Here is a 57,671-nt window from a genome sequence, read left to right as displayed (position 1 = left end):
CCAATTGATTCCATCGATGTCGCTTGGGGAGCGGTCCACCACTACCGGGATTAAATCCGCGGGCGGACGTAAGGTTTTTAGTAAATGATTCACATTGGTTTGATCATGCGACAAATGTTGGGTACTTTTCTATCGGAAACGAATTCATCCCAAACGGTAGTCAAAATGAAAACAACGCTTATTCAAAAACTAATGAGAATCCTGCTGGGTGGCCTAATGGTACTGGCGGGACTCGGACATTTGACTTTTCAACGGGAGGAATTCCAGGCCCAGGTTCCACGATGGCTACCTGAGGATCCGGCGTTTATGGATTTTGTCGTCATATCCTCTGGCATTGTAGAAATATCGCTAGGACTTGCGATGATCTTTCTAACCGGGTATACCTATTACGTGGGGATTGCGTTGGCGGTCTTTTACGTACTTATCTTCCCTGGAAACCTATCTCAGTACACCAATGGCATCGATGCTTTTGGCTTGGATACAGACCAAAAGCGATTGATACGGCTATTTTTCCAACCTGTACTGGTTGTATGGGCTCTTTGGTCCACCGGCGCTTTCAATAAATGGACCCAGAAAAATAAAAATAGAACCTAAAACATGTGTTATTATTTTGCAGCAACGCATTTTGCCAGCTCACCCATGGAGTGTGTTTTGTTTTGACGGATAAAGTTAACGTGATTAGTAAAAAATGCGTATCCCCGCTTCACGTTTCTAAAATCGGAACCTGGCTGCTTGGTTGGAGATTGCATCAAATGGAACAAAAGCGATGAAATCAGATGTACCCTGAATCGGCATCGAAAGACAACAAAAACCAATTCCTACCCCTATGAAAGCGGTCCAATTTACAACATATGGCAATCCTGAACGAGTGCTTGCTGTAAGGGAGGTGGAAAAACCCATTCCCAAAAATCACGAGGTATTGGTAAAAATACATGCTACCGCCTTAAACGATTACGATTGGAGCCTGGTAAGGGGCAAACCTTACCTTTACCGACTATTATTTGGCCTGTTTAAGCCCAAGGTGCCAATCCCCGGAATGGAATTGGCCGGAATGGTAGATGCAGTCGGGTCGGATGTAACAAAATTTACCGTTGGAGAGGCCGTATTTGGAGATATTTCAGCGTATGGTTTCGGAACCTTTGCTGAATACGTCTGTGTAGATGCAAACGCTTTAATTAAAAAACCTGAGAACCTGAGTTTCGAAGAGGCCACGGCGGTACCTCATGCATTTTGTCTGGCTTTGCAAGCGCTTCGGGACCTGGGAAATATCAAAAAAGGGCAGAAAATCCTTATCAACGGCGGCGGTGGAGGGGTAGGGACCTTGGCCGTTCAGCTGGCCAAACTGGAAGGTTGCGTGGTAACCGGAGTAGATTCAGGAGAGAAGCTGGAGCAAATGAAAGCCATCGGATATGATTTTGTCGTTGATTACAAGAAGACCAATTTCACAAAGAGGGGCGAGACCTACGATTTGATCCTGGATTGCAAAACCAACCAGTATCCCTGGTCTTACTTACGGGCTTTATCCCCGAACGGAAAATACGTTACGATCGGCGGCAAACCGGCCAGCTTGCTAAACCTCCTCTTTTTTGGCAAAATTCTATCCCTATTTTCCACCAAAAAGCTTCAAATAGTAAGTTTAAAACCCAATAAGCATTTAGACTATTTCCTGGAACTCTTTAGCCAAAAGAAGATTCAGATCTTCATTGACGGGCCCTATTTACTCGGGGATACACCCAGACTGATTCAGTATTTTGGTGAGGGAAAGCATCAGGGGAAGGTGGTGATCAGGCTGGGACATGCTGAATAAAAATAGACCATGGAAAAGCTAGTAAGAAAAACAAATCCCAACGTAAAGGAAGTATTTGACCGGTATCCCGACCCCGTTCGGGATAAAATGCTTTTTTTACGGGAATTGATTATCGAAACGGCCGAAGAAACGGAGGGGGTTGACGAACTGGAAGAGACGTTGAAATGGGGGGAACCAAGCTACCGGACCAGAAAGGGCAGCACCATGCGAATGGATTGGAAAGCAAAAGCCCCGGATCAGTATGCCCTGTATTTCCAATGCACGAGTCGCCTGGTGGATACCTTTCGAATGGTCTTTGACCGTACCTTTCACTACGAGGGAAATCGGGCCATTATATTTGCAATAAACCAGGAAATCCCGGTCCCGGAACTAAAAGACTGCATCAAAGCGGCTTTACGATACCACAAGGTCAAAGACCAACTGACCTTGGGGATTTGATAGGGCAAACGTTTTTATTGTTACTTAGCCCCTCTACAAGGCCTATTTAAATTTAAAACCAATGGATAAAGGGTAGCGTGGCAGCAATTCCCTTCCCCATTAGCCTTTTTGTTGGTTCCTGCGCTGAAGTAGCCTCTTGTTTGGCGCTTTTAATCCGTGCAAGAAGATTCGTCTGCTTTTTATAATCGTAGGCTTCAAAAAATCTTACATTGTACGGTACAATGATTAATTTCACCAACATGTTTAAAATACTGCTCTCAATCACAATAACTTTTGGCCTGGTTAACCTGATTTTTGCCCAGGCCGACTCTAACGACCGCCCATTAAAAATTAGTGGGTATTTGGAAACCTATTACGTGTACGATTTTGGCGAGCCCGTGGACCACAACCGCCCCGATTTCCTATATTCATTTAACCGCCACAATGAGGTAAGTTTAAACTTCGGGTACATTCAGGCCGCCTATGACAACGATCAGGTAAGGGGTACCTTGGCGTTGATGACAGGAACCTATGCCAATGCCAATCTCGCGGCCGAACCCGGAGTTTTGAAGAACATATTTGAAGCCAATGCGGGGGTAAAAATCTCCAACACCAAAAACCTGTGGGTGGATGCCGGCATCTTTGGCTCTCATATTGGCTTTGAAAGCGCCATAGGGGCCAATTGCTGGAACATGACACGGGGTATTTTGGCGGAAAACTCGCCTTACTTTCTCTCCGGGGCAAAAGTTTCATATACCAGTGATAATGAAGCCTGGTTTCTTAGTGGCTTACTCCTTAATGGCTGGCAGCGCATACAACGGGTTCCTGGCAACCAAACCCCTGCTTTTGGCCATCAACTTACCTGGACGCCAAATGATAAGGTAACGCTCAACAGCAGTTCCTTTATTGGCAGCGACACGCCGGACAGTACCCGACAGATGCGGTATTTTCACAATTTCTATGGTCAATTTCAAATCAGTGAAAAATTTGGTTTGATCGCTGGTTTTGATATGGGCGCCCAGCAAGTGGAAAAAGGTAGCAATGATTACCATCATTGGTATTCGCCTGTGCTCATAGGGCGATTTACACCTACCGAGAAATTGGCTGTTTCCGCCAGGGCCGAGTACTATTCGGATAAAGATGAAGTGATCATTTCCACCGGCAGTGGCTTTCAAACGTTTGGGTATTCTGTAAATGTGGATGTGCAGGTAATGGAAAATGTGCTCTGGCGGGTAGAAGGTAGGGCCTTTAGTAGTCGGAGAGATGAAATTTTCCTGGACAGTCAACAGGCTCCCACGCAAAGCAATTTCTTTATTGGAACCTCTTTGAGCATCGGGTTTAATTGATTAGAGTTGATGATTGATAAACGATAATGGGCAATGGCGACTACCTGAGGCTTTTCAGGTATAAATTAAGCGTATTGGCTATAATTACTAAAAGACACCAAGTAGTTGACTGGTTTTGAAACAAACATTGCCAATCAATGGATTTCTGTCGACATTGGGAGCGGTCAGGTGCTGAAAAATCGCACGCTTCCGGCAGTAGGATTGAGCTAATGAGCCCGCGCATTGGTCGAACAACGGATAGCGCCAGAAACGGTTCAATATCTCCTCTTGTACCTATGGAGGTAAGCAGTATTTTCATGCTATACGAATAGTTTGCCACCAATCCCCGGTCTTGTTTTTTTGTATTCCTGGTAAACCAGAAGTAAAACAAGGATAATTTCACCAATAAAATAAGCGAACCCCAACCAGGTTAGTTTTTCACGATAAACGAACGTCAAGGTAGCAGTTGCCACACAATACGCAAGATTCGCAAAAAGGATGATTCCGAGATAGCGGGTAAAACCGCTTTTTGCCAGCAAGTAGCTGCCCAGTGAAAAAGCCGCAAAGCCCAATGCAACGACCGAAAGTACGTAGACGGTCGCCTTTGGCATCCCAAATAGCGATTCATACCGAGCCACTACCTGACTTAGCAGGGTAGCCGTCATCAAGGCCCCCACGCCATCCAGCAATAACAAGTTTTTCGCAGAAATTGTCATGACTTCTCTTCCCGTAGTTGAACACACAAAAGTAAGGACTCGGCTTGTCTTTTCTTTTGACGCACGTCAAAAAACCAGGTCGCATTCCGTAGCGCATGGCAAAATGAGCCGTGATGTCCTTTCCGTAGTTAAAATAGTACGACCGTAAAATTCCGGACTTCACAATAAATAGGCTATTTCAGGTGGCATTTGACGCGTAAATGATCGCTCCTCGACGGTAACTAACCGAAGTGAGTATCCCATCAAAGGCCTCCATTACTTGTATCAATAGCTCGTTTTTCCCGCAGGTGGGTTTGGTTACCTCCACCAGCCGAAATACTTCCGGCCCCCAGTAGTTGCTGCATACAATGGCTTTCATTACTTAGAAATTAAATCCAACATGCAATCCGGGTTCGCCAAATAAAAACTTGGACCATTGATCGTCCTGCTGCCGGAACCCATCCGGCATTTTCGTATGGTAGGGGCGATGGGTAATCGCAAGGGACGGTTCGATGGCCTTTTTCGGCCCGGAGGAAGAGCGGTTGAACAATGGCGAAATTGCCCGTGTATACTCCAGCAAATCCTCGATTGTTTTGCAGCAAACCCCTGTGTATTCGCCAGAGCTAAGCTACCGTAGCAACGGTACAGTTTACACCTTGGCCTTGCCCGTCCCCCGTAGAAATGGCATTCGGTTCGAAGAAATCGACGGTTTCGTTCAGGCGATTGCGGATATGTATGTTTACCTGTAGGCCGCAGAAATCCCTTTCCGGAACAGCAAGGTCCGGTGAACCTTTCCGAAACCGAGCATGTGTTGGAACCGCATGCGCAGCAAATCCAGGGCCTGGCAGCGCACTTGGGACTGGGCCTGTCCGACAGCTATTTGGCCTTCAAACAACTGCTGAAGATCGGTGACCGCGTCGCCGACCGCATGTCCCAATCCAACCACCCCAACACAGCGGGCCATCGCCTCATTGGCCGGGAAATCCTGAAGTACTTTTAAATCCGTGTTGAACGATTACCCAGGCCTCCCACTGCAAGAAACGGAAACAGGAATGGTCTTTTTTCATGGCTTTCCGGGAGACACACCGGCAGGCCGTCTATCTTCCGATCACAAAACGGAACGATTTGGGCCTCTCCTCCCCGAAACCTTGCGATTTCAGGCTTTTCTGGCTATTTTCGACTCGGAATAATGATAAGACGACCCATGAATAAGCCTGGTTTACTTATTGGATTGGCCAGCATCCTACTTGCAGGAGTCATTTACTATGCCTTAACCCAGGAAAAGGAGATTGATTTCAGCACCCAGGTAAAGCCCATACTCAACCAGCACTGCATTTCCTGCCACGGAGGAGTTAAGAAAAACGGAGGCTTCAGCCTGCTATTTGAAGAGGAAGCCATTGCGCCTACCGAGTCCGGCCATCCGGCCATCATCCCGGGAGATGCGCACGGCAGTGAATTTATCTCCCGCCTGAGCGAAAGCGATCCGGAAATACGCATGCCTTACCAGAAAGCACCTCTCAGTGAGGAAGAAATCGAAATTCTCACCCAGTGGGTGGAAGAGGGCGCAAACTGGGGGCAACATTGGGCATACAAATCGCCCACAAAACCGGTGGCTCCCCAGGAGGGCCTTCAGGCAGGTTTTCTCCCGGAAGAGGCTCCGCTTTTCATTCAAAATGACATTGACCGGTTTATTGCCGAAGGGCTGACCCGGCAAGAACTTAGCCCTTCCCCAGAAGCAAGTAAAAATATCCTTATTCGTAGGCTGAGCCTGGACCTTACGGGACTGCCGCCTGATGAAGCCCTGGTAAGCCAGTGGAAATCCGGTCGGATGAGCTATGAGGAATTGGTAGATGCGCTATTGGATAGTCCCGCTTTTGGTGAAAAATGGGCTTCCTGGTGGCTGGACTTGGCACGCTACGCCGATACCAAAGGCTACGAGCGAGATGTCAGTCGGGAGATCTGGGCCTATCGGGACTGGGTGATCAAGGCGCTGAATGCGGACATGCCCTTCGACCAATTTACCGTGGAGCAGCTTGCCGGTGACTTATTGCCCGAACCGGATTTAGATCAACTCACCGCCACGGCTTTTCACCGCAACACCATGGTTAACGATGAAGGGGGTACTCAGGATGAGGAATTTCGGGTAGCAGCCGTCGTTGACCGGGTCAATACTACCTTTGAAGTCTGGCAGAGTACAACCATGTCCTGCGTGCAGTGCCACAGCCACCCTTACGATCCTTTTAAGCAGGAAGACTATTACCAGATCATGGCTTTCTTCAATAACAGCCGGGATGAGGATACCCATGGGGAGGAACCCAAATTAAAATTCTATTCCGGGGAAGACAGCGTCCGCATGGAGGAAATAAAATCCTGGGCTGCCCGGCACGGTAACCCAGGGCTCAAAGAAAAAATGGAGGCCATTCTGCTTTATCAGGAACCCAAATACCATGGCCACATTGCCGAGGACTTTGAAAATGGCGAATTGATCGACACCAAATGGCTGGGCCTTTGGGACAATGGATCCTGCTACCTCAGGGACGTCTATACCGAGGGTTCGCCCTACGTTTATATTAACTACTGGACGGGAAACGAAGGAAACCGGCTAACGATTCGTAATGGCGGTCCAGAGGGGGAAATTTTGTCTCAATTCACGCTGGGAAAAACAGAAGGCAGGGAAATCCGCCGCTTTCCCATCAAAGAGCTACATGAAAAGGTAGACCTCTACCTCCACATGGAGAACAAATCCCTGAAACCGCAGCAAACCAGTTCCACCATCAATTGGTTTGGCTTTTTTCCGGAGCTACCAGGGGAAAACCAAGCCGGGCATGAAGAAATGGACCGCGATTTTTTAGCCTTGCTAAACAAAAACACCCCTTCCGTTCCGATCCTCGTAGAAAACCCGGATTACATGAAGCGGGAAACCCATGTGTTTGAAAGAGGCAATTGGATGCTCAAAGGGGAAACCGTAAAACCGGATGTCCCCGCCGTTCTCAACACCTGGGATCCGGAATGGCCTGAAAATCGGCTTGGCCTTGCCTACTGGCTGACCAGCAAAGAAAATCCGCTGACGGCCCGAACCCTTGCCAATCGGATTTGGGCACAGTTATTTGGCCGGGGACTGGTCAGCACCCTGGAAGATATGGGTACCCAATCAGCCCTTCCCAGTCATCAGCAATTACTGGACTGGTTGGCCATACGACTGATGGAAGACCATGACTGGAAGCTAAAACCGCTTATAAAAGACATGGTTTTGTCAGGCACCTACCGGCAGTCCTCTGTTTCATCTACACTCCTACATGAAAAAGACCCTGAAAACAAATGGTACGCCAGAGGCCCAAGATTCCGACTCAGTGCCGAGCAAATCCGGGATCAGGCACTTGCTGCCTCGGGACTGCTAAGTGGAAAAATGTATGGCAAACCGGTGATGCCCCCCCAGCCGGACAATGTATGGCAAACCGTCTACAACGGAGAATCCTGGGAAACCAGCGAGGGCGAAGACCGGTACCGACGGGCCGTATACACCTTTCTAAAGCGCACCAGCCCCTATCCTTCTTTTATTAGCTTCGATGCGGGTAGCCGGGAGGTTTGCACCATTAGCCGTACCGTAACCAATACTCCCTTGCAGGCGTTAGTTACATTGAATGATCCGGTATACCAGGAGGCTGCGTTTCACCTGGCCCTTCGCATGTACCGGTCCGATGCTGCGGATCCCATTTCCTGGGCTTACGAAAGGCTTTTGTTGCAGCCCATCAGCCCCGAAAAGCACGAACACCTTCAATCATTGTACGCATTCGCCCTGGAAGATTTCTCCACCGATACCGAAGCGATGGAGGAGTGGCTGCAATTTGCGGAAGAGGATCAGAAAAACCCGGAACTGGCCGCCCTGGCACTCATCGCCAATGCGCTGATGAATTTGGATGAATTTCTAACCAAATCCTGACATGGACAAGATCAAAAAATTACTGGCTGAAAAACTGGAACGAGAGCTACAATCCCAAACCCGCAGGCATTTTATACAAAGCTGTGCCAGCGGTCTGGGGGGGCTGGCACTGGGCTCGCTGGTCGGATGTCAAGCCCCCAAACCCAAGGGCATGCAACTCTCCGAGCGGGATCTTAATCCCCTTTCAGCAGCGGCCCCTCCCTTTGCGCCCAAAGTCCAATCGGTAATTTACCTGCACATGGCAGGAGCCCCATCCCAACTGGAAATGTTTGACTACAAACCCGAGCTTGTCAAACTACATAATCAGGAATGTCCGGAATCCGTGCTGCAGGGAAGAAAGTTTGCTTTTATCAGGGGCCGGCCAAACCTGCTCGGACCACAGGCTGAATTTGAGCAATCCGGGGAATCTGGCAACTGGGTATCTGACTACCTACCACATTTCAAGCAGGTGGTGGACGAGGTAGCCTTTTTGAAAGCAGTCCATACCGACCAGTTTAACCATGGACCGGCCCAGCTTTTCATGCAGACCGGCAGTCCGCGGTTGGGAAGGCCCAGCATTGGTTCCTGGGTCACCTATGGCCTGGGATCGGAAAACCAAAACTTACCAGGCTTCGTGGTGCTTACCTCTGGAGGAAAAACCCCGGATGCCGGAAAGAGTGTTTGGGGCAGTGGCTTTTTACCCTCCGTTTACCAGGGGGTGCAATGCCGTTCCAAAGGGGATCCGGTATTGTACATCGAAGATCCGAAGGGCATGTCCCGATCCATGAAACGAAAATTACTGGACGCGATCAACGCCATTAACCAGGAGGATTTCCAACACTATGCAGACCCGGAAATTTTAGCCCGTATCAACCAATACGAGATGGCTTTTCGCATGCAGATTGAGGTACCGGAAGTCATGAACATCAACGAGGAGCCGGAGTACATACACCAGCTTTATGGTACGCAACCTGGAGAAGAATCCTTTGCCAACAATTGCCTGCTGGCCCGAAAAATGGTAGAAAAAGGCGTGCGTTTTGTTCAATTATACGACTGGGGCTGGGATGCGCATGGCACCGGTGAGAGCACTGCCATTGACCTGGGCATGAAAGATAAATGCACGGAAATTGACAGACCCATCACCGCGCTGCTTACAGACCTCAAGCAAAGAGGCCTGCTGGATCAAACCCTGGTGGTATGGGGAGGAGAGTTCGGCCGCACCCCTATGCAGGAAAACCGGGAGGGAAAAACCCAAAGTTACAAGGGCCGGGATCATCACGTAGATGCCTTCACCATGTGGATGGCCGGGGGAGGTATTAAAAAAGGAGCCTCGCATGGACTGACAGACGAAATTGGCTTTTCCGGGGTGGAAAACAAGGTGTCTGTACATGACGTACACGCCACTATCCTCCACTTGCTGGGATTTGACCACGAACAATTTACCTTTGACTTTCAGGGCAGGCCATTCCGCCTAACGGATGTGGAAGGACATGTGATTCGGGAAATCTTATCCTGAATAAATCCAAAAACGCCCGTTTTATCAAAACAACTTCAGAAAACATCCAATGGACCGAAGAAAATTTATTCAACAAAGCAGTTTAATTTCACTGGGATTAGCCAGCACCCCCTATCTAAGCCATGCCGCCCCAAATTTACAGGAACGAAAATTCCGTGTGAGTTTGAATCCCTACGCCATCGGAGTATCCATTGATCAGGAGGAGATGATTGATAAGGCTGTTACTTATAATTTTGAAGCCATCTTACCCGTACCCGCTCAGTTGATGGAAATGTCTCCTGGAAAATTCGACGAGTTTCTGGCTAAAAAGGAAGCCCATAACCTAACCTGGGATGCCGCAGGACTACCGGTTGATTTTCGAAAAGACAAGGCTACATTTGAGGAAGGTATTAAAGGCTTACCGAAGGTAGCCGCCATCTTGCGAAAAGCCGGTGTAAGTCGTGTGGGCACCTGGATCATGCCCAGCCACGATGAACTGCCCTATCTGGACAACTTTAAGCAACACAGCGAGCGCCTTGGAAAGGCTGCCCAGGTATTGGGAGAAGAAGGGTTGACACTCGGATTCGAATACGTGGGTACAAAAAATTTAAAAATCATCAACCGCTACCCCTTTGTCGGAACCCTGAAAGAAGTTCAGGACCTCATCGCTGAGATCGGGCAGCCGAATGTAGGGGTACAGTTAGATAGTTTTCATTGGTACACTTCCAGCGAAACCGTGGCTGATTTGGAGAACCTGACCAACGAGCAAATCGTGACCTGCGACCTTAACGATGCCACTGCCGGCAGAAGCATTGCCGAACAGATCGATGGTGAACGTCAACTACCAGGCGATAGCGGCCTGATAGATTTGAAGGGATTTATGCAGGCCTTGGTGACTATTGGATACGATGGGCCTGTCAGGGCGGAACCTTTCAATGCGAAATTGAATGCCATGGAAAATGAGCAGGCTCTGGCCGCTACCTCCAAAGCCATGTGGAGAACGGTGAACCTGATTTAGAACAGGGAAAACTTCAGTTTATCGGTTAGCAGCTCCAAGGCCTTGATCGCTTTTACGGAGTTTCCTTTCTCATTTAATTCGGGAGACCAGACGGCGATGCTGAATTTGCCGGGCATGACTGCCGCTATTCCGCCCCCCACGCCACTTTTGCCGGGTAATCCCACGCGAAAAGCAAATTCACCGGATTCGTCGTAAAATCCGCAGGTAAGCATGAGTGCATTGACCCGCCGGGATTGGCTTTCATTTAAAATTTCCCGTTTGGCAAAAATAGAATACCCGTCGTTTGCCAGGTAGGAAAAAGCCTTTGCCAGTTCCTCGCAGCACATTTCTATGGAACATTGGGATACATAGGTCCGGATCACTTCCTGGATGTCGTTCTCAAAATTCTTATAGGCCTTTAGAAAATAAGCCATGGCGGTGTTTCTCTCCGCATGCAGTAGTTCCGATTGCATCACCTCCTCATTTATACGCACGCAATGCTGTCCCGCCAACTCATCTATAAATTCCCGTATACTCTGAATTGGATGTTCAAATTTACTCGTAAGAGCATCGGTGATCACCAAAGCCCCTGCGTTCAAAAAGGGATTTCGGGGGATGCCTTGTTCATATTCCAATTGCGCAATGGAATTAAACGGATTACCACTCGGCTCCACATTCACCCGTGACCAGAGTTTACTACGAAACCTATGAAAAACCATGGTTAGGGTAAATACCTTGGAAATGCTTTGAATGGAAAAGGGCTCTTGATAATCCCCTACCCCATAGACCTTCCCGTCCAGATCTACCAAAGCAATACCAAACCGGTCTCCGGATACCTTTGCCAGCTCGGGAATGTAATTGGCAACGTTCCCCTTTAGGCCCAGTTGATTTACTTCCTGATATACTTCTGAAATTAATTCCTGATAATCCATGATGGCTTCGTTAGATCACGGGTAGGTCCCGTTTATCAAAAGTAACCCTATTTTATTGAAGGGCCCCATTTGAAACGGATCAAAAAAAACAGCTGGCCAATTTATCAGCCAACTGTCTTTCTGCTGAGACATCCTCCGGAAGGGTTAGCGAAAACCAAGGGGTACTGGGTTCGCTTATTCTACCCCTACCTCGTCCACATTTTTAAAGTAAACCTGCCTATCCGCATCCAGGTCTACCAATACGGCACTGTCATTTTTGATGTAGCCACTCAATATTTGCTTGGACAATTCATTCAATACCAGTCGCTGCATGGTACGTTTTAAAGGCCTGGCGCCATACTGCGGATCAAAACCAACCTCCCCCAGGTAATCCAACACGTCCTGTGTGGCATCCAGCTCGATGCCCGATTCGGCAAGTCGGCTCTGGACTTCCCTCCATTGTATGTCCACAATTTTCCGCAAAATTTCCTTATTAAGCGGTTCGAACATGATGGTCTCATCGATACGGTTAAGGAATTCCGGCCGCACTGATTTTTTCAACAAGCCAAAGACCTCTTCTTTCGTTTCTTCCATCACCTGCTCTTTGTTCCATTCCTCCATGCCATCAAAGCGCTCCTGAATCAGCGTCGAGCCAATATTGGTAGTCATGATGATGATGGTGTTTTTAAAATTGGCTATCCTTCCTTTATTGTCGGTTAGCCTGCCATCGTCCAAAACCTGCAGCAGGATATTAAACACATCGGGATGGGCTTTTTCGATCTCGTCCAGCAATACCACGGAGTAGGGCTTTCTTCTCACCGCCTCGGTCAATTGCCCTCCTTCGTCATAGCCTACATAACCTGGAGGTGCTCCTACCAGGCGACTGACAGAATGCCGCTCCTGGTATTCCGACATGTCAATTCTCACCATGGCATTTTCGTCGCTAAACAGGTATTCCGCCAGGGCTTTTGCCAATTCGGTTTTTCCCACGCCGGTGGTTCCCAGAAAAATGAAGGATCCGATGGGGCGCTTGGGATCCTGTAATCCCGCACGACTTCTCCGGACGGCATCAGAAAGGGCTACAATCGCCTCCCGCTGCCCGGCAACACGCTTACCCAGTTCCTCTTCCAAATGCAGTAACTTTTCGCGCTCGCTCTGGATCATTTTAGAAAGGGGGATGCCCGTCCACTTGCTCACCACGGCTGCAATGTCTTCATGGTCCACTTCTTCCTTTAACAAAGGCGAGCCTTCCTGCATTTCTTTGAGTTGCTCTTGGAAAGACGCTAGCTTTTTCTCGGTCTCACCGATTTTTCCATACCGTATTTCAGCTACTTTACCAAAGTCTCCCGCTCGCTCCGCTTGCTCTGCTTCCAATTTGAATTTATCGATGCTTTCCTTCTCGCGTTGAATGCCTTGGATAACCGCCTTTTCGCTTTCCCACTTGGCTTTGATTTCCTGCCTTTTTTCGGAAAGTTCCGCCAGTTCCTTACTCAGTACGGCCTCCTTATCCTTGTTTTTTTCCCTTCGGATGGCTTCGCGCTCAATTTCCAATTGCATGATTCGACGATTGAGTTCGTCCAACTCCTGAGGCAAGGAATCGATCTCCATTCGCAATTTAGCAGCCGCTTCATCCATCAGGTCGATGGCCTTGTCGGGCAAATAACGATCTGAAATATAGCGCTGGGACAGTTCCACCGCCGCTATGACGGCATCGTCCTTGACGCGGACCCCGTGATGCAGTTCGTACTTGTCTTTGATTCCCCGCAAAATGGAGATGGCATCCATCACATCGGGTTCATCGACGATAACCTGCTGAAACCTTCGCTCCAGGGCTTTGTCCTTTTCGATGTACTTCTGATATTCCTTCAGCGTGGTGGCTCCAATGGCATGAAGCTCTCCCCTGGCCAAAGCAGGCTTTAACAGGTTGGCTGCATCCATGGCCCCTTCTCCGCCGCCACCGGCACCGATCAGTGTATGAATTTCATCTATAAACAGAATGATTTCTCCATCCGAATCGGTTACTTCTTTGATCACTGCTTTTAGTCGCTCTTCGAACTCCCCTTTGTATTTGGCACCTGCCACGAGTAATCCCATATCCAGGGAAATCAGCAATTTACTTTTTAAATTTTCCGGCACATCCCCACTTACAATTCGTTGGGCAAGACCTTCTACTATTGCCGTTTTACCCACTCCCGGTTCCCCCAGAAGAATGGGGTTGTTTTTGGTTCTTCGGGCAAGTATTTGCAATACCCGTCTGATTTCCTCATCCCGGCCAATAACCGGATCTATCTTGCCTTTCTTGGCGAGTTCGTTTAGGTTTTTGGAGTATCTTTCCAAAGACCTGTACTTGGATTCTGCGTTTTGATCTGTCACTTTATTTCCTTTTCTAAGTTCTTTGATGGCTTCGATTAGCTTTTTTTCATTCAATCCCTGATCCTTCAGCAACTGGGCGGTAGCATCCGAACCGGCCAAAACCCCCAGTACAAGGTGCTCTACAGCCACATACTCATCACCGAAAGTTTTCAGGTACCCCTTCGCCTTTTCCAGCACCTGATTGGTGGCATTGGAAAGATAAGGTTGTTGCCCACTTACTTTTGGGAGTTGACGGATGATCTCCTCCAGCTTTTGAATAATCAGACCGCTATTAACTCCCAACTTTTTAAATAAAAAGTCGGTTACATTACTATCCTCCTGAATGATTCCCTTAAGCAGGTGCGCAGGCTCTATAAACTGCTGCTGCTCGGCGGTGCATAGCTCAAGTGCCTTTTGAATGGCTTCCTGAGACTTGATGGTAAATTGCTTAAAATCCATAATGGTCCGGGTTATTTGTTTCGCTGTTATTTTCTTCTCTTCATAACACGGATCAAATATGTAACCAAACCCGATCTGCTGTAAAACCCTGAAAAAATGTCCGATTTCGAACAGGAAAAGTGACGTTTACAGACTTTTTGACAGTATATTGGGTCGGAGTTGCTGGGAAATCAGCAAAAGCGAAATACAGTATTCTTCCATTTTTCTATCTTTGTCCCATGAAAAAAGGCATGCTAGATTCCATGAAAAAAGGTTTACTTATTTGGTTCCTGTTTTGCTGCTTTTCCTGTGGTAAAAAGGAAGTAGAAAAACCAAATATTGTCGTCATACTGGTAGACGACCTGGGCTGGGCCGATGTAGGTGCCAATTTCCCGGAAACGTTTTACGAAACCCCAAATCTCGACCGGATGGCAGCCAATGGCCTACGTTTTTCTCAGGCGTATTCGGCGCATCCGGTTTGCAGCCCTACGCGAGCCGCATTGATGACCGGAATACATCCAAACAGACTTAACATCACCGACTGGATCCCGGGCTTCAGCCGGAATAAAGAGGATTGGCCGCTTTCCACGCCGAGTATTAGCCATCAGTTAGAATTGGAAGAGACCACCCTTGCCGAAAAATTTAAAGAGTCGGGGTATCATACGTTTTTCGCCGGCAAATGGCATTTAGGGGAAGAGGATACGTATTGGCCCGAACACCAGGGTTTTGACCAGAATATAGGCGGATGGAGCGTGGGAGCACCACAACTGAGGAAGGGAGAGGCCAATGGCTATTACGCTCCTTATGGAAATCCACGGCTAGAAGATGGTCCTGAAGGGGAGTACTTGACGGAAAGGCTTACCGATGAAAGCATCCAATTCCTGCGGCAAAAAGGAACGGATCCCTTTTTTCTTTACCTTTCCTTTTACACCGTCCACACGCCCATTCAGCCAGCCCCTAAAAAGTACGACTATTTTCTTCGCAAAAAAGAAAAATTGACCGCCCCCTCAGGGTTACAAGCCTACCGGCAGGAAGGCGCAGGGCAAACCAAACTCATCCAGGACAACGCAGCCTATGCGTCCATGGTCGCCTCCATGGATGAAAATGTCGGCAGAGTCCTGCAGGCGCTCGAAGAAGAGGGACTGGATAAAAATACTTGGGTAGTTTTGACCAGCGACAACGGCGGGCTTTCCACCTTGTTTAACGAAGGAGCCCCCACGGCAAATGGACCCTTACGCGCTGGCAAAGGCTGGTGCTACGAAGGAGGCATCCGGGTGCCCCTGATCGTTCAGGGTCCCGGGCTTTCGGATAAAGGGAGAGTATCCGAAACTCCTGTGGTCAGCATGGATCTATTTCCTACCCTGCTTAGCCTGGCCCAAATCCCGCATCAAGCCAACGATGGCAAAGACTTGTCAGGACTGATCCGCAACGACGATACCATTGAGCGTGAATCATTGGTTTGGCATTATCCGCATTACCATGGAAGTGCCTGGAAACCTGGCTCCGCCCTACGGGAAGGCCAGTGGAAATTAATTCACTTTTATGAAACCGGAATCAGCGAACTCTACAACCTGGAAAAAGACCCGGGTGAAATGGAAAATCTGGCCAAGGTGTATCCCGATAAAACAGAAGTACTGCAGCAAAGCCTGATGCGAAAATTAAGGGAATCAAATGCCAGGTTTCCCGAACCCAGGCCATGACAGAGGTCCATTTTCAGGTGGAAGGGGTTGGAATCTGAACCAATCTGTAAGTGTTTTATGTTTTTGAAAGTCCTGAAAGAAAAGAAACCATGCAACAAGTCAACAAACAAGATATTCGTAAATTAAGCCTTCAGGAGTTAGAGCAGTATTTTGAGTCGGTGGGAGAAAAACGGTTCCGGGCCAGGCAGGTCTACGAATGGCTATGGAGCAAATCTCTCAAAAACTTTGATGACATGACTAACTTATCAAAGGCCACCAGGGAGCATTTAAAAGAAAACTTTGACATCAACCACATACTAGTCGACCAATTCCAACGGAGCAATGACGGGACGATCAAAAACGCAGTCAAATTATTTGATGATCAAATCGTGGAATCGGTCCTGATACCAACCTCAAAAAGAATCACTGCCTGTGTGTCCTCGCAGGTAGGGTGCAGCCTGGATTGTAATTTTTGTGCGACCGCCAGGCTAAAACGAATGCGTAACCTGAATCCGGATGAAATATACGATCAGGTGGTCGCCATTCAGGAAGAAGCGCGTCTCTATTTTGACCGGCCTTTGACCAATATTGTCTTTATGGGGATGGGAGAGCCCTTGCTCAACTACCAGAATGTGCTGGCAGCAATCGAGCGAATCTGTTCGCCTACGGGCCTGGGGATTTCGCCAAGACGCATTACCTTGTCTACGGTGGGGATTGCGAAAATGATCCGAAAACTAGCCGACGACGGTGTGCGATTTAATCTGGCCCTTTCCCTGCACTCGGCTATTAATGAAACCCGAACCCGGCTGATGCCTATCAACCAGACCAATACCGTAGAAGAGCTAGCAGACGCATTGAAATACTGGTATTCCATCACCAAACGAAAGGTTACCTATGAATACGTCATTTGGGACGGCATCAATGATGACGAACGCCACGCCAGGGCCCTTGCCAAATTTTGCAAGCACATCCCCTCAAAAGTGAATATCATTCAATACAATCCAATCGACGAAGGGGAATATCGGCAAGCGTCTCCAGAAAAAGTTTCTCTTTACCTGCGGATTCTGGAAGATTCCGGGATCGTGGCCAAGGTACGAAAATCCCGGGGACAAGATATTGATGCGGCCTGCGGGCAATTGGCCAACAAAATTGATTGGTAATTAGCTACTTACTTTTCTGGCAGATGTTATGGATATGAATTCCTTTTTTTTAACTTTGAAATACGTATTAAAGTACAGAAATGACTCTTCAAACCATTATAGAGAAATCCCTCCTCGTATTAAATGACCGTGGATACCATGACACGGATATAGACCGGATTTTGGAAAGTCTCCAGGTCAGGCCCTCAGATTTCTACCGGGACATACGGGACTTTGATGATTTGATCGTACGCATTTTTTATCGTTTGTGTAACGAATCGGATGCGGCATCGGCTGAAATTGACCTTTCTAGCCCTTCCCTTGAGATCTTATATTCCAGCATTATCAGCTCTTACCGGATACAGGTGAAATACCATTTTTTATTCGCAGACCTGGGAAGCATCATTCAGCGGCATGAAAGGGTAAAAGACCGTTATTTTGAATTGATTTCACTCCGAAAAGCGCAACTGATTCAACTCTTTCAAAAATTGAACGAAGAGCATATTTTTGAAAAAGAAAATTTTACCGGAAGTTATGAAAACCTGGCCAATCAAATGACCATGCTTTCCGATTATTGGCCCAGCCATAATCAAATAATTTTCGGTCAGGAAACCTTCCACTACCAGTATTATAGCAAGCTGGTCTTTTCCATGGTATTGCCCTTTCTGACCGACAGTGGATTGGAACTGTACAAAAAAATCTTAGGTTACGATAAAAATCCTAAATAGACTTCTTTGATACTGAAGTCCAATGGCTTCTTCCAGGAACTGGCTCCAAATTTGGTTCATAATAGACTTTAACGGAAAAATAATATGCGGTTGCTCCACCGCTATTTCCTCTACTAAAAGGGGGCAAAATGTTTTATAAAAAAAACAATTGACTTGGCTAATTAAAAACGCATCGAAGAAGGATTTTAATTTCTTAGAAAATTACACCACCCTCGTCTCAGAATACAGGTCATAAGCCGCTACCAGAAGCTGGTGGTCGGGTGCCTGGCCAAGGCGGGGAAATTGTTGGAGTTCATCCCTGTCATTGGTATAAACTGGAAGGTAAGCAGTGTCCAGTTCATCCCAAATGATCAACAAATAAGAATGAGGTATTATTGTTGACCTTCCATTTTCAAGCCATTCGCCGAAAAGCGATTCATCCAAAGGTTGGGGATAATTAGGACCTTCAAACATTTATCCGAAATTTAGTCATGAATTTCAAAGATAGTCGGAGCGTGGCAGTATCCGAATGGTAATTGAGCTAACGTTTAGACATCCTTATTGCTAAAATCAAATAACTTACGTTTTTCCTCTTTACTCAGGTTATCGTATCCCTTTTCCGCTATTTTATCGAGGATACGATCGATTTCTTCCTGTGTACTTTTCCCTCCTCCTGTATTTGAAACGGTGGTGCTGCTACTGCTTTTCTTTTTGGCGGATTCCGGCCCCCTTCGGTAGGTTACTTTAACCTTAGGTTTCTGGGAAAAGAGGTTTTCAAAAAACAACCCTACGCTTTGAACAGGCTTCCCCAAATCGATCCCTTTCTGGAGTTGTAAAATATAGAAGTAACCCAGTGCTGCGCCACCCAAATGGGCCAGTTCGCCGCCTGCATTGGAGCCTGCGGAATTAGCAAAAGCTATTAACACATAGAAAATCGCGATGTATTTAATTTTTACCGGTCCGATCAGGATGAGTTGGAACTGGGTATCGGGCCTAAGCGTAGCAGCAGCCACGACGATGGCATATACTCCTGCACTGGCACCCAGCATCAGCGAACCGTCGACCTTATCACTAAAATACGGGGCAATATTGTAGAGTACCACGTATAACAGACCACCTGCGATACCTCCGAGTATGTAAAGATTGACCAATTTTCGATTTCCCAGGTATTCCTGTACCAACAATCCAAACCAGTATAGAAAGAGCAGGTTAAAAATAATATGGAAGAAGCCCTCATGCAAAAACATGTAGCTGAGCAAGGTCCAGGGTTGGGTCAGCAGCCGGGGTAAGGAAGCTGGCATCATGAAGTAAGAAACAATCGAGCGGTACAGGTCCTCAGCCCCTCCGATGGTAAGAAATACCCTCATGACCATCAAGACCAGAAAAGCGAGCAAGTTTATGGCTATAATTTTATACAGACCATTGTCTTTATGGTCAAAGGCATGCCTTATATGATACCAAAATCCTCCGTACATGATGTATTAATAGAAATTTCTCCTGTCCTTCTTCCAATAGGTGACCAGTACCGCACCAATGACCAAGCCCGATAGGTGCGCAAAATGCGCCACGTTATCCATCGGATTCGATACAAATATATTATAAACCGTGTATAGTCCATAGAACAAAACAAGGTATTTTGCTTTGACGGGCATGGGTGGGAACAGCAGGAACAGCTGGGTATTGGGAAAAAGCATGCCGAAGGCAATAAGAATTCCGAACAAGGCTCCCGAAGCTCCCACCATGGGAATATTCACCTGCCTGTCCCGGATATCCAGCATGGTTCGCTTGGCCGCGGAAACCAGTTCAGTATTTTCCGGATCTCGGCTGTATTTGTCAATAAAGTCATAAATGGCCGGATTGAACAGATGCCGGTTATCTGAAACAAAGCGATTGAATGTTTCTGGATCCGGATCGTTGGTAAAGGCTTCTATCCGGTCGTTCAGGTTTCCCATTTTATATGCGTTGTATCCGGAATACAATACCCCGGAACCAATGCCACACACCATCCAAAGGATCAGTATCTTTTTCGGCCCCAGAAACTGCTCCAGCAGCGGGCCAAAAATAAAGAGCCCGAACATATTGCCAAGCAGGTGCCAGAAGTCGGCATGCATAAACATGTAGGTCACAAACTGAAAAGGCATAAAAAACCTACTTTCCACATAATAGAGCGCAAAAAGGTTTTTTAACTGAGGGATAAAAAAAGAAGCAATTACATGCATCCCCACGGTGATTAACAGTAAATTTTTCACAATGGGGGTAAGGGATCTGAACATAGGATTCCGTTTTACTTTATCAATAGAAAAATTGCTCTATCTTGTTTACATCTAATTTAACAAAGGTCTTTATGCCCTCCGGACTGTAGTTTGGATTTTGGCAGGCAAACAGTTGTCCGGCCAGGTTTTCCATTTCCTGGGTTTTTAACATATCCCCCTTTTTAATAGCCGTTTTCTTCGCCAACGACCTTGCCAGATTTTCCTTTCTGCTAAGGGAAAGTTCATTTTTAAAATGTTTGAATTGCTCGAGCAATTCTTCAAACAACACTTTTTCACTGGATATCGAAATATCCGCCGGAACCCCGTTGATCAATAGCGAGTGCTGTCCAAAAACCGTCAACTGAAACCCTAAATCATTCAGCTCTTCCTTTAAGTCCATTACTAGCGCAAAATCGGCTGGACTCAAGTTAATGGTTTGTGGGAAAAGACATTGCTGGGAAGCTCCACCGGACTGCTCCAACTGCCGGAAGTAGCGCTCGTACAAGATGCGCTGATGAGCTGCCTGTTGGTCAAAGATAAGTAATCCGGAGGAAGTCTGCGCTATAATGTACGCTTGTTCTACCTGAAAGGTCTTCCCAGATCCCATGGATACCTCCGGGGAGGCCGATTGGGAACCTTCCTTTTCATTGGCTTTACTGGAAAAGGTCACCAATTGCCCCTCCTCAGGATCGCCCCTATCCGGATCAAATTGCAGGGCCCGGTCTTCCGGATTCTGCCGGAATAGCTGCTCCCAACCTTTGGTGCTTTTATTTTGCAGGGCAGGCCCTCGGTAAGTTCGGTAGTCGTTTTCGGCTCCTATTTCCTGCCGCTTTGCGCCATCAGTACTCCAGTTGTTAGCTAGATTCACATCCATGCTAAAATCGATCATGGGAACTACATGGTGTGCTCCCAGGGCTTGCTTGACTGCAGACCGGACCACTCCGTAAATGGTCCGTTCATCGTCAAACTTAATTTCGGTCTTCGTCGGATGAACGTTAATGTCAATGTGTTTGGGATCAATTGTCAGAAACAACACGTAAAACGGGTGTTGATCGGAGCTGATCAGGGCCTCAAATGCGTTTTGCACCGCATGGGCCAGGTAATTGCTTTTAATAAAGCGATTGTTGACAAAAAAGTATTGTTCTCCCCGGGTCTTTTTGGCCTGTTCCGGTTTCCCGATATACCCTTTGATGGAAATATGAGGTGATTCTTCCTGGCAGGCAATGAGTTGATTCCGGTATTGCTTTCCAAATACCCCAAGAATTCGCTTGCTGAGCTTTCCTTCGCTTAAGTTAAAGAGTTCCAGGTCATTTTGAAAGAACGAAAAGGCTACTTCCGGATAGGCCAGTGCCACGCGCTGAAATTCCTCCACCAAATGCCGGGTTTCAACTGCATGAGATTTTAAGAAATTTCTTCTGGCGGGCACGTTAAAAAACAAATTCTTGACGGAAATGGAAGAACCGTCCCGAAACACGACCGGCTCCTGTTTTTTCACCATCGAACCTTCAATGACGATGCAGGTTCCCAATTCATCCTCTGCCCGTTTGGTCTTCATCTCTACTTGTGCCACCGCAGCGATAGATGCCATGGCCTCTCCCCGGAACCCATGGGTCCGGATGGCAAACAGATCGTCTGATTTCCGGATTTTTGAAGTGGCATGCCGTTCAAAACACATGCGCGCGTCGGTGATAGACATCCCAATTCCGTCATCGACTACTTGAATCAGTGATTTGCCTCCATCCTTGACCACCACGGAAATGTTCCTTGCCTTCGCATCAATGGCATTTTCCAACAACTCTTTCAAGGCTGAAGCCGGTCGTTGCACCACCTCTCCTGCGGCAATTTGGTTGGCAATCGCATCGGGCAACAGCTGAATCAGGTCATTCATTTATTTTTTTTGGGTTTTAATTTGAACAAGCCAATGAGTAAGGCCACTGAGGCTCCCAGGTATAACACGTAATAGAAAAAATCAGGCCCCAAGTACAGGTATCCCACAAAGCCACCCACCAGCAACACAAAAATAATCATGCGCATCATACCGGTACTTTGCATCACCGACGATGGCTGTTTTTTGATTGGGCTCCCGCTGGTGAATGCGCCCCTGATACTGGATCCGTGGGAATAGCCACTATCTGCCTTTAATTTCTCTTCGGATTCAAGGACTCCCCTGGCTTCCAGTTCCCTTTTGATATTTTGCGTTCGTTGATCAATCTCTTCTCTTACGGGATCGTAATGCCTGGGATTTATTTGGAATCTTCTGGGTTGGTTGGTCCGGAATATAGATGGAAATTTCATTGTTATAACGATTGAATGCCCGGGATCTGCCAGGTTAACTTTTATCGGCTTTTCCTCTTCTCAAGTAGGTCAAAGCAAAAGTGGCTGAAACCGAACTTACTTAACTATTGTTTATTGAATAAAATAAATTCTGCTCATCACTTTTAAGTAGGTAGCTGATCGGAATTTATGTAATTTTGGTTAACTCTTTAGCCTATTGTCTGCAAAGTTATTCTTATTATTATAATCGATAAAATTTTAACGCCCCCATGTGTCAAAAAGTTTATGCATTGCCTTTTTGTTTCCTTTTGCTGCTAGCTTCCTTTACGGGTAATGGGTTGCAGGCCGCTTCCGATCCTTTCCCCGGAGAAAACAGCCCGAAACAGCAGCATTGGGTTGACAGTACTTTTAATTCCCTGAGTTTTGAAGAACGCCTGGGGCAACTATTTATGGTGGCGGCCTACTCTAATAAAGGATCCGCACATCGGGAAGAAATTTCACGCCTGATTCGCGAGGAAAATTTGGGAGGCTTGATATTTTTTCAGGGAGGTCCTGTCAGACAGGCGCATCTGACCAACCATTATCAGCAACTGGCTAAAACACCCCTCTTTATTGCCATGGATGCGGAATGGGGCATGGGGATGCGTCTGGACAGCGTATTGCAATTCCCCAAGCAAATGACCCTGGGCGCAGCCAGCGATGATGGACTGGTCTACCAAATGGGCAAGGAAATAGCCAGGCAGTTTAAGGAAATAGGCATGCATATTAATTTTGCCCCGGTAGTGGATGTCAACTCGAATCCGGAGAACCCGGTTATTGGTTACCGGTCGTTTGGAGAACAAAAGAACCTGGTCAGTAGAAAATCCCTGGCCTATATGAAAGGGATGCAAGATAATGGCGTCATGGCCAATGCGAAACATTTTCCAGGACACGGGGACACGAATGCAGACTCTCACTATACCACTCCTGTAATTTACAACAGCAAGGAACGGATAATGGACATTGACTTATATCCCTATCGGGAACTAATCGATGAGGGACTTATGAGCATCATGGTGGCCCATCTGCATATCCCCAGCCTGGGAAGTGAGGCGGACCTGCCTACCACGCTCTCACCAAAGGTAGTCACCGGGTTACTAAAGGAAGAAATGGGATTTCAGGGACTGATTTTCACCGATGCTCTGAATATGAAAGGGGTCAGCAATCTATACAAGCCGGGGCAGGTAGACTTAATGGCCCTCCTGGCTGGAAATGATATCCTGCTTTATGCAGAAGATGTGCCCAAATCCAAAGCCCTAATCCTGAATGCAGTGGAATCCGGTATAATCACCCGGGAGGAAATAGATCTCCGAATACGCAAAATACTCCATGCAAAATACTGGGCCGGATTGCACCAAAAACAAGAAGTATCCACCCAAAAACTGGTAGAGAGAATCAGTAATTTTGGTACGCAAGCACTGATAGAACAGCTTTATGCTGCTTCCATTACGGTGGTCAACAACCAGGAGCAAGCCATCCCTGTACGGCACCTGGATATGGAAAATATGGCCTCGCTTACATTGGGTGGCAGGGGAGAAACCTTTAAAAACTACCTGGACAAATATACGGAATTTACCCATTTCACTTTACGACCAAACAGTAATCGGGACAACTACGCCGCCATGGAGCGCAACCTGAAGGATTTTGGCACCATCGTGGTCGGGGTGATGGGCATGAGCAATAATCCTCGGCGGAATTTTGGATTAAATACCGAGGAAATTGAGTTCATTAACCGTTTGCAGAATGACCATAAAGTCATCACAGTGGTTTTCGGCAATGCCTACGCGGCTGAAAATTTCAAGGGACAGGAGAATCTCATTTTAGCCTACGAGGAGAACGATTTCACCGAAAGCCTGGCACCTCAGGTAATTTTTGGAGGAAGGGCAGGGACCGGAAAGCTCCCCATTAGTATCTCGCAAACCTGGAGTCAGGGGCATGGCATCGCTACGCCACATCTGGACCGGCTGGCATACAGCACCCCGGAAGCCCAACAGATGGACAGCCGGGTTTTGATGAAAATTGACGACCTGATGGAAAAGGCCATTTCATCGAAAGCCACCCCGGGAGGCACTGTGCTGGTCGCTAAAAATGGTGCGGTGGTCTTTGAAAAATTCTATGGGCACCTGGATTACGAAAAAAACGTACCCGTCACGGACAAAACCATGTACGACCTGGCTTCCCTTACCAAGGTGTTGGCTACCACACAGGCCATTATGTTCTTAGAAAACCGGGGATTCATTTCGTTGGACGAACCTTTACAAACGTATCTACCGGAGCTTAAGGGAACCAATAAGGCCCCACTACGCATCCGGGATATTTTAACCCATGAAGCCGGATTGGTGCCCTACATTCCTCATTTCACCAATACCCTGGAAGGAACGGAATGGAAGGAAGAATACTACAGCAGTGAACATAAATCCCCGTATACCATTCCGGTAGCCAAGGGCGTTTTTGCCCACCATGCCCTTCCGGACAGTGTATGGAAATGGACGCTAGCCTCAAACCTCCGGTATGTCCGTCCCCGGAATGGAAAATACAGTTACCGGTATTCAGACGTGGGGATGTACCTGCTACACCGCTTGATCGAAACACGGGTAAACCAACCCATGAATGAGTTTTTGGAACAACATTTCTACCATCCATTGGGCATGTATCGCTTTGGGTATTTACCCCTACAGAAATACAAACCAAAGGAAATCGCTCCTACCGAAGACGATCGCATCTTCAGAAAAACCCTGGTACAGGGATACGTTCATGACCCGGGAGCCGCATTGTATGGCGGAGTGGCCGGTCATGCGGGACTCTTCGGCACGGCAAATGATCTGGCCAAAATAATGCAAATGATGCTTCAGGACGGAAAATATGGTCCGGTAGAACTGCTCAATTCCGAAACGATAGAAAAATTCACCAGTAAGCAATCCTTCCGCAGCCGGCGTGCATTGGGTTGGGACAAACCGGACCCGGAAAAAGACAAAGGACCCACGGGCAACCTGGCTTCCTTAAGCACCTTTGGCCATACGGGTTTTACCGGAACGGCCGCCTGGGCCGATCCGGAAAATCAGTTGATTTATGTGTTTTTATCCAACCGGGTACACCCTGATGCGGGAAATAATCGACTACTACGTGAAAACATTCGTTCAGACATTCAGGATATTATCTATAATTCCATAAAAAGTGAGTTCCTTTTGGCGGGAAAATGAACAAAACAATATAGGTCTGGTGTTGAACTTGGATAAAATAGCCTTCACAAAAATCTTTTAGGATGAAAATCGGGATCGTCTGTTACCCCACCTTCGGTGGAAGCGGAGTAGTCGCAACTGAGTTAGGCAAAGCGCTAGCCGCTAAGGGTCACCAGATTCATTTTATCACCTACAGCCAGCCCACCAGACTTGATTTTTTCAGCGAAAATCTCTTTTACCACGAGGTGGATATTAAGAGTTACCCGCTTTTTGAACACGCCCCATACGAACTGGCACTGGCTAGTAAAATGGTAAATGTGGTTAAATACGAGCAATTGGACTTGCTTCACGTTCACTATGCCATTCCTCATGCATCAGCGGCCTATATGGCCAAGCAGATATTAAAACGACAGGGAATCATCATTCCGGTAGTGACCACGCTACACGGCACAGACATTACCCTGGTGGGAAAAGATCCCAGCTATGAGCCCGTCGTTACCTTTAGCATCAATGAATCGGATGGCGTAACGGCCGTTTCGGAAGACCTAAAAAAGGACACCTTATTGCACTTCGACGTGGATAACCACATTGAGGTTATCCCGAACTTTATCGATCTAAATCGCTTCAAAAAACAAAAGAAAGAACATTTTAAGCGCGCCATATGCCCAAATGATGAAAAACTCATGGTTCATACGTCCAATTTCCGCAAGGTAAAGCGGGTGGATGATGTGATTCGGGTTTTTTTTGAAGTTCGAAAAGTCATCCCCTGCAAACTATTACTGGTAGGAGACGGTCCGGAAAGGGATAAAATGGAAAGGCTTTGCCGACAACTGGGGACCTGCGAGGACATCCGGTTTCTAGGCAAACTGGAGGCGGTAGAGGAAGTGCTGTCCGTAGCGGATCTATTTATCATGCCTTCCGAAAAAGAAAGCTTCGGATTGGCCGCCTTGGAAGCCATGGCCTGTGAAGTCCCTTTGTTGACTAGCAATGTAGGCGGAATACCCGAATTAAACATCAATGCTGAAACGGGATTTTTATGCGAAGTAGGAAATATCGAAGAGATGACCGAAAAGGCACTGATTATCCTGGATGAAAAAAACCTGCCTGTTTTTAAAAAAAATGCCCTCGCCAGAGCCAAGAAATTCGACGTGACGGCCGTTTTACCCTTATACGAGGCCTTTTACACGAAAACCATCGAAAATACCCTGCTTGCCGAAAATCAATGAGTGAAATCAGGTATGTTTTTTGCTATTTTTGAAACCAGTTACGGCCCTCAATACGTTAAATTGACAAATAATACCAAATGATGGTTTTAATGCCTACATTAGGTATTAAAAGAACGCACATTGACCAAACGTTACATAAAGAATGAAAAAAATTGGAAGATTGGACCGGCCAGATAATAGCGGTTCCGCCAAAATGTTTACCAATCCCGCATTGGAAAAACTAAGCAGGACCCATATCAGCATACCTATCGCCATTTTTCTAGGTGTAGGCCTTTTTTCGTTATATTTTGGAATTTTTACAGCCAGTATTTCCTTCTGGAAAGGAGCGGGTTTATTATTAAGCGGATTTGTGTTTTTTACATTCGTGGAATACCTATTGCACCGGTATGTCTATCATATGGTTCCCGATACCCGCTGGAAGGATAAATTACAATATTCCGTCCACGGAGTGCACCACGATTACCCCAAAGACAAGGACCGATTGGCCATGCCTCCGGTTATATCGGGGCTTTATACGGTAATACTCTATTTCCTTTTTGAGTTTATCATGGGTGACATGGTCTTCTATTTTCTCCCCGGATTCCTGGTCGGTTATGCCTTGTACCTGGGGGTGCATTTCACCGTCCATGCTTACCAACCGCCAAAGAATTTCCTCAAAATTTTATGGGTCAATCATGCGATTCACCATTACAAAGACCCGGATGTAGCCTTTGGAGTCAGTACGCCGCTTTGGGATTATGTATTTGGTACCGCTCCGAAAAAACACTGATATAAGCAGCCTTTTCGGCGATCCTGAGAGGGCCAGGTATATTCATTTATTTTGAAGGTGCTTTGATCGGCAAAAAAAAGGTTGACGCACTGATTTCAATTTCGGAAAGAAATTGTTTTTCTCCGAAAACCAAAAATAATGACAATAAGTATAATTGGACTAGGCTGGCTGGGCCTCCCGCTGGCCGAATTCCTTCAACAGAAGGGGTTTTCAGTAAAGGGTAGTACCCGCAGCCAGGAAAAAAAAGCGCATCTGGTTCGGCAGGGAATTCAGGCGGATCAACTGCTGCTCAGTCCCGGTCTTGCCGCTACTTTCCCCTCTCAGCTTTTTGAGACAGACCTTTTATTTATCAATATCCCGCCATCCCGCCGCACCAAGTCAGATGATTTTCACCCCCAGCAAATCAAGTACCTGAGGCAAGTAATCAGAGAGCTGGGCATTGGAAAGGTGGTCTATGTGAGTGCTACTTCCGTTTACCCCAGCCAGAATCAAATCGCCCGGGAAACCGATGAACTCACTGCGGAGACTACCGGGAATCCGGCTTTATGGCATGCAGAGCAGCTTTTGTGGGAAGAAAAAACCTATGACCTTTCGGTTCTTCGTTTTGGAGGGCTATTGGGCGATGACCGGATCCCGGGAAGGTATTTTTCAGGAAAAGAACAGGTCCCCGGGCATCCTCCGGTCAATTACATTCACCGGAAAGATGCAGTCCAGGCTATTTATTGGCTAATCGATCAACACCTTTGGAACGAAACATTTAACATCGTGAGCCCCGAACACCCGGCTAAAAAAGTCCTTTTCGAAAAAAATGCCGCTGAACTAGGCTTTCCACCTCCTGCCAGTTATGAAAGTCCTCCCGCGCAAAAATGGAAAGAAATATCCAGCGAAAAATGGCAGCAAACCGGTTTTCAGTTTGAATATCCAAACCCTTTGGATTTTTCCTATTTCGGATAAGGATGCCCGGCGTTCATTTTCCGACCCACAAGCCCCTTCCGGTTTATTACTCGGAAATCAGCCTATTTATCAAAATCTCATCTTTTTTTGACTCAACCCCTGTCCTGATATCAGGGAATTCAGAATCAACTTTTACGAAAGAGATAAGAAAAAAAGGATATACTACCATATTTATAAATACAAACTATTATATGGATGTTAAAAAACAAAAATGCTGATAATCAGTTCTATTTGTATAACCGCATATGCGGTTTTTATTAAATAACATAAAGACTTAATTTTGATTTCTGAACATTTCAAACTATGGATAAATATTCTTATATCTCCAATGCCCATGTAGCCTACATCGATGAGCTGTATGAGGATTACCGGACGGACCCAGAATCCATTGATAGCAGCTGGAAGGCTTTCTTCGATGGGTTTGAATTTGCAATAAACAAATATGGGGAAGATGAAAATGGAGGTGCCGAAGCGGGGAGCAGTACTGCCGTCAATGGCAACCTGGCTACCAAAGGCACCATCATGGACATGGAGCGATTGCCAAAGGAAATAAAAGTCAGAGCGCTGATCCATGCCTACCGCTCCCGGGCACATTTGCGCTCCAAAACCAATCCGGTAAGGGAAAGGCGAGACCGGAAGGCTCTTTTGGACCTGGATGATTTTGGATTAGATAAAAATGATCTGGACACCGTATTCCAGGCCGGGAACGAGATTGGTATAGGTGATGCCAAGTTATCCAAAATCATTGAGTCCCTAAAAATCATCTATGAAGGATCCATGGGATTTGAATACCTCTACATACGCGATCCCGAAATGCTCGATTGGTTTCGGATCAAGGTAGAAAAGGAAGCTCTGGAATTCAATCCGCCGCTGGAGGATAAAAAAAGAATTTTATCCAAGCTGAACGAGGCCGTTGTCTTTGAAAATTTTCTCCATACCAAGTATTTGGGGCAAAAGCGATTTTCATTGGAAGGTGGAGAGAGTACCATCCCTTTTTTAGATGCCCTTATCAATAAAGCGGCTGACCTGGGAGTGGATGAGGTGATGATCGGAATGGCCCACCGGGGTCGTCTGAATGTATTGGCCAACATCATGGGAAAAACCTATGAGCAAATCTTCTCTGAATTTGAAGGAACGGCAAAACCGGACCTGACCATGGGGGATGGGGATGTGAAGTACCATATGGGCTTTTCTTCGGAGGTACCTGCCAAAAACGAAAAGCTGATGATCCTGAAACTGGCACCCAACCCTTCCCACCTGGAAGCGGTCAACCCGGTGGTAGAAGGCTTTGTACGTGCTAAAATAGACGATCATTACCAGGGTGACGAAGACAAAATGATCCCGATCCTGATACATGGCGATTCCGCCGTAGCCGGACAGGGAATCGTGTATGAAGTTACCCAAATGGCGAATCTAAAAGGCTACTACACCGGGGGTACTATCCATTTCGTCATCAATAACCAGGTAGGGTTTACGACGGACTTTGACGATGCCAGAAGTTCGATCTATTGTACGGATGTAGCCAAGATCATTGATGCCCCGGTTATCCATGTGAATGGAGATGATCCGGAGGCGGTGGTCTATGCTGCCAAACTTGCCGTCGAATTCCGCCAGAAATTCAACCAGGACATTTTTATAGACATGGTCTGCTACCGAAGGCACGGTCACAACGAATCGGATGAACCCAAATTTACGCAGCCGGAATTATACAATCTGATTTCCAAGCACCCCAACCCAAGAGAGATTTATAATAAAACCTTGCTGGAAAGGGGGCAGGTAGATGCGAAGCTGGCCAAACAAATGGATAAAGAGTTTCGGCAACTGCTTCAGGATCGATTAAATATGGTCAAAGAAAAACCCCTACCTTATACCTCCTCTCCTTTCGAGAAAGCATGGGAAGCTTTGCGCAGGGCCAAACCGGAAGATTTTGAGAAATCCCCGGAAACGGCCATTCCCCTGGAGGATATAGAAAAAGTCGCCGAAGCACTTACCTATCTGCCAAAAGGCTTTAAACCCATCAAGCAGATTGAAGCCCAGCTCAAGCAACGAAAGGAGATGTTTTTCCAAACCAAAACCCTGAATTGGGCGGCTGCGGAATTACTGGCCTATGGATCCCTGCTTTTGGATGGCAAAACCGTTCGGATTACCGGTCAGGATTGCCAGCGGGGCACCTTTTCCCATCGGCATGCGGTGGTTCATGACGCCAACACCAACAAGCCGCATAATTCCCTGAAGGAACTTAAAGAGAGTAAAGGGAAATTTTACATCTACAATTCCCTCTTGTCAGAATACGCTGTTCTGGGCTTTGAATATGGGTATGCCATGGCAAACCCGAATGCATTGACGGTCTGGGAAGCCCAGTTTGGCGACTTTGCCAACGGTGCCCAAACCATGATCGACCAATTCATCACTTCAGGCGAATCCAAGTGGCAAAAAATGAATGGTCTGGTCATGCTTTTACCCCATGGGTATGAAGGGCAGGGTCCGGAACATTCCAATGCCCGACCGGAACGTTTTCTTCAGTTGGCAGCGGAGTACAACGTAATCGTTGCCAATATCACGGAACCTTCCAACTTCTTCCATTTGTTGCGACGACAACTGGCCTGGAATTTCAGAAAGCCCTGCATCGTCATGTCGCCCAAATCCCTGCTTCGACACCCTAAAGTAATGTCCCCAATTGCAGAATTCACCAAGGGTGGGTTTCGGGAAGTACTGTTAGACGATCAGGTGGATGTAAAAAAAGTAAAACGCATCGTCCTTTGTTCGGGAAAGATCTATTACGACCTGATCGAGATGAGGGAAAAGGAAAAGGTCGAAGATGTGGCTATCATCCGCCTGGAGCAAATTCACCCCCTTCCTAAAAACCAGCTATTGGATGCCATTAAAAAATACGGGAAGAAAACCGAAACCGTTTGGGTTCAGGAGGAGCCGGAAAACATGGGCTACTGGGCCTTTATTGTCAGGAATCTATTTAAAGATCTGAACATGGATGTCATTGCCCGAAAGCCAAGTGCTTCGCCTGCTACCGGCTATCATAAAGTCCATCTGGAAGAACAAAAGCAAATTTTGGAAAAAGCTTTAAAAATTAATTCTTAATTTCCCTTTTCATTTTCAGTTTATAACATAAATCGAGATAAATGCTAACCGGAACTTTATGCATGATCCGGTAAAAATCAAATAACCGATGAGTATAACAATCAAAGTGCCTGCCGTGGGCGAATCCATCACCGAGGTTACTGTAGGACAGTGGTTTAAGAATGATGGCGAATTTGTAGAAATGGATGAGGTTCTATGTGAACTCGAATCTGATAAAGCTACTTTTGAGTTGACCGCTGAAGCGGCGGGAATACTGCACACAAAAGCTGAGGAAGGGGACACCCTCGAAATAGGAGCTGCCATTTGTGAAATCGATCCGGAAGGATCGGAGTCGGCTGCCAGCGAGAAACCAACTGAGGAGGAAACCAAACCTTCCGGGAAAAATGAAGGCAGCTCGAAAAAATCCGGGGAAGTAAAAGAAATGCATGTCCCTACTGTGGGTGAATCCATCACCGAGGTGACCCTGGCCACCTGGCTCAAAGAGGATGGCGATCATGTATCCCTGGACGATATCATTGCCGAAGTAGATTCGGATAAAGCGACCTTTGAACTCCCAGCCGAAGCGACCGGAATATTGAGGCAAGTAGCAAAGGAGGGAGATACCCTGGAAATAGGCGGGCTGATATGTAAAATTGAAGTAACCGACGGGGTTCCGGAGGAACAGGAGGAAAAAACACAGGAAAAAAGCAGTCAGCAGTCAATCCAGGCTGATGGTAAGAAGGAAGAAACGTATGCCGCTGGCCATGCTTCACCGGCGGCATCTAAAATCCTGGCTGAAAAAGACATTGACCCCAAATCCGTAAATGGCACGGGCAAAGACGGCCGTATCACCAAGGAGGATGCCCTCAAAGCCGAGCAACCGAAAGCCAAGCCAGCCTCTGATAAAGCCGCCACACCTGAAAAAAGCAAAGCGGAAGCGCAACCCAACGAAGGGAAGAAAGCCGGAGCGCGTGATAGTCGGAGAGAGAAAATGAGCTCGCTGAGAAAAACCATCTCCCGGCGCCTCGTTTCTGTAAAAAATGAAACGGCCATGTTGACCACCTTTAACGAGGTAAACATGAAGCCCATCATGGATCTACGGAAGCAATACAAAGACAAATTTAAAGAGCGGTATGAGGTAAACCTGGGTTTTATGTCATTCTTTACCAAAGCGGTATGCATCGCTTTGGAGGAATGGCCTGCGGTCAATGCTCAAATAGACGGCAATGAAATTATTTACCATCATTTCTGTGACATTTCCATTGCCGTTTCGTCACCCAAAGGTTTGGTAGTCCCGGTGATCCGGAATGCGGAACAGCTTTCATTTGCAGAAATCGAAAAAGAAGTGGTGCGGCTGGCAATTAAGGCAAGAGAAGGCAAACTGACCATCGATGAAATGACCGGGGGAACCTTTACGTTAACCAACGGCGGTATCTTTGGGTCCATGATGTCCACGCCAATCATCAACGCCCCGCAAGCCGCCATTTTAGGCATGCACAATATTGTAGAAAGACCAATGGCCGTGAATGGTGAAGTTAAGATCCTTCCCATGATGTACCTGGCCCTTTCTTACGATCACCGAATTATTGATGGGCGGGAATCGGTAAGTTTTCTGGTGCGTGTGAAAGAACTGCTGGAGGATCCTTCCCGATTATTACTAGGCATTTAACTTTTTCTCACGTAACCCTGCCTGAAGGTATTAAAAAGGCAGGAATATAAACCACGATCAAGTATGTATGATTTAATCGTAATCGGTTCCGGGCCAGGTGGCTATGTCGCCGCAATAAGGGCGGCACAACTGGGCCTGAAAACTGCCATTATCGAAAAATATTCCACCCTTGGCGGCACCTGCCTCAATGTTGGCTGCATTCCATCCAAAGCCTTGCTAGACTCCTCGGAGCATTACCACAATGCGGCCCATACCTTCAAAAACCATGGTATTGACCTGAAGGACCTGAAGGTGAATTTCAAACAAATGATCGAACGGAAGCGGGATGTCGTCAAGCAAAATGTAGATGGCATTCAGTACCTGATGAAAAAAAATAAAATTGACGTTTTTCAGGGATTGGGATCATTCAAAGATAAAAACACCGTAAGCATCGCCAAAGAGGATGGGAAAAAGGAAGAAATCGAGGGCAAAAACATCCTCATTGCCACCGGTTCCAAACCTGCCAACCTGCCATTCATCTCACTGGACAAAGACAGGATTATTACCTCCACGGAAGCGCTTGAGCTAAAAGAAGTACCGAAGCATCTGATTATCATTGGAGGAGGCGTTATTGGCTTGGAACTGGGTTCAGTCTATGCGAGGCTAGGGGCAAAAGTTTCCGTCGTTGAATACCTGGACAGCATCATCCCCACCATGGATAAAACCATGGGAAAAGAGCTGCAAAAATCGCTGAAAAAGTTAGGTATGGAATTCTACCTCAAGCACAAAGTCACTGGAGTGGAAAAAAAGGGGAAGGAGGTAACCGTTACAGCCGAAAATTCGAAAAAGGAAACAGTGAATCTAAAAGGGGATTATGTTTTGGTATCCATCGGAAGGAAACCCTATACCGAAGGATTGAATACAGAAGCCGCCGGCGTTAAACTCAATGATAAGGGTCAGGTAGAAGTAGACGAACACTTGAAAACATCCGCAGACAACATCTATGCCATCGGAGATGTGGTAAAAGGGGCCATGCTTGCCCACAAAGCGGAAGAAGAGGGGGTATTTGTAGCCGAGCAGCTGGCCGGTCAAAAGCCTCATATCAATTACCTGTTGATCCCCGGCGTGGTTTACACCTGGCCGGAAGTAGCTTCAGTGGGCTACACAGAAGAGCAGCTCAAGGAAAAAGGTATTCAGTACAAAACCGGAAAATTCCCCTTTATGGCTTCTGGCAGAGCCAGGGCAAGTGGAGATATCGACGGGCTCGTGAAGGTGATGGCGGATGCTGAAACGGATGAGATTTTAGGAGTACACATGATCGGACCCCGTACTGCGGACATGATAGCAGAAGCGGTAGTGGCCATGGAATACCGGGCCTCAGCCGAGGATATTGCCCGAATGTCCCATGCTCACCCTACCTATACGGAAGCGTTTCGCGAGGCCTGCCTTGCCGCTACCGATAACCGGGCACTACACGTGTAACATCCGGGTCATTAATCTAAAAGCCCCTGAGCTCATCAGGGGCTTTTTTTTATCATTAGAAAAGCACCTAATAATCCACCGGAGCTAAGGGCAAAACATCAGATAAAATCCATCAGCGTTTCCAGTTTCATTCCCCGGCTACCCTTGATCAGAATCTGGTAGTCCTCCAGGGAAGAATCCTGTAGCCAATTTCGCAAGGAAAAAGAGTCTGGGAAGTACAGGGCATACGGTACCTTCGGTAAGGCATGTTGTATGAGTTCGCCGGTCAGGCAGACCTTATCCAGGCGCATCCTTTGCAACAATTCTCCTAGTTTTTCATGTTCTTCCCTGGTATGGGGACCCAACTCTAACATGTCCCCGAGAATCACCATTTTGTACCGGCGCTTATTCAGTTTTTCAAAAGCGTTGAGGGCTTCTTCCATGCTGGAGGGGTTCGCATTGTACGCATCCATAAAAATCCAATTACTCCTTTTTTCCATTATCTGGGAGCGCATGTTGGCTGGGACGTAGCTGGCGGCTGCCCTGGCAGCATCCCCGGCCGGAACGCCAAAAAAAGCACCTACACAAATGGCTGCGGCTATATTATCAAAATTATAGCTTCCTATCAACGCAGAAGTATAACGTTCCGAACCACCTTCCACACTAAACCTCACATACGGATCTGCATCCAGCATGGATACCGAACAGAAATCACCCGTACCCGGAAACAATACCGGATCTTTAAACCTGCGTATCATTTGCGAGAAGACCTGTTGTTTGGTATTGATAAACACCTTCCCTTCTGACTCCAGTAGAAACTGGAAAAGTTCGGTTTTTGTCTTCAATACTCCTTCCGGCCCCCCCATCCCTTCCAGGTGCGCTTTGCCGATATTGGTAATCAACCCATGGGTAGGCAAAGCGATATGACATAGCTCTGCGATATCCCCCTGCTTGTTGGCTCCCATTTCGATGATGGCAATTTCGGTCTCCTCCGTTATCCCCAAGAGGGTCAATGGAACGCCAATGTGATTATTAAGATTACCTGCTGTCGCATGAACCTGGAATTTCCGTGACAATACCGACTGCATTAATTCTTTGGTGGTGGTTTTTCCGTTGGACCCGGTGAGACCAATGACGGGTAGATCGAATTTTTTTCTATGGAAAGTGGAAAGGTCTTGAAGTGCTTTCAGCGCATCTTCGACCAGAAAATACTTCTCTCCTGCCCCCACTTCAGGATCGTCTACTACTACCAGGGAAGCCCCTAATTCCAGGGCTTTTGCCGCATAACGGTTTCCATCAAAATTTGGTCCCTTAAGGGCAAAAAACAGTTCCCCCGATTGTAGTTTTCGCGTATCCGTACAAACACCCGTAGCGAACTGAAAGTGGTTATACAATTGTGTGATCTTTTCCATTGCTGGTACGTTGCTTCCAAATGCTAAAAATCAGGGGTATATAGCTCCCCGTTCAGGCAAAAGTAACATATCCGTTTTCATTTTTTATCGTTAAAGAACAAAAATAACTATAATAATGGCTCGCAAACCATTAATTTCACCTCAAAGCTTACAAGCAGATATCCAACTCCTGATGACTCGAACGTACTTGGTTCTATTCCTGACAATTGGCCTTTTTATGAAGGGCCATTCCCAGGACATATTTCAGATTGAATCAGACATCCGCGTAGTTTCCAACTCCGAACAGGAATTTACCATGCCTTTTGCGGGAGGTATCAACGCTTCCCAGTTCCAGCAATTTGATCTGGATGGAGACGGGGTGGAAGAATTGATCATTTGGGATATCAATGCGGGTAGAATACATGCCTACAAGGAAACTGCTACCGGGTACCAGTACTTTCCAGGCGCAGAATACTTTTTTCCGGAGGATGTCAATGCCTTTCTGCTGCTGGCAGACTTTGATCAGGACGGAAAAAAGGATTTGTTTACCGGCTCTCCTTTCGGAATCAAAGCATACCGGAACATTTCTGTTGCGGAGGATCCGTTTCCTGACTGGGTAGTAGCTCAAGAATTCCTGAGACTAGAAAATGGATCCAATCTGACTGCAAATATACTGGATGTACCTTTGATCGATGACCTGGACGGGGACGGAGACCTGGATGTACTCACCTTTAATTTTGCTACCGGGGATTACCTCGAATATTACCGGAATACCAGCGTGGAGCGTGGCGGAGCGCCAGACATTGACGGTTTTGCCGCTGCTGTAAATCGATGGGGGAATTTTGAATTTTGCGGTTGTGATGCGATTAGTTTTGGACAGACCTGCGGCGGACAGCCCATTACTGTGAATTCGTCGCCCAGCTCCCTCCGGACCATGCATTCCGGTGGTCATACACTGCTCTACCAGGATTTTGACGGAGATGGGACTAAGGATTTACTTATCGGTCAGGACTTGTGCAAAACACTGTATTTTCTTCCCAATCAGGGAACGGACAACGAGCCCTTTTTCGAAACGTTTTCCAAATCACTTCCGGATTTTGGTGCTTTACCCGAATTCCCGATTTTTCATGGTGCCTTTTCTTTGGGAGAAAAGTTAGTCGTATCCAGCCACTCCTCCGAACCTGCCCTCAATAGCGGAGCTGATTTTTCTAATAGTGTGTATTTGCTTCGACCCGACCAGTCGGACCCCGTTGAAACCCCGGCTTTTTTGCAGGAGCAAATGTTGGATTTCGGAGAAAATTCCCGCCCTTACTTTGCCGGAAACCAATTACAGGGAAATTTATATGTTGGAGCGAATGTGCTAACGGATAAAGGCGTTCAGGGCCGGATTTTTGAATTTGAGCTAACGGATAAAACGCTACGGTTAATTAACGATGACTTTATGGAATTGTCAAAAACGACCGTTCTGGAACCCGGTTATCAGCAATTCACCAATGCTTCCAATCAAACTTTTCATATACTCAGCACCGAAGTATACACCAATCAGATTCCAGAGAAAAAGCTATGGTTTTCTCCCCTATCCGCTCCTGAGGAAAAAATAGCAATTTCATTGCCTGAATTTACCATGCGGGGATCAGATCAGGTATACCTGTTTCATGATTCGAGCGATAATTATCTCCTATTGGCCCGGCAGACGGGAGAATTGGTATTGTTTTCGATTTCAGATAATACTGTTCCAGAGGTAAGGTTGCTGGAACGGGAGTTTCTTGGTTTTGTCGATAACCCGGTAAGCAGAAACCTTTCGGTGGCTGTGACTTCCGGTCCCCAGCCACATTTGATGGCCATTGACCAGCGGGGAATAATGTATGCCGTAAAAGATATTTTAGGAATGCCGGAAATCAATCCGGTTTTCATTCAGGTAGCGGAAAAGACATTTGAGAATACCCGATACGGTAGAAATACCTGGGTAAGTTTTGTCCCGGGACTTCTGGGGGAAAAACCCGACTTGATAGTTGGAAGCCGGGGCGGAGGACTAGAGTATTTGAGCAGGATTCAGAATCCTGATGGTGAGGTACCGGACCGCATGGAGGTGCTGGTATTTCCTAATCCCAGTGAAGGGAAAAATATTCAATTAATTGTCAATCAAGGGAAAGTGAAACTTTCTATCTTTGATAGCAACGGCAAGCTGGTAAAATCGGGGCTTTCCCTTACTGAAAACGAAAGAAACGAAATTGACCTCTGGGGCTACCCTCCGGGGTTGTATTTGTTGGAATTTCAGGCTCCCGATCATCCAAGGATTTACAGAAAGCTCTGGTTGCGCCCCTAGGTATTATTTTAAGTTAAAGGCATCTGCATCTTTCCAGGCGGGAAATTTCTTCCGGTATTCGATAAGTGCGTCGCCCTCAAGGGTAACCCGAACAATTCCCTCCTTCTCTCCCCCGTTGGCGAGGCAATTCCCCTTAAAATCATATGCTGCAGAATGGCCGCAGTAACTTACTCCATTTCCATCCTGTCCGACCCGGTTAACGCCCACGCAATAAGCCAGGTTTTCCACCGCTCTGGCTTGAAGCAAAATATCCCACGCCTGAACCCGGGGGGCAGGCCATGAAGCTACATAGAAAATCAGATCGTAATCCATTACCCCCTCTTCGGAGGCCTGGTTTCGGGACCAAACCGGAAACCGTAGGTCGTAACAGACCTGTGGTCGTATCTTCCAGCCTTTCAGGGTAAAAAACTCGTTTTTGGTACCCATCGAGTAGAAGTCGTCTTCGTCAGCCATTCGAAAAAGATGCCTTTTATCGTAATAGGATACTTTCCCACTGGGTTCTACCCAAAGCAGGCGATTATAAAAGTCTTTCCCGGCTTTGATGATGACACTACCCGTAATTACGGCATTCATTTGCCCTGCCATTTGCTGCATCCACCGGGTACTGTGCAAGTTCATCGGTTCGGCCTGACTCCCGGTATTCATGGTAAAGCCAGTTGTAAACATTTCGGGAAGTACCAATAGGTCGGCCTTACCTTCCATACGCCATATTTTCTCCTCAAACATGGCCAGGTTAGCTGCAGAATCTTCCCAATGAAGTGCTGTTTGAAATAAAGCTAAGGTGATATTTTCCATAAACGGGTCGCTACTAAAAATACGAAAAACAGCTTATCAGCCGGGATAGACCATGCGGTAGTCGGTAGGTACTTTTCCTTTGCTGATGTCCAATAATTTTCCTTTAACCATCCGCTTTTTCAACCCTTTGAGGTAATCGACAAAAAGAATGCCTTCCAGATGGTCGTATTCGTGCTGGATTACCCGAGCGGTCATACCGGAAAATTCCTCCTCTTTCAGGTTCCAGTTTTCATCAAAATACTCAATGGTCAATTTTTCAGGACGGGTAATCTCTGCGCGTATTTCGGGTATGCTAAGGCAACCTTCTTCAAAAACATATTTATCACCATATTCATCCAGGATTATGGGGTTAATAAACGCTTTTCTAACTCCCTTTTCCGTATCATCCTCATCCAACATCAAACTGCTATCGATCACGAACAGCCGAATTCCCTTATTTATCTGGGGAGCCGCCAGCCCTACGCCGCTAGCCAGTCCCATGGTCTCAAACATGTCTTTGACCAAACCTTTTACATCTTCACCTTCCTGTATTTCTTCGGCTTCTCGTTTCAAAATAGGGTTTCCATATGCGACTATGGGGTATATCATCTCTTTTCAAGGTAAGTTTGTAATATAATGGCCGCACTGATTTTATCCAGATTACCAGCCTTTTCTCTTCTGTCCTTCTTGCTGCTTCCCATTTCTATCATGGTTTGCATGGCTAATTTGGAAGTAAAGCGCTCATCGACCGTGACCACTTCGACAGCCGGATAGCTTCGTTTCAGTTTTTTCTCCAACGCCAACACCGGCTGCGTCATTTGCGTGTCTTTTCCGTCCAAAGATTTTGGGAAACCAATCACTATTGCTGTAACTTCTTCCTTTTCCAAATATAATTTTAGATAGGTAAACAAATTATGTGTTGGGATAGTTTCCAGGGGATTGGCCACCATGCCCAGCGGGTCTGTCACGGCCAGACCCGTTCGCTTGGTCCCCAGGTCTATGGCCAGAATCCGGCCCATTAATTGTTTTTTATTTGGAGGGTGAGTTTACGCTTAACTTCCTTTTCCAACTCAATCGCTTTGGGAAAAAGCAGGTCATTCTCAATTTTCGCATGGATTATCAGCTCTTCTTCCAACTGCTGCAACTCATGGAAAAGAACTTTCATAGACACTGTTGCACTTTTCGGTATATGGTAATCGTTGGTAAGTTTTCGTATCCCCTCCATCTCATCGTCATGAGCTTCATGGTCAGCCGCCATGATCGCAATGGGGGGCAGGGTGAATACCTGGATGGCATCTGTAAGGGGTAACATGGATGCATCGATATCTCGCAGAAGACTAATTCTCCGAAACAGGGTATCTTCTTCTTCATGGATATGATGAATAAAATCATCCACAAAGAGGGGGAACATTAACCTCATGTCTGTCATCAGGTTTTTATGTTCCGAACCTAATTCAATCCCCTCCACCATACTTGACAAAAAGGGAAGTGCTTGTCGCACGAAGTACCGGTGTTTTTTCTTAAGGTAGCCTACCACCAATTCTATGGGGTGCAGGTACAATTCCTCTTTGGTAGGCTCCTTTCTGGAGGCCCAGTCTTCCAGTGCAGCTATTACCTGCGAAGGGTTCACTTTATGCGCCTGACATGCCTCTACCAAAGAATGGGTTTCATGCTGAAAAAAACGGATGCCAAAATAATGCAATACCCCCGCCAGAACGTGGTTTTCACTGACCAGATCCGCGATGGACTTTTTATCGTTGTATTCAAAGGCATGCATGGCTACAAAATTAAAATAAATTAACGTAAAAAAAGGGATGTTGCGGCATCGATTTGAATTTAATTGCGTTAATTTAAACGAAACGCATTCAATGCATGTTTAATTGTATATTTGGTTAAAATGAATTATATTAAACGATGCATTTTCTTGCATGGTAAAAATAAAACCGAGACAACGTGAGTATAGAGAAAAACACCAAAGCACAGATCAGACTCCCCCTTTTTCTTGCCCTGGGTATTTCAGCAGGAATATGGATTGGAGCGACCTTTGCAGAACCAAAAACAGACAGGAATGATTTAAAATCGGCAATTTATAAAGTGCAGGAGATCATTACCTATATCAACAGGGATTATGTGGACAGTGTGGACACCAATGAGTTGGTAGAATTTGGCATTGAAAAAATGTTGGGAAAACTGGATCCGCATTCCAGCTACATTCCTGCCGAAGATGCCGCGCTGGCTAAATCTCAATTAGAAGGAGAGTTTGACGGGATTGGAATTGAATTCGGTATTTTAAGAGACACTATTTACGTTGTTTCGCCGCTAACAGGAGGGCCATCCGAGAAAGTTGGCCTGCTTCCTGGCGACCAAATCGTAAAGGTAGATGGCGAAACGGTTGCCGGAACCGGAGTTACCAACCGGGACGTATTCGACCTGTTGAGGGGACCTAAAGGAAGTGAGGTAGTGATTGATATCAAAAGGAAAAACGAATCCGATCTGCTGGAATACAAAATTGTCAGAGATAAGATCCCTCAGCACAGTGTCAACGCCTCTTACATGATTGACAATCAAACCGGTTATATCAAAATAACCCGATTTGCCGCCAATACCCACGAGGAATTCCGATCGGCTTTACAGGAGCTCAAAGGAGATGGAATGGAACGTTTGATTCTGGATCTTCAGGGTAACCCCGGAGGTTACATGGGGGCCGCCATCAACATTGCTGATGAAATTTTAGATGATAATGCTGTCATCGTCTCGCAGGAAGGTAAACTCAAGCGCTACAGCCAAAAAGCAAGGGCCATCAGGCCGGGTGCCTTCGAAGATGGTTCTGTAGTGGTACTGGTAAACGAAGGAAGCGCATCCGCATCGGAGATCGTCGCTGGGGCCTTGCAGGACAATGACCGGGGATTAATTGTGGGTCGAAGGACCTTTGGAAAAGGACTGGTACAAATGCCCATAGACCTGTCGGATGGTGCTGAGCTAAGACTCACCATCGCACGATACTATACACCCTCTGGCAGATCCATTCAAAAGCCCTATGGTGAAGATGAAGAAGAATACGCCATGGACTACTATAATCGCTTAGAGCACGGTGAATTTTTCAATGCGGATAGCATAGAATTTAACGACAGCTTGAAATACCAGACGGTAAAAGGAAGAACCGTGTATGGCGGAGGAGGGATTATGCCAGATTACTTTGTTCCGCTAGACACCACTATGACCAGTTCTTACGTAAGCAGATTGTTTAACTCTGAATCCTGGAGAGAGTTCATTCTGGATTACCTGGATACGAACAAGCAAAAGTTTGAAAATATGTCGTTTGAGGAATTCCATAACGAATTCAACGTTTCAGACGGTATGCTAAACACCTTGGTTAAGACCGGTGAAAAATACGATGTTACCTACAACGAGAAAGATTTTAATAAATCCAAAGTCTATTTGAAAATACTTCTCAAAGCGCACATGGCTAGGAACATTTACGATGACAATGCCTTTTATAAAGTCATTAATGACATCAATGAAGTCTACCAGCAAGCAATAAAATTGTTAGACAAAGCGGAAAACCTAGCGTTTTTCGATGAATAACTCAGTATAACATTCAAAAAAAGCCAGAATTTAACATTCTGGCTTTTTTTTATTTCTTAGATTTGGTATCTCTCATCATTTCAGACAATACCCAAAAGCTATGAATCAGAAAAGCATAATTCCTTCAGTAATCATTTTATTAATTTTCATTTCTATGAATGCGTACAGCCAAACCAAAATCAATCATTTTGCCGTATATGCCAAAGATCTCCAAGAAAGCAGCAAATTTTATGAAGAGGTTGTAGGTTTGACAACAATTGAAGAACCTTTTAAAGACGGGCTTCATGCCTGGTATGACATAGGATTTGGGCTCTCCATGCACCTTATTGAACGGGAAAAGCCCTGGAAAGAGCCTGTAATAGACAAAACAAACCACCTTTGCTTTAGTGTGCAAGACCTGGATAGTTTTATCGAAAAATTGGGGCGGCACAACATTCCCTTTGAAGACGCGGTGGACAACAAGGGTAAGATTAATATCCGCCCGGATGGGGTCCGTCAAATTTACATCCAGGACCCGAACGGCTATTGGATTGAAATCAACGACGAATACTAATTCCATTTCAAAAAAAAAGGCTGAACCATCGATTTTGGTTCAGCCTTTTTTGTTAGCGGTTGAGAACAGCTATTCGTAAATAGCCGCTGGCCAGGAATCGTTGGCAATGTTCACGTCAGGAAGTAATTTGTCCGGATCAATCTCTACTTTCGTTAGCTTTTTATCCGATCGGTGCTGGTAATTCCATCGATCTCCCCGCTGCCAAATTTCGACAGGAAGCATGACCGTCTCTTTGGACCCATCCTCATACGTTAAGCCTAGTTTTACAGGCATGGGCACTTCTCCTTTGTTTGAAAGGATAATCACTTGATCGTTTCCGTAAGAGACCACGTTTTCGATGGCCAAATCAATATTACCGGTACCATAAAACCAGGATTTCCAAAACCAGGATAAATTTTCACCTGCCACGTTTTCCATAATGTTGAAGAAATCACTGGGTTGTGGGTGTTTATAAGCCCAGGCTTCAATATATGCCTTAAATGCATTATCAAAGCGTTCCTCTCCTAGCACATACTCCCGAAGCATGAGCAATCCCATGGCTGGCTTCATATAGGCAATCATACCCAAATTAGAAGTATTGGCCACATCGGGATAGGTGTCTATGCCTTCTCTATCGGGATTGGTGAGCCAATTGACATACCGGCGGGTCTGTTCCAAATCGGATCCATATTCCCCATCATTAAAAGCTTCTGAACTGTAATGATTGATAAAGGTATTGAACCCTTCATCCATCCAGGCATATCTCCTTTCGTTCGTCCCCACTATCATAGGGAACCAGTTGTGCCCAAACTCATGATCCGTAACTCCCCAAAGAGACCTCTCGGTACTTTTATAACTGCAAAAGTTCAAGCCCGGATACTCCATCCCATTGATATCGGCAGCCACATTTACGGCTACCGGGTAGGGATATTCGTACCATTTCTGAGAATAATACTCAATGGAAGCTTTGCTATATTCGGTGGACCTTCCCCAGGCCTCCTGTCCATCACTTTCTTTAGGATAAGCACTTTGTGCCATGGCTTTTTTACCACTGGGCAAGCGAATCATGGATGCGTCCCATATAAAGGCTTTGGAGGATGCAAAAGCCACATCCCTGGCATTCTCAATCTTGAAGTGCCAGGTACTCGTTCCCTCTTGCTTGGGGCGGGTAATTTCCGGTTGGGTTACCTCCTCGGGCCGAACCAAATAAACCGTGGTATCGCTATTACCTGCTGCTTCCATTCGCTCCTGCAATTCGTTGCTAAGCACCTCTTTTGGATTTTGCAGTGCTCCGGAACCTACCACTATGTGATCGTAGGGGACCGTCACTTTGTATTCAAAGTCCCCGTATCCAAGGTAAAACTCTCCTGCACCCAGGTACGGTTCAATATTCCATCCTACCACATCGTCAAACACAGCCACTCGCGGGTACCACTGTGCCAGGGCATAAATGGTGCCGTCTTCCACTGCCAGTCGACCCATCCGGTCCATCCCCTTTTCGGGTATTTTAAACTCGAAGTTCATCGAAACGCTGGCTTTCCCGCCGTTTGCTGCAATAGGTTCATCAAAAAAGACCTGCATGCGCGTATCTGAAATCAGGTATCGTGAGGAGGCATTACTTCCCCTTTTGTCCAATTGAGCAGATACATTACTGATAGCATATCCCCCATCCATATCCCCTGAATAGCGATTTCCTTGAATGGGTGTGGTAAGCGAACCTCTGGAATCTGCTTTAAAGCGATTCTGCTCCAAATGCAACCAGATGAACGGCAACGAATGCGGGCTATTATTGGTATAGGAAATGACTACTCTCCCTGCCAGAACGTGTTCCGTTTCATCCAGGGTAACTTCAAGTAAGTAATCCGCTCCGTTTTGCCAATACTCAGGTCCCGGCACACCTGATGCCGAGCGGTAGGCAGAACCTCGTTTATACATAAAGTCATTGAAATCTTCCTGGTTATTTTCGGTCTCCTGAGCCGCCAAAAAATGGGCGGAAAACAGGAGCATTACAACCATCCATTTACCAAATTGCGTATGCCTCATCATTTTTTCTTTTTGCCAATTTAATAGATTTATGTAAAAAAAGAGAAATATCAGACGCAAGAAATAACCATCCGAATTAAAGTGGTTTCCCATCAATTTACTTACCTAAAGCACTATATTCGATCCATTATTCTATTTATTTCCTGTATCCTAACTGGATATTTTACCCGGATTAGAACTTCCTCGTTTTCTGATTTGTATTTTTGCCTTTTAGGAAGGTACTTTGACCCACCTAACCATACGTTATCGATGAAATATTTTCTATTAATGCTCTTCTTCGCTGGAGTTTCCATGCCTTTACTGGGGCAAGAAGACAGTGTCACCCATACACTGGATGAAGTTATTATAAAAGAGAACCGAATGGAAATCCCTTTTTCCAAAAGCTCACGAAACATTCATATAATTCACAGAAAAGCGATTGAAACCACGCCTGCAAGGAGCCTTCAGGAAATCCTATCTTTCACACCGGGAGTAGATGTCCGACAACGAGGGGTCAGTGGCGTACAGGCAGACATCGGAATTCGCGGAGGTTCTTTTGAACAAACCCTAATGATGGTCAATGGAATCAAACTTTCCGACCCTCAAACTGGCCACCACATGGTCAATATTCCGGTTCCCCTGGCGGGGATTCAGCGTGTGGATGTCCTCAAAGGACCCGCCTCCCGAATTTATGGACAAAATGCCTATTCAGGAGCTATCAATATTATCACCGAGCTGCCTGAGACCTTACAGCTACATGCCAATATTTATGGGGGAGATTTCGGAATGCGCGGAGGAACGGTCCAACTGGGTATACCACTGGGGAAATACAAACAAAGCCTGGCTATTTCTCATGATGGAAGTGAGGGGCATTGGTACAATTCCGATTACCGGATCACCAACCTTTTTTACGAAGGAGGATTTTCAATTACTCCCCATCAGGAATTAAAAACCATGATCGCTTATGCCACCAGGAATTTTGGAGCGAATGGTTTTTATTCCAGTTCCTTCCCAGACCAATGGGAAAGTATTCAAACCACCCTGGCTTCGATAAGCCATACCCTGGAAAAAGACAAAACCTACCTTCAAACACGTGCCTATTGGCGAAAAAACCAGGATGAGTTTAGATTGCGCAGGTACGAACCTGATTTTTTTCAAAACCAACACGATACAGATGTGGTCGCCCTTGAAGTCAATGCCCGCAGAGAAATTGGAACAGGCACGCTGGGCCTGGGAGCGGAAATCCGGGAAGAACGTATTGATAGTAATAATTTAGGCAAAAGGGACCGAACACTGTTGGGGGCATTTCTTGAACATCGTCTTGAATTTGCTCAAAAGGGAGACATACGAGCCGGAATCTATTCCAACTATTATTCTGAGTACGGCTGGAAACATTTTCCTGGTGCAGAGGTAGGGTACCAGCTACATCCCTGGGTACGGGCTTATGCCAATTTCGGTAGCAGCTTCCGGATACCTACTTACACCGATCTATATTACCAGGGCCCTACCAATATCGGTAATGATAAGCTGGAACCTGAAAAAGCTCTGAATTACGAAGGGGGATTTAAACTATTAAGAAAGGGGCTCCGGGCGGAACTAGTTTATTTTAATCGGCACACCAACAACCTTATCGAATGGGCAAGACCGGACGCTGACACAGCCTGGCAACCCCAAAATTTCAATGAAGTCGTCTTTCAAGGAGTGGAAGCGGGCCTCCACTATTCTTTTGGTACTCAGGACAGGGCGATTAAATTGGATGAAATTTCAATCAGTTACAACTACATAGATGCCAACCTGGTAGAACGTGAGGGTCAGGAAACGCAGTACTCTTTAAATGCACTAAAACATCAGCTAATAGGCAGTCTTCAAGCATCCTTTAGAGAAAGCCTGGAGTTAACAGTAAAAAGCCGGTACATAGAGCGAATGAAACTAGCTCCCTATTTTCTTTTAGACCTGAGGGTTGATTACAATCGCCTGAAAAACGTGGGCTTCTTCGCGGAAATATCCAATTTAAGTAATACCGACTATATAGAAGCAGGTACGGTTCAAATGCCCGGCAGATGGGCCAGAGGAGGCCTTTCCGTTAATCTGAGTAAAAAATAAAAAGACGTGAAAAAAATGCATCAAAGTTTTGCATCAGAAAAATTTAAACCTACATTTGCATTCCCATCTGGTTTAGACGAAACCAGATGATAACTTTCAAATCAGTTTTGCAGTTGATATACAGAAATTTTAGCTCAGTTGGTTCAGAGCATTCCGATTACCATCGGAAGGGTCGGGAGTTCAAATCCCGGGAAAACCAATTGACTTATTGATATTTTGGGAGTTTAGCTCAGTTGGTTCAGAGCATTCCGATTACCATCGGAAGGGTCGGGAGTTCAAATCCCGGGAAAACCAATTGACTTATTGATATTTTGGGAGTTTAGCTCAGTTGGTTCAGAGCATTCCGATTACCATCGGAAGGGTCGGGAGTTCAAATCCCGGGAAAACCAATTGACTTATTGATATTTTGGGAGTTTAGCTCAGTTGGTTCAGAGCATCTGCCTTACAAGCAGAGGGTCGGGGGTTCGAATCCCTCAACTCCCACTTGATTATCAGCCACTTACAATAAAAAATTGTAAGTGGCTTTTTCATTTGCACACCATTTGCATAATAATAGTGCCTTAGCCCTTCTTTAAGGCACTATTTGGACCAAATAAATTCATGTGATTTGGGTATTGCATTTGACTTTTCAGTTTTTCGAGTTCTGTTTTATTTTATAACTTTAAACCCATGCCTATTTTCTCAAATAACTGATTTTACTTTTTTTGGCTGGCTTCTTATATGGCTTGTTTGCCCTGGCAGCTAGAACCTCATTGAGCATTTTTATTTCCACCATTACCCTGACTTTTCTTTTTAGCTTTTAACAATAATAGTATAGATATCAGGGGTTGGATTTAAAGTTGAGTGTCAATCTTTTAATGATCTTACTTATTTAACCTCAATAATCCTTTCATAATAAAATTTCCCTGTTTTTGTGTCAATAACGACATTGGTTTCGCCGGATACGGGTTGGTACCTTCCATTTTCACCATACCAGAAAAATAAAATTGAAAAAATGATTAAAAAAACTAATGCAATTTTCCGCTGATTTTTTAAATGCTTTTTCCATTCCTTCATTTCTAATGATTGGGCTGAAAAATCACCACCCTCGGAATCTATTTTTTTCCCATCCATATTTTTGAATTTGTAGAACCCAGGTTTTAACATCTTAGGAATACTTGGTTGTTTGAAATTAAAATATGATTTTTTTTGTGTCTGATTCTTCAACATTAAAGCAATATTTTCATCCATCAATTTAATTATCACTTTTTTGCCTTTAACAAAAATTGGAACCTCGTCTTTAGCTACTGAATTTTCAATTATGGAAGGTTTATTTTCTTTAGGCATGCTTTTTGTTGCAAATCCCAAATTTATTGCTTCTTTTGTGGGCCTTTGTGTTGTTTCTTCGAAAATATAATTCCCTAAACTGTCCTTCAAACCTTTAGAAATATACCAACAGTTCTTAATTAAATGTTTTTTACTGTCAGGATTACATTTTACATGATTTAGGAGGGATTGATTGTTTTGATTAATAATACCCCATCTTAAACTTCGTAAACATGTTGTTTTTATGCTTAACATTAAATCAAAGAGCTTATTTAGATTAGGATACTGAAAATCAATGTAAATTGAAAAAGTTCCTGGGTTTAGAAAGTGATTTTCAAAAATTGGAAGGTAGAATTTTTTTTGAGAAAGTAGTTCAAAAGTTTCTTTGCCAATTAGTCCTGATTCAAATCTATTAAAATTAAGATAACTAGTAAGTTGGGTAATATTTGACCATAATTCTTGTATCTGTAATTCTGGAACGTTATTGTTTATAAAGGAGATAACTTCTTGAACCTTTGTATTGTGTTCGAAATCTATTTGCTCTGGAATTGGTATCTCATTATTTTTGAAATCCTGAAAATATTCTACACAAAATTTGTAATATAAATAGGATGTCAACTCTGTACCCTTAAAATTATGTTTCTTTTCAATAACAATTATGTTTTTGAGTAGAGGTTCATAATACTTCGTCAAAAATATTTTTTGAATAGAAAGGATTTTTTCTTTTTCAACTTCTTTGTTGATAGAAAAGGTATTACTTAAATGAATAACACTTGAATTTCTCATTAATGGAGTAATATCGTAATGTATGAAGTCATGGGAAAAAAAGGAAAAACCGGAACCACCAATTTAAAAAATTCTTTACAACCGGCATCAATTTTTTGAATAATAATTATTTAGAGTAGTAAAAAAACCTTTGGTTCCTTGCTGATTAGTATCCTGGTCGGTTTTACCATTTAATTCGCAATAAATCTGAATTATCGAACTTCCACTAAGACATTTTTTCTCTTTTAAATTGAATTATTCCAGGTTGCAAACTACTTTTTATCAGATTGCTAAATCTCAAAATCAATTTTTTCCTTTTCTCTTAATCGCTGCAAAACCATTTTCATCAATTCCTTTTTTGTGATCCGGAATGGACTCAGGGTATAGGCAGCTGAACCTATGCATTTGTCAAATTCACTTTTGGCCCATTCTATTTTGGAGTTCACTTGGTGGAATTCTAGCTCTTCTGGGGTATAGCCTTGGTATTCCAGTTTCCAATAATCGATAGCTTTGGGATTGGCGGCAAGTGAGATGCTTCTCAGAATCTTATCATTCTCAAAAAAAGTCGTAGGAACATTGACCGTAACTCTTCCCACCATGGCCTCTCCCTCCGTGATGACGACTTTGAGGATTTTTTCTTTACTCATTTTGATGATCTCATACCAGTGAACTACCGGAACCACCAATTTGCAAGAACCTGTGGTCCGGGCTTCCAGGTCCTTAACGAATCCCCGACCAATTAACTGGATCCTGCCGTCAAGCACCGTGATTTCAATGCGGGTTGTTACTTTCCACGATTTAGCCGCATTAATGACCCGTTTGATTTCGTTAAAAGTCCGGAAGAATAGCTTGTTGTTGACCTCAATAATGACCATAAGATGAAGTATTGCTTAAATCATGTAGTTTTGTTCTATAATATAGGACTTTTTATTTCTTAAATCTTCAACAGATTTTAAAATAAATCCTCATTTCTGTAAGAACTTTGTGCTTTATGGCCTGATGGTTCAAGTATTCTCTTTTCAATTTTCCAAATAATATTTCCTTTTCATCCAATTCAGAAATTATTTTGCCATTTTTCCATTGACACTCATTTTTTTGGTTGTGAAATGTTTTTGGTTTTATTAAATCTCACAAAAGTCATTTTTCTTCCCTATTAATTATGTTTAGTGATTTGTAAATATGGTTAGTAAAGGGTTATTTGTATAGGTGCACATGTCATTGGACATGATCATGTACACTTCTTTATATAGCTGTACATGACGTGTACATACGGTGTACTTTTACTTTATATAGGTTTACTTATGATGACCGCCCACAATCAAATCCGTTAAGTCGGTCCTTTGCCTTTTTGATGGCCTCATTTTCTCGAATCTTTCGAGCTTTTTCCTTAGTGGCTTTTCTCTTTTTCTCCACTTGAAAAATTAAGTCTTCAAGCGGCATAGAAAATGAAACGTAAAATCCTCTAGTGGCTTTTCCATAATATGATAGGCCCCATCCATCGATTAGGTCATTCCTTAGTCGTTCCAGTTTGCGCCTGGTATTCATTTCGGAAACCTCTGGCGCAATATCAGATAAAATATCGGCCTCAATAGCTTTTATCTCCCCTGCCATTCTACTAAGCCAAAACTGGTTCGTTGTTTTCGAATATGCTTTATTGCCTATTATACTTTTCAAGGCTAAATAGCCAAGTAGACATACAACCTGCCGTTCACTCACGTGTTCGTATTTATACCTTTGGAGTACCGACACCTTCATTCCGGTCATGGCAGGACGTTTGCCAAATGACATTTGATCTACATAGTCAGAAATCCTTCGGCCTTTTAAATAGGCTTCTTCGCCCCCTAAATCACCATCAACTCCTAAGTAAGTAACGGCACTATCCATTCGTTCTCCATAATCCCCCAATTCCATTTTAGACGCTTGTTTATATGCGGCAAAATAGGCGGCACTCTGCAAAACGTGAAGGTATTTCTTATCAGATCTTGAACCTTGTACTCCTTTTAGAAAACCTTTTAGTAATTGAATGGGGAAATTGATATAACGGTCCTCTCTATATCTTCGCTTAGTCATTTCAGCCTCCGTTCCTTCTTTATCACAAAGCTCTCGTACGATCGAGTTCGGATATAAATTCCCCCATTAGCCTCTCCATGACCCTGGTAAGCGTCCTTAATCTCACTATATTCATCCTTACCTACTTTGACTTTAAATTTGATAGATATGGATGCTATTTTTACCATTACAATAGTTCCGATACCTGGAATATACTTTGGCGGTCCTATGGTGTTTCTTCTACCTTCTGCACCTTCAAAATTAAATGCAGTTTCAAGAATCCTCCCGGAATAACAGGTGCCTTCTGGCTGGTACCCTATATAGCTGATTGCGTCAATCCTACGTTCTGTTAAGCCATTGTCAGTCATGTATTCACATGATTTAGCCATTAGGAAAGCACGGTCCGGCACCTTGGGATATTTACTCCTAGTATTGCTCGCTCTTAATTTTGCAAGTTCTTTTAGGTTGACGGACAATTTCGTAACTTTACCCTGTCGAGTAGCTTTGACACTTAAGGAGGAAGTATTTGGATCCCTATTCATGACTTCCTCCTTTCCTTTTGGAAATGATTTTTTTTGCCGCTTCCTCAACATCAAAGGACCGTTTATTGCCCTCTTTTATCCATTGAGTCAGATCGTTTTTAGAAAAATACAAACGCCCTGCCCGTTTATGGTGGGGTATCAACCCTTTTGACACATAGGCATAAAGCGTTTGTTTTTTTACGTGAAGAAATTCGGCTGTTTCCTGGATCGTCATTAGCTGGTCTCCGGAAGCGGTCGCGGCATTCTCCAAAATAAGTGACTTGATTTGCTTTACCTCTTCAAACAAAGAGGCCACCGCTTTAGGCAGTGACTCGAAATTGATTTGATTTGATTTCATAAGTGAAACGTTTAAAGTGATTCACAAATAAATAATATCTTGCAAGATGGAATTTTCAGGAATTTTCGGGAATGAAAAAAAATCCAAGTAAATCAGAAAAATCCAATAAATAAACTACTAAAAAAAAGTCAACTAGAATTTTCAGGAATCGAATGCGGTCATTACCTGAAAAACTTATCAAACTCCTTTTTAATCTTCTGATTAACGGACTGGAAACTCTTGTAAGGCTCGCTTATGTTTTTATTATCTGGAACCTTAAAAAAATCGCAAAGGACTTTTCCCACAATCTTATAATCTAGGTTATCGTTTATTGAATTACCTTTTAAAGAAATATAAAGACCTGCTAAAAGTGTCTTTCCAGTTGAAAATGGTGAATTTCTGTTCGTAGTCAGTTGGTAGTCCCCATTCCACAAGGCTAGATCAATACCTTTTTTTAAAACTTGATTGATTGTCAATTTTGGCTTAGCTTTCCAAATTGTTTTTAATTCACTGTTTTTCTTGTCTTTCTTAACCACGTATAATGACCAAAAATTACCTCTGCTGGCGTAATCAAAAATGGAGAAAAATAAAAATAGGGAGCTTTCATATTCATGAATAAAAGGAACTTTTTCATTTTCTTTAATAAGTATTTTTTTAATTTTTTTTCTAATTTTCTTTTTATTTTCTTTGGAAATTTTAGAATATCGTTGGTTGTAAAATACTTCGTAGTGAGGAAACTGAGCATAATCGGTTGATTTACCTAATTTCAAATCAAAATACTCAATCAAAAACCGAAAACCAGAACTTGACAACTTGACAAAATTATTAAATGATCCCCCATTGATTTCATATACGCCATCAACAAAATTTTCCCATACCTCAATTTTTGAACTCGGAATCAAAATTGCGCCTAATTCTGCGATATCTAATAAATGCTGGTTATTTAAAAAAACTTTGCTTTCTACTTCAACGGTATTTAGTTTTTTAAGTACAATTCCTGAGATAAACCGTCCCCGTGATAATTGGTAGGATTCTTTCTCCATGTAATATTTGGATTTTGATAAGTCAATCTTTAACTAATTCCAAAAGCATTTTCAAAGCGGCCATCTTATCATGTAAGTAAATACCTACCCCATTCTCCTGTTTTTGTGCCATTTTGATGGCCCCAGTCTTTTCATGGCCTACCTCTTCCAAATTTTTAAGTGACCAATCCGGATTTAAAAAATCACCCATGTTGGAAAATGCAACGGTGGCCAATTCTTTAATCATTCTTCTCTGGGTGACCTCCAGGCTTTCCAAATGAGGTTTAGCACGGTACTGAAGGTATTCTTTGATGTAAGGTTTTGTCAGGTTTTCATGGCCTTGCTGCCGTGCGCAATTCATGCTATATCCTGCTTCTTTGGCTGCTTCCGTAGCATTGAATGAACAAAGGTAATGTTCTGCAAAACGAAATTCCTTTTCTGTTAGGCGGACTACATCACCGCCCAAGTCAAATATTTTTTTCATGTTTCCCTTAATTATTCATAAATATAAAAAAACACAGTGAAAAATGAGTTATCCCTATTGAACAACATTCTTATCTGCTCCCTTTTTGGTATTGAAGGTAGCCCAGTCTAAGACCGAAAGGCTAGACTTATTAGTTTAGGGTCTAGCGGGTAAACAGGGACTTTAATTTTAAGTTTAACATACATGAATGGTAGCCTGCTGTCCTAAACCTCCTAATACGGGATTAATAGTATGGGTCGTTGAACAAGTCCGCATCCTAGCTTTTTTTATAACTGATAAAGGATTTGGATGGGGGCTCTTGCAATACTCATATGGTTGAGATTGCCTTTAGCTGGCCGGAGTCCGTTGGAGATATCCTATACAATGTACACTTGAAAAAATGTCAGAAAAGCATGGAGACCAAATGCTTCCATCTGTCAAAAATTTAGTACGCCTTATCTGTTGCTTCTCTTTTACCAACTTTGTGAAAATTAATCGGTTAATTTTCCTAATAATTTGGAAAAACAATGTAATATTACCAACAAGAAATTCTCGGTTTTTGGTGTAAACCCAAAGTAATATTTTTGGTAAAAAAGTGAGGCTCCTAAATTTCTATTTAACACACTATTTAGATTATATAATGAAAAAAAACTCTGTTTTTATTTTAATTCTTGCTATTATTTCTTTCTCTTGTAATAATTCATCATTAGATAAACACAAAACAAAGAAATCGGATGTAGAAATCGGCTATGATATTGCCGATTTGACTTTGGAATTTGATGCTGAAAAAATTGGATTATTGTCCATCATGAAAGACGTTTCACATGAAAAGGTACATTCAATATTAAGAGATTATTTAGTAGTACGACATGTTTCTTATTTGAATATAACTCAAAACCCGAATTATATAATTGATGCTGTTGATTCAATATCACAAAAGAACGAATTGGCATTAAATGTAACAGCTTCAATAATCTATAATTATAAGTATGGAATGATTTCGGACGATTATTAAATCAGTATTGGTTTGAGTTGTATTAACGGGATGGAGTCTGTTTGCATTATCGTTATTTGTTAATTTTACTTCACACTTTCATGAAGATATAATAGTAAAATAATTCACGACCAATCCCTCCAAACAAAGAACTAAACCAAAACAGAGTAGACTACCAAAAAGCCCACCTAAAAAGGAAAGTCCTTGGCGAAAATAATTAATATAGGCATCTGGGTAATAAACAAATCCTTCGCTATGTGTCGGGAACAGGTTTTAAAGTCATTATTTACATAATATTAGATTAATATATAATAATGAATTATTTAATAAATTCAGTAAATCAAATAATTAAAATATCTCTTAATCCCTTATACAGCGGACTGAACGCCCCATTTCTTTACTACTGCCTGTAGTTCTGCTTACTAAGTTACTATTGTAAATCATGCTACGGCTCCACGGATGTGTATCATTGCCCTCCGTTGAACTCCACCAAATTCCAGCACTTCCAATGCTGTAGAATGCGCCATCTCCGAAACGACCACCGCCAGGAAGGGCCGTAAAGCCTGTTTCGTTGGTTACTTCGGTTTCTGAGATTCTCCAATGTAAATTACCCGTTGCTTTTAGTTTACCGCCTGCATTGCTTGCTCCTCCCAAATAATCGGTTAGTTGAGTCCACTCTGAATCGCTTGGCAAATGCCATCCGGTTGGGCAAACCCCCTGTATTCCACTTGGGTTGGCAGTACTGCTCTCCGCTCCATTCATAGCCGCTGGCCAATTGTATAAAACACCATAAACAGAATATTCCTCTGTAGCTTTGGCCTCATTTACCACTAATCCATCATAGTTGTAAACGTAATAGTAAGCATTTGTGTTTGAGCTTGTGGTGGGGCTAACTACGCTTGGTAAATATGCAAGATTTTCTGCCATCCAAACCTGATTGCCTATTGTTACTGTTTGGTAAATGTTTCCGTCGCGGCTATCAGTAAATGTGTTTTCCTGAGTTATTACAGGCTGATCAACTTCCTTACAACTATTTGTAAGTATTATCAACAATCCCATAAAAATGAAACGACTAATTAGAATGGTCCTTTTTTTTGTCATTTAAATTAAATTTATTGGATTAGGTACTTAAATACTATACTTAATTTTACGATCCTATTAAAGAAGTGAATGAAATGCAATCACTCCAAAACATTTTTTTACCTCATAAAATCCGTAATATCCTCCAATATCTCTTTTTTGGTCTTGTCCTCAAAGCCTGCAAAGTAGTTTTTTGTGGTTTTTAGATCCGAATGGCCCAGGGCTTCGCTGACATATTCCATACTTGCTTTTTTCCTAACCGCTGTGGTGGCAAAGGAATGCCGGGCCCAATAGGTGGAAATATCCCCGGTCAGGCCATTGGCTTCTGCCAGCTTCTTAAGGTGCTGATTTATGTAGCGGATAAAGTTTTGCTTTCTTTTGTGCATTTCTTCCTCGGTCATTGATTCATCCAGGATGGGAAATACAAAACTGCCATTTCTTTGATCCTCGTTCCTGTACTTTTTAATAAACCCTTCCGCAAAGTCCGAAAGGGGTACCTGGATTGGTTTAATGTTTGCCTTTTTGGTAACTTTTGTCTTTTCTCTGATAAAGACTATTTGACCATCCTGAATATCTTTCCATTTTAGATGAATAATGTCCTTCATGTTCATCCCATTGCATACGAAGGAGAAAAACCAAAAATCCCTGGCTTTTTCCTGTTCAGAGGTTTTGGGTTTCGCTTTGAATAGAATGCTTAGCTGATCGCTGTCAAAGGATTTTTTTACATTGGTAGAAGCTGGTATTTCATACTTTTTTACCCCAAAAGGATAAAATTCTTTGTCTATGGCCTCGGCATCTATAGCCCTGTTAAAAATGGTCTTCAATGCCCTCAGGTACATGCTTACGGTAGTAGTAGACCTTTTCTTAATGGCAGTCATCCAGTATTCAAAGTCATTCAAAAATTTAACGGTAACGTCTTGGAAAATCAGGCGGGTGGGTTGCCTTCCTTTTTTTTCCCCAAGATACGATTTTAAAGACCTCATGCTTAATTCGTAATTAGAGGCTGTTGAAAATTTATTGTACCTTTTTAGTTCCTGGATATAGTTTTCATAATGGAAAAATACATTGGTATACTCCCCGGACTTGATGGATAATGAATTTTCCAACGCTTCAAAAGTAAAAGCATTGATGTTATGTACTTTATCCTGGTAAAAAGATAAAATTCCTTCCAGACTATTTTTAAATTCCCTTTCCTCCGGTCTCAATCTTTGCCCCCTTTCTGGGAAGAGTATTTTATCAAAGTTTTTAATGGACAGGTCAAAATCGGTGGTATACAGCCTGGCTCTTTTGGTGGTACTGTCATAAACCCTAATCCTCACTGGGAAAAGACCGTTATCCTTCTTTCTCCTGGTATCATGGTAAAAGTTTACGGCAACAGGGTCCTTGGCTTTATCTGTTTTTTTTCTCATGTCGAAGTAGCTTTAAACAAATATAAGCATTTGCACACCATTTGCACAAAAATAGATCCTAATTTGCATAATCAAACAATTAGTAAACCAATACCAAAAGAACATAAATACCTAATTATCAATGTATTTATATAATATAAAAGGAATAAAAAAATAGAGTAATTTCTACCTTACAAGCAGAGGGTCGGGGGTTCGAATCCCTCAACTCCCACTACTTTGGCCCTTAATCAGGGCC

The 57,671-nt window shown here is 44.5% G+C and carries 51 protein-coding genes and 1 tRNA gene; 25 read left to right on the top strand and 27 right to left on the bottom strand.

Annotated elements, in window-relative coordinates:
- The first annotated feature begins 165 nt into the window (after positions 1-165).
- The 3 genes from GJQ68_RS21180 (at position 166) to GJQ68_RS21170 (ending at position 2,245) form a co-directional block, all read left to right on the top strand.
- Complete coding sequence (locus GJQ68_RS21180) at positions 166-594, top strand: DoxX family protein (protein WP_162419271.1); 429 nt, start codon at positions 166-168, stop codon at positions 592-594.
- A gap of 232 nt (positions 595-826) precedes the next feature.
- The gene (locus GJQ68_RS21175; RefSeq protein ID WP_162419270.1) at positions 827-1,807 is read left to right on the top strand and encodes an NAD(P)-dependent alcohol dehydrogenase; all 981 of its coding nucleotides are present in this window, start codon (positions 827-829) and stop codon (positions 1,805-1,807) included.
- Positions 1,808-1,816: 9 nt separating this feature from the next.
- Entirely contained in the window at positions 1,817-2,245 is a 429-nt protein-coding gene (locus GJQ68_RS21170; protein WP_162419269.1) for a DUF1801 domain-containing protein, read from the top strand.
- 52 nt (positions 2,246-2,297) lie between these two features.
- Here GJQ68_RS21170 and GJQ68_RS21165 read toward each other — a convergent pair whose 3' ends face one another.
- Positions 2,298-2,486, bottom strand: coding sequence for a hypothetical protein (locus tag GJQ68_RS21165; protein WP_162419268.1), 189 nt, complete (start codon positions 2,484-2,486; stop codon positions 2,298-2,300).
- Between GJQ68_RS21165 and GJQ68_RS21160 the strand changes: the two genes are divergently transcribed.
- Entirely contained in the window at positions 2,485-3,570 is a 1,086-nt protein-coding gene (locus GJQ68_RS21160) for a porin (protein ID WP_162419267.1), read from the top strand. The two genes, GJQ68_RS21165 and GJQ68_RS21160, sit on opposite strands and share 2 nt — an antisense overlap.
- A gap of 299 nt (positions 3,571-3,869) precedes the next feature.
- Here the strand turns inward: GJQ68_RS21160 and GJQ68_RS21155 are convergent, their stop codons facing one another.
- From GJQ68_RS21155 to GJQ68_RS21145, 3 genes are all read right to left on the bottom strand, one after another.
- Positions 3,870-4,265 (bottom strand): hypothetical protein, encoded by a 396-nt coding sequence (locus GJQ68_RS21155; RefSeq protein WP_162419266.1) that lies wholly within the window; start codon positions 4,263-4,265, stop codon positions 3,870-3,872.
- 178 nt (positions 4,266-4,443) lie between these two features.
- Entirely contained in the window at positions 4,444-4,623 is a 180-nt protein-coding gene (locus GJQ68_RS21150; RefSeq protein ID WP_162419265.1) for a hypothetical protein, read from the bottom strand.
- Positions 4,624-4,626: 3 nt separating this feature from the next.
- Positions 4,627-4,824: a hypothetical protein gene (locus GJQ68_RS21145; RefSeq protein ID WP_162419223.1), complete on the bottom strand. Its 198-nt coding sequence runs from the start codon at positions 4,822-4,824 to the stop codon at positions 4,627-4,629.
- 13 nt (positions 4,825-4,837) lie between these two features.
- Here GJQ68_RS21145 and GJQ68_RS21140 point away from each other — a divergent pair, with 13 nt between their 5' ends.
- Positions 4,838-4,993: a hypothetical protein gene (locus tag GJQ68_RS21140; RefSeq protein WP_162419264.1), complete on the top strand. Its 156-nt coding sequence runs from the start codon at positions 4,838-4,840 to the stop codon at positions 4,991-4,993.
- Here GJQ68_RS21140 and GJQ68_RS21135 read toward each other — a convergent pair.
- On the bottom strand, positions 4,984-5,208 hold the full coding sequence (locus GJQ68_RS21135) for a hypothetical protein (protein WP_162419263.1): 225 nt from the start codon (positions 5,206-5,208) through the stop codon (positions 4,984-4,986). The genes GJQ68_RS21140 and GJQ68_RS21135 overlap by 10 nt on opposite strands.
- Positions 5,209-5,248: 40 nt before the next feature.
- Between GJQ68_RS21135 and GJQ68_RS21130 the strand changes: the two genes are divergently transcribed.
- From GJQ68_RS21130 to GJQ68_RS21115, 4 genes are read left to right on the top strand one after another with little or no spacing between them, the layout of a single operon-like run.
- Positions 5,249-5,434 carry a hypothetical protein gene (locus tag GJQ68_RS21130; protein ID WP_162419262.1) on the top strand — a complete coding sequence of 62 codons (186 nt, stop codon included), beginning with the start codon at positions 5,249-5,251 and terminating at the stop codon, positions 5,432-5,434.
- Positions 5,435-5,448: 14 nt separating this feature from the next.
- Complete coding sequence (locus GJQ68_RS21125) at positions 5,449-8,184, top strand: PSD1 and planctomycete cytochrome C domain-containing protein (protein WP_162419261.1); 2,736 nt, start codon at positions 5,449-5,451, stop codon at positions 8,182-8,184.
- A gap of 1 nt (position 8,185) precedes the next feature.
- Positions 8,186-9,679: a DUF1501 domain-containing protein gene (locus GJQ68_RS21120; RefSeq protein ID WP_162419260.1), complete on the top strand. Its 1,494-nt coding sequence runs from the start codon at positions 8,186-8,188 to the stop codon at positions 9,677-9,679.
- A gap of 49 nt (positions 9,680-9,728) precedes the next feature.
- Positions 9,729-10,676, top strand: coding sequence for a sugar phosphate isomerase/epimerase family protein (locus GJQ68_RS21115; RefSeq protein WP_162419259.1), 948 nt, complete (start codon positions 9,729-9,731; stop codon positions 10,674-10,676).
- On the opposite strand, the gene GJQ68_RS21110 is transcribed toward GJQ68_RS21115, so the two are convergent.
- Positions 10,673-11,587, bottom strand: a complete 915-nt coding sequence (locus GJQ68_RS21110; RefSeq protein ID WP_162419258.1) for a glutaminase — start codon at positions 11,585-11,587, stop codon at positions 10,673-10,675. The two genes, GJQ68_RS21115 and GJQ68_RS21110, sit on opposite strands and share 4 nt — an antisense overlap.
- A gap of 174 nt (positions 11,588-11,761) precedes the next feature.
- The gene (gene clpB / locus GJQ68_RS21105; RefSeq protein WP_162419257.1) at positions 11,762-14,377 is read right to left on the bottom strand and encodes an ATP-dependent chaperone ClpB; all 2,616 of its coding nucleotides are present in this window, start codon (positions 14,375-14,377) and stop codon (positions 11,762-11,764) included.
- A 242-nt stretch (positions 14,378-14,619) separates the two neighbouring features.
- On the opposite strand from clpB, the gene GJQ68_RS21100 reads away from it, so the two are divergent.
- The 3 genes from GJQ68_RS21100 (at position 14,620) to GJQ68_RS21090 (ending at position 17,902) form a co-directional block, all read left to right on the top strand.
- Positions 14,620-16,056: a sulfatase gene (locus GJQ68_RS21100; protein ID WP_162419256.1), complete on the top strand. Its 1,437-nt coding sequence runs from the start codon at positions 14,620-14,622 to the stop codon at positions 16,054-16,056.
- Between the two features lie 89 nt (positions 16,057-16,145).
- Entirely contained in the window at positions 16,146-17,195 is a 1,050-nt protein-coding gene (gene rlmN / locus GJQ68_RS21095) for a 23S rRNA (adenine(2503)-C(2))-methyltransferase RlmN (protein ID WP_162419294.1), read from the top strand.
- 80 nt (positions 17,196-17,275) lie between these two features.
- A complete protein-coding gene (locus tag GJQ68_RS21090) occupies positions 17,276-17,902 on the top strand; it encodes a TetR/AcrR family transcriptional regulator (RefSeq protein WP_162419255.1) in 627 nt (208 codons plus the stop codon).
- A 201-nt stretch (positions 17,903-18,103) separates the two neighbouring features.
- Here GJQ68_RS21090 and GJQ68_RS21085 read toward each other — a convergent pair whose 3' ends face one another.
- The 5 genes from GJQ68_RS21085 to GJQ68_RS21065 form a co-directional block, all read right to left on the bottom strand.
- Positions 18,104-18,355, bottom strand: coding sequence for a hypothetical protein (locus GJQ68_RS21085; RefSeq protein WP_162419254.1), 252 nt, complete (start codon positions 18,353-18,355; stop codon positions 18,104-18,106).
- A gap of 74 nt (positions 18,356-18,429) precedes the next feature.
- Positions 18,430-19,356 (bottom strand): rhomboid family protein, encoded by a 927-nt coding sequence (locus GJQ68_RS21080; protein ID WP_162419253.1) that lies wholly within the window; start codon positions 19,354-19,356, stop codon positions 18,430-18,432.
- A gap of 6 nt (positions 19,357-19,362) precedes the next feature.
- A complete protein-coding gene (locus GJQ68_RS21075) occupies positions 19,363-20,154 on the bottom strand; it encodes a rhomboid family intramembrane serine protease (protein ID WP_162419252.1) in 792 nt (263 codons plus the stop codon).
- Positions 20,155-20,173: 19 nt separating this feature from the next.
- Positions 20,174-22,021, bottom strand: coding sequence for a DNA mismatch repair endonuclease MutL (gene mutL, locus GJQ68_RS21070; protein WP_162419251.1), 1,848 nt, complete (start codon positions 22,019-22,021; stop codon positions 20,174-20,176).
- Entirely contained in the window at positions 22,018-22,428 is a 411-nt protein-coding gene (locus GJQ68_RS21065) for a hypothetical protein (protein WP_162419250.1), read from the bottom strand. Before GJQ68_RS21065 ends, mutL begins: the two co-directional genes overlap by 4 nt.
- A 248-nt stretch (positions 22,429-22,676) precedes the next feature.
- On the opposite strand from GJQ68_RS21065, the gene GJQ68_RS21060 reads away from it, so the two are divergent.
- The 7 genes from GJQ68_RS21060 (at position 22,677) to lpdA (ending at position 34,779) form a co-directional block, all read left to right on the top strand.
- Positions 22,677-25,646 (top strand): glycoside hydrolase family 3 N-terminal domain-containing protein, encoded by a 2,970-nt coding sequence (locus GJQ68_RS21060; RefSeq protein WP_162419249.1) that lies wholly within the window; start codon positions 22,677-22,679, stop codon positions 25,644-25,646.
- Positions 25,647-25,708: 62 nt separating this feature from the next.
- The gene (bshA, locus tag GJQ68_RS21055) at positions 25,709-26,851 is read left to right on the top strand and encodes an N-acetyl-alpha-D-glucosaminyl L-malate synthase BshA (RefSeq protein WP_162419248.1); all 1,143 of its coding nucleotides are present in this window, start codon (positions 25,709-25,711) and stop codon (positions 26,849-26,851) included.
- Positions 26,852-26,993: 142 nt separating this feature from the next.
- Positions 26,994-27,620, top strand: coding sequence for a sterol desaturase family protein (locus GJQ68_RS21050; protein WP_162419247.1), 627 nt, complete (start codon positions 26,994-26,996; stop codon positions 27,618-27,620).
- A 138-nt stretch (positions 27,621-27,758) separates the two neighbouring features.
- Positions 27,759-28,574, top strand: a complete 816-nt coding sequence (locus GJQ68_RS21045; protein WP_162419246.1) for an NAD(P)-binding domain-containing protein — start codon at positions 27,759-27,761, stop codon at positions 28,572-28,574.
- Between the two features lie 303 nt (positions 28,575-28,877).
- Positions 28,878-31,670, top strand: coding sequence for a 2-oxoglutarate dehydrogenase E1 component (locus GJQ68_RS21040; RefSeq protein ID WP_162419245.1), 2,793 nt, complete (start codon positions 28,878-28,880; stop codon positions 31,668-31,670).
- 88 nt (positions 31,671-31,758) lie between these two features.
- Positions 31,759-33,318: a 2-oxoglutarate dehydrogenase complex dihydrolipoyllysine-residue succinyltransferase gene (gene odhB / locus GJQ68_RS21035; RefSeq protein ID WP_162419244.1), complete on the top strand. Its 1,560-nt coding sequence runs from the start codon at positions 31,759-31,761 to the stop codon at positions 33,316-33,318.
- 63 nt (positions 33,319-33,381) lie between these two features.
- Positions 33,382-34,779 carry a dihydrolipoyl dehydrogenase gene (gene lpdA / locus GJQ68_RS21030; RefSeq protein WP_162419243.1) on the top strand — a complete coding sequence of 466 codons (1,398 nt, stop codon included), beginning with the start codon at positions 33,382-33,384 and terminating at the stop codon, positions 34,777-34,779.
- 98 nt (positions 34,780-34,877) lie between these two features.
- Here lpdA and GJQ68_RS21025 read toward each other — a convergent pair whose 3' ends face one another.
- Positions 34,878-36,170, bottom strand: a complete 1,293-nt coding sequence (locus GJQ68_RS21025) for a UDP-N-acetylmuramoyl-tripeptide--D-alanyl-D-alanine ligase (protein WP_162419242.1) — start codon at positions 36,168-36,170, stop codon at positions 34,878-34,880.
- A 115-nt stretch (positions 36,171-36,285) separates the two neighbouring features.
- Here GJQ68_RS21025 and GJQ68_RS21020 point away from each other — a divergent pair, with 115 nt between their 5' ends.
- Entirely contained in the window at positions 36,286-38,475 is a 2,190-nt protein-coding gene (locus GJQ68_RS21020) for a T9SS type A sorting domain-containing protein (protein WP_235941831.1), read from the top strand.
- Positions 38,476-38,478: 3 nt separating this feature from the next.
- Here the strand turns inward: GJQ68_RS21020 and GJQ68_RS21015 are convergent, their stop codons facing one another.
- The 4 genes from GJQ68_RS21015 to GJQ68_RS21000 are packed head-to-tail and all read right to left on the bottom strand — an operon-like array spanning position 38,479 to position 41,026.
- On the bottom strand, positions 38,479-39,270 hold the full coding sequence (locus GJQ68_RS21015; protein ID WP_162419240.1) for an amidohydrolase: 792 nt from the start codon (positions 39,268-39,270) through the stop codon (positions 38,479-38,481).
- A gap of 36 nt (positions 39,271-39,306) precedes the next feature.
- Positions 39,307-39,858, bottom strand: a complete 552-nt coding sequence (def, locus tag GJQ68_RS21010) for a peptide deformylase (RefSeq protein WP_162419239.1) — start codon at positions 39,856-39,858, stop codon at positions 39,307-39,309.
- Positions 39,855-40,268: a Holliday junction resolvase RuvX gene (gene ruvX, locus GJQ68_RS21005; protein ID WP_162419238.1), complete on the bottom strand. Its 414-nt coding sequence runs from the start codon at positions 40,266-40,268 to the stop codon at positions 39,855-39,857. The genes def and ruvX overlap by 4 nt, the downstream gene beginning before the upstream one ends.
- Complete coding sequence (locus GJQ68_RS21000) at positions 40,268-41,026, bottom strand: hemerythrin domain-containing protein (protein WP_162419237.1); 759 nt, start codon at positions 41,024-41,026, stop codon at positions 40,268-40,270. The genes ruvX and GJQ68_RS21000 overlap by 1 nt, the downstream gene beginning before the upstream one ends.
- A gap of 176 nt (positions 41,027-41,202) precedes the next feature.
- Here GJQ68_RS21000 and GJQ68_RS20995 point away from each other — a divergent pair, with 176 nt between their 5' ends.
- Positions 41,203-42,834, top strand: a complete 1,632-nt coding sequence (locus GJQ68_RS20995; RefSeq protein ID WP_162419236.1) for a S41 family peptidase — start codon at positions 41,203-41,205, stop codon at positions 42,832-42,834.
- Between the two features lie 154 nt (positions 42,835-42,988).
- The gene (locus tag GJQ68_RS20990) at positions 42,989-43,387 is read left to right on the top strand and encodes a VOC family protein (RefSeq protein WP_162419235.1); all 399 of its coding nucleotides are present in this window, start codon (positions 42,989-42,991) and stop codon (positions 43,385-43,387) included.
- A 69-nt stretch (positions 43,388-43,456) separates the two neighbouring features.
- On the opposite strand, the gene GJQ68_RS20985 is transcribed toward GJQ68_RS20990, so the two are convergent.
- On the bottom strand, positions 43,457-45,409 hold the full coding sequence (locus GJQ68_RS20985) for a M1 family metallopeptidase (protein ID WP_162419293.1): 1,953 nt from the start codon (positions 45,407-45,409) through the stop codon (positions 43,457-43,459).
- Between the two features lie 249 nt (positions 45,410-45,658).
- On the opposite strand from GJQ68_RS20985, the gene GJQ68_RS20980 reads away from it, so the two are divergent.
- Together GJQ68_RS20980 and GJQ68_RS20975 are read left to right on the top strand one after the other, a co-directional pair.
- Complete coding sequence (locus GJQ68_RS20980; RefSeq protein WP_162419234.1) at positions 45,659-47,491, top strand: TonB-dependent receptor plug domain-containing protein; 1,833 nt, start codon at positions 45,659-45,661, stop codon at positions 47,489-47,491.
- A gap of 408 nt (positions 47,492-47,899) precedes the next feature.
- A tRNA-Val gene (locus GJQ68_RS20975) sits at positions 47,900-47,974 on the top strand.
- A 384-nt stretch (positions 47,975-48,358) separates the two neighbouring features.
- Here GJQ68_RS20975 and GJQ68_RS20970 read toward each other — a convergent pair.
- The 7 genes from GJQ68_RS20970 to GJQ68_RS20940 all read right to left on the bottom strand — a co-directional run bounded on the left by GJQ68_RS20970 (position 48,359) and on the right by GJQ68_RS20940 (position 53,974).
- Positions 48,359-49,582, bottom strand: coding sequence for a hypothetical protein (locus GJQ68_RS20970; RefSeq protein ID WP_162419233.1), 1,224 nt, complete (start codon positions 49,580-49,582; stop codon positions 48,359-48,361).
- 269 nt (positions 49,583-49,851) lie between these two features.
- The gene (locus GJQ68_RS20965) at positions 49,852-50,436 is read right to left on the bottom strand and encodes a hypothetical protein (protein WP_162419232.1); all 585 of its coding nucleotides are present in this window, start codon (positions 50,434-50,436) and stop codon (positions 49,852-49,854) included.
- Positions 50,437-50,860: 424 nt separating this feature from the next.
- The gene (locus tag GJQ68_RS20960; protein ID WP_162419231.1) at positions 50,861-51,631 is read right to left on the bottom strand and encodes a hypothetical protein; all 771 of its coding nucleotides are present in this window, start codon (positions 51,629-51,631) and stop codon (positions 50,861-50,863) included.
- On the bottom strand, positions 51,628-52,203 hold the full coding sequence (locus tag GJQ68_RS20955) for a hypothetical protein (RefSeq protein ID WP_162419230.1): 576 nt from the start codon (positions 52,201-52,203) through the stop codon (positions 51,628-51,630). Before GJQ68_RS20955 ends, GJQ68_RS20960 begins: the two co-directional genes overlap by 4 nt.
- Complete coding sequence (locus GJQ68_RS20950; RefSeq protein WP_162419229.1) at positions 52,145-52,489, bottom strand: helix-turn-helix domain-containing protein; 345 nt, start codon at positions 52,487-52,489, stop codon at positions 52,145-52,147. Before GJQ68_RS20950 ends, GJQ68_RS20955 begins: the two co-directional genes overlap by 59 nt.
- Positions 52,490-52,650: 161 nt before the next feature.
- Positions 52,651-53,511: a hypothetical protein gene (locus tag GJQ68_RS20945; RefSeq protein ID WP_162419228.1), complete on the bottom strand. Its 861-nt coding sequence runs from the start codon at positions 53,509-53,511 to the stop codon at positions 52,651-52,653.
- Positions 53,512-53,533: 22 nt separating this feature from the next.
- The gene (locus GJQ68_RS20940; protein WP_162419227.1) at positions 53,534-53,974 is read right to left on the bottom strand and encodes a terminase small subunit; all 441 of its coding nucleotides are present in this window, start codon (positions 53,972-53,974) and stop codon (positions 53,534-53,536) included.
- 619 nt (positions 53,975-54,593) lie between these two features.
- Here GJQ68_RS20940 and GJQ68_RS20935 point away from each other — a divergent pair.
- On the top strand, positions 54,594-54,968 hold the full coding sequence (locus GJQ68_RS20935) for a hypothetical protein (RefSeq protein ID WP_162419226.1): 375 nt from the start codon (positions 54,594-54,596) through the stop codon (positions 54,966-54,968).
- A 339-nt stretch (positions 54,969-55,307) separates the two neighbouring features.
- Here GJQ68_RS20935 and GJQ68_RS20930 read toward each other — a convergent pair whose 3' ends face one another.
- On the bottom strand, positions 55,308-56,048 hold the full coding sequence (locus GJQ68_RS20930) for an FISUMP domain-containing protein (RefSeq protein WP_162419225.1): 741 nt from the start codon (positions 56,046-56,048) through the stop codon (positions 55,308-55,310).
- A gap of 98 nt (positions 56,049-56,146) precedes the next feature.
- A complete protein-coding gene (locus GJQ68_RS20925; protein ID WP_162419224.1) occupies positions 56,147-57,436 on the bottom strand; it encodes a tyrosine-type recombinase/integrase in 1,290 nt (429 codons plus the stop codon).
- Between the last annotated feature and the right edge of the window lie 235 nt (positions 57,437-57,671).

Source organism: Cyclobacterium roseum (assembly GCF_010119225.1).
In the GTDB taxonomy this organism is placed as follows: domain Bacteria; phylum Bacteroidota; class Bacteroidia; order Cytophagales; family Cyclobacteriaceae; genus Cyclobacterium; species Cyclobacterium roseum.
The sequence above is the reverse complement of the archived record's forward strand: the minus strand, read 5'-3'. Positions and strand labels throughout refer to the sequence as shown.

Excerpts from the sequence above, each read along its gene's own strand:
- GJQ68_RS20990 (WP_162419235.1), top strand. The coding sequence starts at position 42,989 with ATGAATGCGTACAGCCAAACCAAAATCAATCATTTTGCCGTATATGCC.
- GJQ68_RS21025 (WP_162419242.1), bottom strand. The coding sequence starts at position 36,170 with ATGGAAAAGATCACACAATTGTATAACCACTTTCAGTTCGCTACGGGT.
- GJQ68_RS21045 (WP_162419246.1), top strand. The coding sequence starts at position 27,759 with ATGACAATAAGTATAATTGGACTAGGCTGGCTGGGCCTCCCGCTGGCC.
- GJQ68_RS20960 (WP_162419231.1), bottom strand. The coding sequence starts at position 51,631 with ATGACTAAGCGAAGATATAGAGAGGACCGTTATATCAATTTCCCCATT.
- lpdA (WP_162419243.1), top strand. The coding sequence starts at position 33,382 with ATGTATGATTTAATCGTAATCGGTTCCGGGCCAGGTGGCTATGTCGCC.
- GJQ68_RS20955 (WP_162419230.1), bottom strand. The coding sequence starts at position 52,203 with ATGTTGAGGAAGCGGCAAAAAAAATCATTTCCAAAAGGAAAGGAGGAA.
- GJQ68_RS20970 (WP_162419233.1), bottom strand. The coding sequence starts at position 49,582 with ATGAGAAATTCAAGTGTTATTCATTTAAGTAATACCTTTTCTATCAAC.
- GJQ68_RS21155 (WP_162419266.1), bottom strand. The coding sequence starts at position 4,265 with ATGACAATTTCTGCGAAAAACTTGTTATTGCTGGATGGCGTGGGGGCC.
- GJQ68_RS21120 (WP_162419260.1), top strand. The coding sequence starts at position 8,186 with ATGGACAAGATCAAAAAATTACTGGCTGAAAAACTGGAACGAGAGCTA.
- GJQ68_RS21180 (WP_162419271.1), top strand. The coding sequence starts at position 166 with ATGAAAACAACGCTTATTCAAAAACTAATGAGAATCCTGCTGGGTGGC.
- GJQ68_RS21050 (WP_162419247.1), top strand. The coding sequence starts at position 26,994 with ATGAAAAAAATTGGAAGATTGGACCGGCCAGATAATAGCGGTTCCGCC.
- GJQ68_RS21110 (WP_162419258.1), bottom strand. The coding sequence starts at position 11,587 with ATGGATTATCAGGAATTAATTTCAGAAGTATATCAGGAAGTAAATCAA.
- GJQ68_RS20980 (WP_162419234.1), top strand. The coding sequence starts at position 45,659 with ATGAAATATTTTCTATTAATGCTCTTCTTCGCTGGAGTTTCCATGCCT.
- GJQ68_RS21125 (WP_162419261.1), top strand. The coding sequence starts at position 5,449 with ATGAATAAGCCTGGTTTACTTATTGGATTGGCCAGCATCCTACTTGCA.
- bshA (WP_162419248.1), top strand. The coding sequence starts at position 25,709 with ATGAAAATCGGGATCGTCTGTTACCCCACCTTCGGTGGAAGCGGAGTA.
- GJQ68_RS20965 (WP_162419232.1), bottom strand. The coding sequence starts at position 50,436 with ATGGTCATTATTGAGGTCAACAACAAGCTATTCTTCCGGACTTTTAAC.
- GJQ68_RS20925 (WP_162419224.1), bottom strand. The coding sequence starts at position 57,436 with ATGAGAAAAAAAACAGATAAAGCCAAGGACCCTGTTGCCGTAAACTTT.
- rlmN (WP_162419294.1), top strand. The coding sequence starts at position 16,146 with ATGCAACAAGTCAACAAACAAGATATTCGTAAATTAAGCCTTCAGGAG.
- GJQ68_RS21040 (WP_162419245.1), top strand. The coding sequence starts at position 28,878 with ATGGATAAATATTCTTATATCTCCAATGCCCATGTAGCCTACATCGAT.
- def (WP_162419239.1), bottom strand. The coding sequence starts at position 39,858 with ATGATATACCCCATAGTCGCATATGGAAACCCTATTTTGAAACGAGAA.
- odhB (WP_162419244.1), top strand. The coding sequence starts at position 31,759 with ATGAGTATAACAATCAAAGTGCCTGCCGTGGGCGAATCCATCACCGAG.
- GJQ68_RS21175 (WP_162419270.1), top strand. The coding sequence starts at position 827 with ATGAAAGCGGTCCAATTTACAACATATGGCAATCCTGAACGAGTGCTT.
- GJQ68_RS21015 (WP_162419240.1), bottom strand. The coding sequence starts at position 39,270 with ATGGAAAATATCACCTTAGCTTTATTTCAAACAGCACTTCATTGGGAA.
- ruvX (WP_162419238.1), bottom strand. The coding sequence starts at position 40,268 with ATGGGCCGGATTCTGGCCATAGACCTGGGGACCAAGCGAACGGGTCTG.
- GJQ68_RS21170 (WP_162419269.1), top strand. The coding sequence starts at position 1,817 with ATGGAAAAGCTAGTAAGAAAAACAAATCCCAACGTAAAGGAAGTATTT.
- GJQ68_RS21085 (WP_162419254.1), bottom strand. The coding sequence starts at position 18,355 with ATGTTTGAAGGTCCTAATTATCCCCAACCTTTGGATGAATCGCTTTTC.
- GJQ68_RS21000 (WP_162419237.1), bottom strand. The coding sequence starts at position 41,026 with ATGCATGCCTTTGAATACAACGATAAAAAGTCCATCGCGGATCTGGTC.
- GJQ68_RS21075 (WP_162419252.1), bottom strand. The coding sequence starts at position 20,154 with ATGTTCAGATCCCTTACCCCCATTGTGAAAAATTTACTGTTAATCACC.
- GJQ68_RS21020 (WP_235941831.1), top strand. The coding sequence starts at position 36,286 with ATGGCTCGCAAACCATTAATTTCACCTCAAAGCTTACAAGCAGATATC.
- GJQ68_RS21100 (WP_162419256.1), top strand. The coding sequence starts at position 14,620 with ATGAAAAAAGGTTTACTTATTTGGTTCCTGTTTTGCTGCTTTTCCTGT.
- GJQ68_RS20930 (WP_162419225.1), bottom strand. The coding sequence starts at position 56,048 with ATGACAAAAAAAAGGACCATTCTAATTAGTCGTTTCATTTTTATGGGA.
- GJQ68_RS21150 (WP_162419265.1), bottom strand. The coding sequence starts at position 4,623 with ATGAAAGCCATTGTATGCAGCAACTACTGGGGGCCGGAAGTATTTCGG.
- GJQ68_RS20940 (WP_162419227.1), bottom strand. The coding sequence starts at position 53,974 with ATGAAAAAAATATTTGACTTGGGCGGTGATGTAGTCCGCCTAACAGAA.
- GJQ68_RS21115 (WP_162419259.1), top strand. The coding sequence starts at position 9,729 with ATGGACCGAAGAAAATTTATTCAACAAAGCAGTTTAATTTCACTGGGA.
- mutL (WP_162419251.1), bottom strand. The coding sequence starts at position 22,021 with ATGAATGACCTGATTCAGCTGTTGCCCGATGCGATTGCCAACCAAATT.
- GJQ68_RS20935 (WP_162419226.1), top strand. The coding sequence starts at position 54,594 with ATGAAAAAAAACTCTGTTTTTATTTTAATTCTTGCTATTATTTCTTTC.
- GJQ68_RS21090 (WP_162419255.1), top strand. The coding sequence starts at position 17,276 with ATGACTCTTCAAACCATTATAGAGAAATCCCTCCTCGTATTAAATGAC.
- GJQ68_RS21135 (WP_162419263.1), bottom strand. The coding sequence starts at position 5,208 with ATGGCCCGCTGTGTTGGGGTGGTTGGATTGGGACATGCGGTCGGCGAC.
- GJQ68_RS21160 (WP_162419267.1), top strand. The coding sequence starts at position 2,485 with ATGTTTAAAATACTGCTCTCAATCACAATAACTTTTGGCCTGGTTAAC.
- clpB (WP_162419257.1), bottom strand. The coding sequence starts at position 14,377 with ATGGATTTTAAGCAATTTACCATCAAGTCTCAGGAAGCCATTCAAAAG.
- GJQ68_RS21080 (WP_162419253.1), bottom strand. The coding sequence starts at position 19,356 with ATGTACGGAGGATTTTGGTATCATATAAGGCATGCCTTTGACCATAAA.
- GJQ68_RS20950 (WP_162419229.1), bottom strand. The coding sequence starts at position 52,489 with ATGAAATCAAATCAAATCAATTTCGAGTCACTGCCTAAAGCGGTGGCC.
- GJQ68_RS20945 (WP_162419228.1), bottom strand. The coding sequence starts at position 53,511 with ATGGAGAAAGAATCCTACCAATTATCACGGGGACGGTTTATCTCAGGA.
- GJQ68_RS21060 (WP_162419249.1), top strand. The coding sequence starts at position 22,677 with ATGTGTCAAAAAGTTTATGCATTGCCTTTTTGTTTCCTTTTGCTGCTA.
- GJQ68_RS20985 (WP_162419293.1), bottom strand. The coding sequence starts at position 45,409 with ATGAGGCATACGCAATTTGGTAAATGGATGGTTGTAATGCTCCTGTTT.
- GJQ68_RS21065 (WP_162419250.1), bottom strand. The coding sequence starts at position 22,428 with ATGAAATTTCCATCTATATTCCGGACCAACCAACCCAGAAGATTCCAA.
- GJQ68_RS21165 (WP_162419268.1), bottom strand. The coding sequence starts at position 2,486 with ATGTTGGTGAAATTAATCATTGTACCGTACAATGTAAGATTTTTTGAA.